At 34.0% G+C, this 46,319-nt stretch carries 31 protein-coding genes and 2 pseudogenes; 12 read left to right on the top strand and 21 right to left on the bottom strand.

Going from position 1 to position 46,319, the window contains the following annotated elements:
- Positions 1-673 precede the first annotated feature (673 nt).
- The 3 genes from BSU00_RS11205 to BSU00_RS11195 all read right to left on the bottom strand — a co-directional run bounded on the left by BSU00_RS11205 (position 674) and on the right by BSU00_RS11195 (position 3,360).
- The gene (locus tag BSU00_RS11205; RefSeq protein ID WP_105004459.1) at positions 674-1,561 is read right to left on the bottom strand and encodes an MBL fold metallo-hydrolase; all 888 of its coding nucleotides are present in this window, start codon (positions 1,559-1,561) and stop codon (positions 674-676) included.
- Positions 1,562-1,651: 90 nt separating this feature from the next.
- Positions 1,652-2,344, bottom strand: a complete 693-nt coding sequence (locus BSU00_RS11200) for a LytTR family DNA-binding domain-containing protein (protein WP_105004458.1) — start codon at positions 2,342-2,344, stop codon at positions 1,652-1,654.
- On the bottom strand, positions 2,341-3,360 hold the full coding sequence (locus BSU00_RS11195) for a sensor histidine kinase (protein WP_233188715.1): 1,020 nt from the start codon (positions 3,358-3,360) through the stop codon (positions 2,341-2,343). The genes BSU00_RS11200 and BSU00_RS11195 overlap by 4 nt, the downstream gene beginning before the upstream one ends.
- A 352-nt stretch (positions 3,361-3,712) precedes the next feature.
- On the opposite strand from BSU00_RS11195, the gene BSU00_RS11190 reads away from it, so the two are divergent.
- From BSU00_RS11190 to BSU00_RS13490, 3 genes are all read left to right on the top strand, one after another.
- Positions 3,713-4,585: an ABC transporter ATP-binding protein gene (locus BSU00_RS11190; protein ID WP_105004456.1), complete on the top strand. Its 873-nt coding sequence runs from the start codon at positions 3,713-3,715 to the stop codon at positions 4,583-4,585.
- A gap of 64 nt (positions 4,586-4,649) precedes the next feature.
- Entirely contained in the window at positions 4,650-6,191 is a 1,542-nt protein-coding gene (locus BSU00_RS13495) for a hypothetical protein (RefSeq protein ID WP_233188714.1), read from the top strand.
- Positions 6,192-6,199: 8 nt separating this feature from the next.
- Positions 6,200-8,230 carry a M1 family metallopeptidase gene (locus tag BSU00_RS13490; protein ID WP_233188713.1) on the top strand — a complete coding sequence of 677 codons (2,031 nt, stop codon included), beginning with the start codon at positions 6,200-6,202 and terminating at the stop codon, positions 8,228-8,230.
- A gap of 198 nt (positions 8,231-8,428) precedes the next feature.
- Here BSU00_RS13490 and BSU00_RS11180 read toward each other — a convergent pair whose 3' ends face one another.
- From BSU00_RS11180 to BSU00_RS11160, 5 genes are all read right to left on the bottom strand, one after another.
- Positions 8,429-9,199 (bottom strand): hypothetical protein, encoded by a 771-nt coding sequence (locus BSU00_RS11180; protein ID WP_146104849.1) that lies wholly within the window; start codon positions 9,197-9,199, stop codon positions 8,429-8,431.
- 240 nt (positions 9,200-9,439) lie between these two features.
- Entirely contained in the window at positions 9,440-10,468 is a 1,029-nt protein-coding gene (locus BSU00_RS11175; protein WP_105004454.1) for a UDP-glucose--hexose-1-phosphate uridylyltransferase, read from the bottom strand.
- A gap of 11 nt (positions 10,469-10,479) precedes the next feature.
- Positions 10,480-11,625, bottom strand: a complete 1,146-nt coding sequence (gene galK, locus BSU00_RS11170) for a galactokinase (protein WP_199176789.1) — start codon at positions 11,623-11,625, stop codon at positions 10,480-10,482.
- Between the two features lies 1 nt (position 11,626).
- Positions 11,627-13,273 (bottom strand): solute:sodium symporter family transporter, encoded by a 1,647-nt coding sequence (locus BSU00_RS11165; protein WP_105004452.1) that lies wholly within the window; start codon positions 13,271-13,273, stop codon positions 11,627-11,629.
- Between the two features lie 25 nt (positions 13,274-13,298).
- Positions 13,299-14,207, bottom strand: coding sequence for an aldose 1-epimerase (locus tag BSU00_RS11160; RefSeq protein ID WP_105004451.1), 909 nt, complete (start codon positions 14,205-14,207; stop codon positions 13,299-13,301).
- A 959-nt stretch (positions 14,208-15,166) separates the two neighbouring features.
- Between BSU00_RS11160 and BSU00_RS11155 the strand changes: the two genes are divergently transcribed.
- Both BSU00_RS11155 and BSU00_RS11150 read left to right on the top strand, forming a co-directional pair.
- Positions 15,167-18,139, top strand: a complete 2,973-nt coding sequence (locus tag BSU00_RS11155; RefSeq protein ID WP_105004450.1) for a two-component regulator propeller domain-containing protein — start codon at positions 15,167-15,169, stop codon at positions 18,137-18,139.
- Positions 18,106-19,269, top strand: coding sequence for a response regulator (locus BSU00_RS11150; protein WP_369820325.1), 1,164 nt, complete (start codon positions 18,106-18,108; stop codon positions 19,267-19,269). Before BSU00_RS11155 ends, BSU00_RS11150 begins: the two co-directional genes overlap by 34 nt.
- Before the next feature lie 131 nt (positions 19,270-19,400).
- Here BSU00_RS11150 and BSU00_RS11145 read toward each other — a convergent pair whose 3' ends face one another.
- The 12 genes and pseudogenes from BSU00_RS11145 to BSU00_RS11090 all read right to left on the bottom strand — a co-directional run bounded on the left by BSU00_RS11145 (position 19,401) and on the right by BSU00_RS11090 (position 36,803).
- The gene (locus BSU00_RS11145; protein WP_105004448.1) at positions 19,401-20,948 is read right to left on the bottom strand and encodes a GDSL-type esterase/lipase family protein; all 1,548 of its coding nucleotides are present in this window, start codon (positions 20,946-20,948) and stop codon (positions 19,401-19,403) included.
- Positions 20,949-20,962: 14 nt separating this feature from the next.
- Entirely contained in the window at positions 20,963-21,856 is an 894-nt protein-coding gene (locus tag BSU00_RS11140) for a hypothetical protein (RefSeq protein ID WP_105004447.1), read from the bottom strand.
- Positions 21,857-21,862: 6 nt separating this feature from the next.
- Complete coding sequence (locus BSU00_RS11135) at positions 21,863-23,320, bottom strand: SusD/RagB family nutrient-binding outer membrane lipoprotein (RefSeq protein ID WP_105004446.1); 1,458 nt, start codon at positions 23,318-23,320, stop codon at positions 21,863-21,865.
- A gap of 5 nt (positions 23,321-23,325) precedes the next feature.
- The gene (locus tag BSU00_RS11130) at positions 23,326-24,951 is read right to left on the bottom strand and encodes a TonB-dependent receptor domain-containing protein (RefSeq protein WP_233188717.1); all 1,626 of its coding nucleotides are present in this window, start codon (positions 24,949-24,951) and stop codon (positions 23,326-23,328) included.
- A gap of 854 nt (positions 24,952-25,805) precedes the next feature.
- Positions 25,806-26,429: pseudogene (locus BSU00_RS13485) on the bottom strand (carboxypeptidase-like regulatory domain-containing protein); the annotation flags it as partial.
- A 541-nt stretch (positions 26,430-26,970) separates the two neighbouring features.
- Positions 26,971-28,257: a serine hydrolase gene (locus tag BSU00_RS11120; protein ID WP_158254430.1), complete on the bottom strand. Its 1,287-nt coding sequence runs from the start codon at positions 28,255-28,257 to the stop codon at positions 26,971-26,973.
- A 67-nt stretch (positions 28,258-28,324) separates the two neighbouring features.
- On the bottom strand, positions 28,325-29,308 hold the full coding sequence (locus BSU00_RS11115; protein WP_105004442.1) for an NADPH:quinone reductase: 984 nt from the start codon (positions 29,306-29,308) through the stop codon (positions 28,325-28,327).
- Positions 29,309-29,330: 22 nt separating this feature from the next.
- Entirely contained in the window at positions 29,331-30,116 is a 786-nt protein-coding gene (locus BSU00_RS11110) for an SDR family oxidoreductase (RefSeq protein WP_105004441.1), read from the bottom strand.
- Positions 30,113-31,636 carry a BCCT family transporter gene (locus BSU00_RS11105; RefSeq protein ID WP_105004440.1) on the bottom strand — a complete coding sequence of 508 codons (1,524 nt, stop codon included), beginning with the start codon at positions 31,634-31,636 and terminating at the stop codon, positions 30,113-30,115. Before BSU00_RS11105 ends, BSU00_RS11110 begins: the two co-directional genes overlap by 4 nt.
- 104 nt (positions 31,637-31,740) lie before the next feature.
- Positions 31,741-32,703 carry a PHB depolymerase family esterase gene (locus BSU00_RS11100; protein WP_105004439.1) on the bottom strand — a complete coding sequence of 321 codons (963 nt, stop codon included), beginning with the start codon at positions 32,701-32,703 and terminating at the stop codon, positions 31,741-31,743.
- A gap of 22 nt (positions 32,704-32,725) precedes the next feature.
- Positions 32,726-33,616 carry an alpha/beta hydrolase gene (locus tag BSU00_RS11095; RefSeq protein ID WP_105004438.1) on the bottom strand — a complete coding sequence of 297 codons (891 nt, stop codon included), beginning with the start codon at positions 33,614-33,616 and terminating at the stop codon, positions 32,726-32,728.
- Complete coding sequence (locus BSU00_RS11090; RefSeq protein WP_105004437.1) at positions 33,606-36,803, bottom strand: glycoside hydrolase family 2 TIM barrel-domain containing protein; 3,198 nt, start codon at positions 36,801-36,803, stop codon at positions 33,606-33,608. Before BSU00_RS11090 ends, BSU00_RS11095 begins: the two co-directional genes overlap by 11 nt.
- Positions 36,804-37,580: 777 nt before the next feature.
- Between BSU00_RS11090 and BSU00_RS11085 the strand changes: the two genes are divergently transcribed.
- The 5 genes from BSU00_RS11085 to BSU00_RS11070 all read left to right on the top strand — a co-directional run bounded on the left by BSU00_RS11085 (position 37,581) and on the right by BSU00_RS11070 (position 42,705).
- Complete coding sequence (locus tag BSU00_RS11085; RefSeq protein WP_146104848.1) at positions 37,581-37,898, top strand: hypothetical protein; 318 nt, start codon at positions 37,581-37,583, stop codon at positions 37,896-37,898.
- An 80-nt stretch (positions 37,899-37,978) separates the two neighbouring features.
- Complete coding sequence (locus BSU00_RS13480; RefSeq protein ID WP_233188712.1) at positions 37,979-38,911, top strand: TonB-dependent receptor plug domain-containing protein; 933 nt, start codon at positions 37,979-37,981, stop codon at positions 38,909-38,911.
- Complete coding sequence (locus BSU00_RS13475; RefSeq protein WP_233188711.1) at positions 38,829-40,337, top strand: TonB-dependent receptor; 1,509 nt, start codon at positions 38,829-38,831, stop codon at positions 40,335-40,337. Before BSU00_RS13480 ends, BSU00_RS13475 begins: the two co-directional genes overlap by 83 nt.
- Before the next feature lie 54 nt (positions 40,338-40,391).
- Positions 40,392-41,627 carry a PepSY domain-containing protein gene (locus tag BSU00_RS11075; RefSeq protein WP_105004467.1) on the top strand — a complete coding sequence of 412 codons (1,236 nt, stop codon included), beginning with the start codon at positions 40,392-40,394 and terminating at the stop codon, positions 41,625-41,627.
- Between the two features lie 184 nt (positions 41,628-41,811).
- Complete coding sequence (locus tag BSU00_RS11070) at positions 41,812-42,705, top strand: hypothetical protein (RefSeq protein ID WP_105004435.1); 894 nt, start codon at positions 41,812-41,814, stop codon at positions 42,703-42,705.
- A gap of 204 nt (positions 42,706-42,909) precedes the next feature.
- Here BSU00_RS11070 and BSU00_RS11065 read toward each other — a convergent pair.
- Positions 42,910-43,786 (bottom strand): annotated as a pseudogene (locus tag BSU00_RS11065) (cation diffusion facilitator family transporter).
- A gap of 397 nt (positions 43,787-44,183) precedes the next feature.
- Between BSU00_RS11065 and BSU00_RS11060 the strand changes: the two are divergent.
- Positions 44,184-44,735, top strand: a complete 552-nt coding sequence (locus BSU00_RS11060) for a hypothetical protein (RefSeq protein ID WP_105004434.1) — start codon at positions 44,184-44,186, stop codon at positions 44,733-44,735.
- Between the two features lie 14 nt (positions 44,736-44,749).
- Entirely contained in the window at positions 44,750-45,376 is a 627-nt protein-coding gene (locus BSU00_RS11055) for a hypothetical protein (protein WP_105004433.1), read from the top strand.
- Positions 45,377-46,319: the final 943 nt, after the last annotated feature.

Genomic DNA, 46,319 nt, shown 5'->3' with positions numbered 1-46,319 from the left:
TAGTTACCCTCTACTAAAACTATAAACCACCTCACCACATCTGTAAAACTACTTTCCATTCTTCTGCTTACGACGCTTTTTTCGAGCCTATTTCTTCCGCTGTTTGGCAAACATCGATTTGTACTCCTCTACGTTAATTTATGTTCCACAAACTAATTTTACCGAATTTATCGCTACGAATTTATAGTTTAAAAGAAAATCTGCAATCAAATAATACATTAAAACACTGTGTTTTATCGATAGTTTTTCACCTAACTTTAACTTGCTTAGGATTAAGCCTAGGTCTTTCTTTTTCATAAAATGACTCGGATACCATTATACGAGTTTTTTATGCTCCATTATTTATTGTAGCATAGATTTTAAAAAAATCATTAACGGTTTCATTTATGCATTTCATCATAAAAAACAAACCATTTGTCTAAGATCCAAATTATTAAATGAATAAATAGCGTAAATTTAAGTAACAATTATATATTGTTATTCATTTTTTTAGAAGTTTGGTTAGTTTTTTGAAAGGCACTATTTCGCTCGGAATGGTGCCTTTCTTTACTTGTAAAAATATGAATTATAGTTTTTCTAATCCATTGTAGAATACTCCAAACAAGTTGAATATTAAAGTCTAGAATTTACAATAGAATTTCTATTGGATAAATACTATGTAATTCTTTGGCCATTATTGGTTAGTTAAACTTTTATAAACAGATCTTCTAAAAAACTCTGGTTTAATAAAACGATCTCCCATCGTTGCATCGAACTCCTCTGACAAACTTTCATCGTCAATTACTTCCGCTTCGGTCTTGCCTTCATTTATGGCATTTTTTACTCTTTCTACAATGGTTGTAATTTTTTGAATATAAGCAAGAAGTTCTTTTTTAGAGGATACCTCATTATGTCCTGGAATAATTTTAGTTGTGTCATTTGCTATTGCAGCACCAGCTTTTAAAGCGTTAAGATATCCCTCTACAGAGCCTCCAGAATTTACATCTATGTATGGATATTTCCCTCTGAAATACGTATCGCCCATATGAAGTACATTACTAGTTTTGAAGAACACAAGCGCATCGCCATCAGTGTGTGCATTATTCACGTGAAAAATATGGATATCTTCATTGTTAAAATAAAAATTAATATTTTCTGAAAAAGTAACAACAGGAAGTGCTTTTGATGGAAAAAGGTCTTTTTTGTTTCCTTTTACAGATTGCAGTAATAGCATTCTTTTTCGTACATTATCATGTGCAACTACAACCACCTCATCATTTGCAAAATTCTCATTTCCCCCGGTATGATCTCCATGTAAATGTGTATTAATTAAAAACTTTACGGGTTTATCGGTTATGGAACGGATCGCTTTTTTAATTGCAGGACTTAAGTCTTTAAACTTACTATCAATCATAAAAACACCATCCTCCCCGACGCACAGTCCAATGTTTCCACCTCTACCCTCTAGCATATAAATCTTTTCGGTTACTTGATGGGTGGTTATGTCTTTTTTTGCTTGTGCTAAGGCTAAAAACGGAATAAGAAATAATAATAAAAATTTTGCGACAATAGAAAATTTCATAAATAAAAGATTTGGTTTTTTTTAAAGTCACAAAATCAGTTTAAAAATTACAAATTATTGAAGTTTTTTTAGTAAAAAGACTAGATGTTTTTATTCTATAATTCTGGTAATATTACTTTTGTACAATTTCCCAATAGGAATTGTATAGTCGAGTACATGTATTCTATTCCCTTCAATAGAATGAATATGAGCGGTAGCTACTACAAAAGATTTGTGTACTTGTAAGAAATCTTCTTTTGGCAACTCCTCTAACACAGTAGATAATTTCTCTCGTAGTGTTATAGTTGTATCTGCTGCAATCAACTTTATATAATTACCTGCTGCTTCAATAAAAAGAATCTTACTTAATTCTATTTGCACGTACTTTTTGTTACTTTTAAAAAAAACACGTTTAGACACATTCGATGTTTTGTAAGAAGGTGATTGTTCATTATGTGTACTAAAAGTTTTATTTATAGCCTTTAAAAAACGTTCAAAAGAAAATGGCTTTAATAAATAATCGGATATATTTAATTCATACCCTTCTAACGCATGTTCCTTATATGCTGTCGTAACGATTACTTTTGGAGGAATAGGTAGTGTTCTTAAAAAATCAAACCCTTTCAATTTTGGCATATTTAAATCTAAAAATAGCAAATCAACCCTATTATTCTGCAAATACTCCATTGCTTCAAACGCATCATAGCAGTTTTTCATGAGTTTTAAATTTGGCAATAAATTACAATACCCCTGTATTATATCATGAGCTATATATTCGTCATCAATTATTAAATAGGTAATCATAATGTGGTAATGGTTAATTCAACTTTATATTTATTATTTTCTTTTGTGAAAATCAATGAATGTTTATCAGGATACCCCAAAGCAAGTCTTCGTTTTAAGTTATCTAAACCTATGCCTTTCGATGTTGATAATGCAGTAGCATCATAATTATTTACTATCGAGAAATAAACTGTGTTTTCTGCAGCATGTAATTGTAAATGTACAAAAGCATTTTTTCTTAAATTTTCAACGCCATGCTTGAACGCATTTTCTAAGAGAATTATATATAACAACGGCATTACATTGTAATTCTGTTGAATAGTAGTTGTGAATTTTACATCGATTTGTTTGCGGTACCGCATTTGGTGTAATTCTATAAAATTTTTAAGAAAATCTACCTCTTCCTCTATAGGAACCAACTCTCTTCCCCCCTCATAAATACTATATCGCATCATATCCGATAATCGTAAAATTAGTTGCTTTGCTAAAGCGGGGTCTGCACTAACAAGACCGTACAGATTGTTTAACATATTAAAGAAAAAATGCGGATTCACCTGACTTTTAAGTAATAATAATTCTGTCTTTGTCTTTTCTTTCTTTAATGTTAAAACAGACTTAATTTGTTGAAATGACCACCGAATAATTAAGAATATAACAATCGGAAAGTAAAAGAGAGTAACAAGAAGTAGGGCATCGGTATCTCCATATTCCTCTATGATGATGATGATCCGTCCAACACCAAATACAAAAAGAAAAAATACTAATCTTTGTAGAAATATCTTTGACAACAAGGAAACTCCTTTTCTTCCTCTGTATACATTTATCACTTTTATAAGTACAAATACTACTGTGTAAAACAGTAACAAGGAAAAAACTGCTGCAAAATCTGGTTTGGTAGGATTTGCCTCTAATATTCCAACAACACAAACCAAAGCAAAAAGCAAGGACGCAATATAAAACTCATAGGATGAATAAGGAATTCTGTATTTCTCTCCTATACGCCATTTTTTGATGGTAAAAAAAGTAATATACGCCAAAAAAAGGAATGAAAAAGCAAGAAACAGAATACTTGTATAACGTAAATTATAGACAGTGCAAACTCGCGATAAAAATAAAAATAATACAATTGCGACGAGTACAAATAATAGTCTGTGATACTTTCTTAACACTAAATTCATACTCAAAACTAAGAGATTTTTTACAACCTAACAAAGAAATGGATATACGCATATATTTTGATGGTGAACGATATTTTTTAAGGGATAAAATTACACAATACCTCTTTACGAAACTTACACCCCGTTTTCTGGCACACTCATCCCTACTATTTTTTCCTTTACTTTTTCGCAAATAGTTTTGTTTAAAAATTAAAAGCAAAACAGAAATTACATGGAACTTCGAATACAAAATTTATCAAAAACATATGCTAATGGTACGGTGGCACTTCAGAATGTATCACTGCATATATCAAAAGGTATTTTTGGACTTCTCGGGCCAAATGGTGCGGGAAAATCAACATTGATGAGAACAATTGCAACTTTACAAGAACCAGACACCGGAAATATATTTTTTGATGGAGAAAACACACTTGAAAACAAGCAAAATTTAAGAAAAAGCCTTGGATACCTCCCGCAACAATTTGGGGTCTACCCAAGAATTTCTGCTGAAACTCTATTGTTACATTTAGCTACTTTAAAAGGTATAACCAATAAAAAAGAACGCAAAAACGTCGTTGATTACCTTTTACACCGAACCAATCTGTACGCTAAGAGAAAGCAAAATTTAGGAGGGTTTTCTGGAGGAATGAAGCAGCGATTTGGAATTGCACAAGCATTACTTACCAACCCTAAATTACTTATTGTAGACGAACCAACAGCGGGATTAGATCCATCAGAGCGAAATCGATTCTATAACTTTTTAAGTGAAATTGGTCAGGACACTGTAGTAATTTTATCGACGCATATTGTAGAGGATGTGAAAGAACTATGTACCAATATGGCAATTATTAATCAGGGAAAGGTACTACTCCAAGATACTCCCAAAAATGCTATTGCAAATATTCATGGTACTATTTTTCAAAAATCGATTGCTAAAGAAGACATATCCGAATATCAAAAAAAATACACGGTAATTGCCAACAAACTATTCTTGGGGAAACCTGTAATCACCATCTACAGTTCATCGGAACCAGGTAATGGTTTTCATCCAAAAACTGCAGGACTTGAGGATGTATATTTCTACTCTATAGCAGCACACCAATAAATAAACAAGTAGTCATATCAGAACCATTATGGCAACATATAATTCATTTTAACAATACACTATCATGTGGTATCCTATATTAAAATTTGAAATACAATACCGAATCAAACGTTTAGATACGTACCTCTTCTTCCTATTCCTTTTGTTGTTCTCAGTGGTAGCGGTAGACTTTATTTACCAAGGAACAGATTTAGGCGAAGTAAAGAAAAACGCTCCTTTAATTATTGCTAAAACAATGGGCGTAATTACCGGAGTTTCTATGTTTATTACCTCCTTTATAATGGGCGTTCCTGTCTTAAGAGATTTTCAATACAATATGGAAGCGCTGATGTTTATCAATCCCATTAAAAAACAAGACTATTTGTTGGGTAGATTTTTAGGATCATTTTTGGTATTACTAATGATTTTTTCTTCGCTTATTTTGGGAACCATTATTGGAGACTATATGCCTTGGAGAGACGCCGAAAAGCAACTGCCTTTTACCATATATTCTTATGTGAAACCATTTTTTACTATTGTAGTTCCTATTTTATTTTTTGGTGCATCCCTTTTTTTTGTTAGCGGAACTTTGTATAGAAAATTAATTATTGTCTACACTCAAGGACTAATCATATTTATTTTGTTTATGGCAACACGAGGTATCGATAACGAATTTCTCGGTGCTATTTTAGATCCTTTTGCTCTAAATACTTTAACATCAGTTACCAAATCGTGGAGTATAGAGGATATAAATCAACTCTCCATTCCTAATCAGGGCGTATTATTTTGGAAGAATTTATTGTATTCGGTCATCGCATTTTTAGTTTTAATGTTAGGGTTTCGTAAATTCAATTATAATGTTGTACCACCAAATAATCGAAAAAAGAAAGAGGTTCAAGAAACCTCATATGCATTAGAGACCGATACTACACCGAAATTTCAGTTAAATTATAGTCTAAAAGGAAAATTTATACAATTTTTTAAAAGTACTTTATTTTATTTCAATACCATTATTAGAGAGATATCGTTTTGGGCGATTGTGTTGAGTTCTGCTGTAATTCTTATAATGAATTCGATTAGCTTGGGAACAACTTTTGGTGTAGATAGTTATCCTGCAACACAATTTATTGTGGAGGAACTATTAGAAATGTCTAGTTACTTTTTTATTATTCTGTTCATCTTCTATTCTGGAGAACTCATATGGAAGGAAAGAGATGTAAAATTTGACATCATTTACAATACGTTACCTAATTCTAGTTTTATTAGTATGGCTGCAAAATATTGCAGTTTACTTCTAGTATATGGGGTACTAATGCTCACATTAATCCTATCCGGAATAGTTTTTCAAATATATAAAGGGTATTATAATTTTCAAATAGAGGTATATCTGATGAACTTCTTCGGGCACTTTTTAACATTTTTAGCACTCTACACTGTTATGTCCTTTTTCATACATAAACTTCTGCAAAAAAAATATATTAGCTATTTAGTTGTCATTTTATTTTTAATCGTTTCCAACGCCCTACCAATCCTTGGCTACCAACATAGTTTACTTAATTTTGGTGGTACTGATTTAGGCGTCTACTCACAGATGAATGGCTTTGGCCTTATCTATGGCCTTTTATAGTGCTTAAAATGTACTGGATCGTTTTTTGTTGTATTATTTTTATTCTTACAAGTAAATTAAATAGTAGCGGTTCAGAAAGAAAGTTGGTTCGTTGGAAACTCAATAAAAACCCATTGTCTCGCAATTTAAAATTTAGTCTCTTCGTTGCATTCATTTTATGGGTCTTATTAGGAGGCTATATTTACTATCAAACTAATATCGTAAATTCTTATTGGTCTAAAACCAAACAGCAAAACTTTAGAGTAGCCTATGAAAAAAGGCTAAAAAAGTTTGAATACCATAACCAACCTGAAATATCGGATGTTAATTTACAGGTAGAACTATATCCACAGAAAAATAGCTACACAATTAATGGAACCTACCTTTTAACTAATAATTCCGACACAAACATTTCGGATATTCACATTCAAAAACTACTTAAGGAACAAGTTAAGATTTCAAATATTACATTTGATATTGCTACCAAACCAGATAGCACTTATTTAGATTTCGGCTATTTAATTTACAGTCTTGAAAAGCCTCTAAAACCGAAAGAATCAATTGCTATGGAATTTACCCAAAAGTACAGTGTTTCTGGTTTGAACATTTCTGATGTGGAAACAAAAATTATTAAAAATGGAACCTTTTTCAATAACAAGGATTTACCAACACTCGGCTACAATAGAAAATATGAAATTTCTAACGCAAAGGAGCGACAGCAACTGGCTTTGGCTCCAAGAAAAATAATAGCAAAAAAATCAAACCAAAACGAATTACAAAATGCTGTCAACGGTGATGATGGTTATAAAATAAACTTTGAAATAGTTATTGGAACCGATAAAAATCAAACTGCCATTGCACCAGGAACACTTGTTAAAAAATGGGAAAAAGATAATCGTAGCTATTTTCATTATAAAATGGAAGAACCAATGGTAAACTTTTATTCCATTGTTTCAGCCACTTATGAGGTGTCGAAATCAATTTGGAAAAATAAAAATCAAGAAAATACTGCTCTTGAAATATACTATCAAAAAGGACATGAATACAATATAAATCGCATGATGGAATCTATGCAAATGTCACTTGACTATTACACTACAAATTTTAGTCCGTACCCTTACCAGCAAATACGGATCATGGAAATACCACGTTACACACAATTCGCACAATCTTTACCGACTTCGATTCCTTTCTCTGAAGATTTAGGATTTATGCTAGACATAGACGACACAAAAGATGTAGATATGGCATTTTACATAACTGCCCACGAATTAGCACATCAATGGTGGGGATTACAAGTTGCAGCTGCAAATGTGCAAGGAAGACATATGATTTTGGAAACTCTTGCGCAATATTCTGCAATCATGGTACTAAAACAAAAGTATTCAAAAGAAAAAATACAACAATTTTTAAAGAAAGAATTAGAAATATATTGGGAAGACAAAGGAAACTATGAAAGTAAAGAAAAACCTCTAATTGAGGTGGAGAATGAAGACCACATTTATTATAGAAAAGGAGTTCTGGTTATGCATGCTTTACAAGCATACATAGGAGAGGACAAGGTAAATCTTGCCTTGCGGAATTTTATTAAAGACTGGAATCTTATTAGCCCATCTTTTTTTCAAGAAAAATATCCAACAACCGAAGATCTTATGCAATATTTAAAAGAGGTAACTCCCGACATGTATCAAAATACACTCACCGATTTACTTGAAAAAGTAACCATTTATGACTGTAAAATTTTGGATGTAATTTGTAGAGAAAGAAACGATAAAAATTATGAATTGCGAATTACTGTAGGGGCAAAAAAATATCATATTTTAGAAAATGGCACAAAGCAGGTAGCGCCACTAAAGGATTGGATAGATATCGAAATTTATGGAGAAAACGCAGACGGAAGTTCTAAAATTATTGCTTTAAAAGAATACAAACTTGATAAAAACAAATCTAGCTTTACAATACTTCTTTCGGAAAAACCATCAAAAGTTAGTATTGACCCTTACTATAAATTGATTGAAAAAAATACAACAGACAATCAAAAACAAATTTGGTTTCCGTGATTGCTTATCTAAAAATATGGAAGAAAATAAAGCAAACAACAATACCATTAGTTAAAGTGATACTTTAACATACTTTTTAGTTCGTGATTTTTACTGAGAAACGTAACCTGATGAAACGAATTTACCGAAGAAAATAAGAGGGAGAAAATGAATAGATTTTTATTCATTTTCTCCTTTATTGTATTCGGTTGTATTGGTTTATTTGGCTTTTTTCATGGAACCTTTATTATAGCCATTACCTCCATCATGAAACCCTGAGCCTCCCGAACCTGAATTCCAGTGTGCAGTATGCCAAGAGCCATTGTGAAAATATCTTCCATTAAAATTACTAGGAAGCCTGCTATGCCAACCGCTATTGTAGTAATATTTGCCCTGATTAGACTGCCATCCTGGAGGATATCGGTCTCCATTATTGGAATCACCATGTGCGGTATGCCACGATCCATTATGAAAATAAGAACCATTGAAATTACTTGGGAGTCTGCTATGCCAACCTCCTTGATAGTAATATTTCCCTTGATTCCACTCCCAACCAGAGGGATAGGAACCGTGATTTCCATTGTTAGAATTCCCGTGGGCGGTATGCCACGATCCGTTGTAAAAATAAGACCCTCTATAATCGTATGGCAATCTGCTATGCCATCCTCTGTAATAATAGTATTTCCCTCTATTGTATTGCCAATTCGGTGGATAATACCCTTGGTCACCGTTATTTGAGTTTCCATGCGCAGTTCTCCAGGTACCGTTATGGAAATAAGAACCATAATAATTATAGGGTAATCTGCTATGCCATGCACCTTGGTAATAATACTTCCCTTCATTCCATTGCCACCCGTCTGGATAGGAGCTTGTTCCGTCATGAAAACCTTGTCCATTCCCTGAGGAATCTGTATAAATAGAACAAGACGAAACTGTAAAAGCAACAATAAAAACAAATAAAACGCTATATGCTAACTGTTTAATACTCATAGTTTATTTAGATTTTTGCCCCAAAGTAAGATAATATTTCGACATCAACAATAATCTATTTGCGAAAGAAGAGATAAATTACCATACAATAGCATTTCAAAGTGCTAGAATTAGTGCATTCTTTTATTTAAAATAAACGTGTGTTTCTATTTTTTCTGTGCCAAACTTACGGATGAATAAGTTGAAAACAAAACGGTTATTAACCGATATGGTTAGGTTTTCCAAGAAAGAATGAAGGTATTATAAAATTACTTGTTCTCGCAACAAAGCCGCGGCTTTTTCAGCAGTAATATCTCTTTGTGGTGAACCAAACATCTCATATCCCACCATAAACTTTTTAACGGTAGCACTTCTCAACAAAGGTGGGTAAAAACTCATATGCCAATGCCAATATTTGTTTTCGTTTCCATTTGTTGGAGCCTGATGGATGCCACTTGAATAGGGAAACGAACATTGAAACAAGCGATCATATGCTTTGGTTAGAACAGCAATCGCATCAGCAAATGCAAAACTTTCTTCCTCTGAAATTTCACAGATATTTTTAGACATTTTTTTGGGTATAATCATGGTTTCAAAAGGCCATATAGCCCAGAAAGGAATTAATACCACAAAAGCATCATTTTGATATAGGATTCGTTCTTTTACTTGTAACTCTTGCTGCAAATAATCTCCCAAAAGACTTGTTTTGTGTTCTAGGTAATATTTATTCTGCTGAAAATCTTTCTTTTGCACCTCATTTGGCAGAGAGGACTGACTCCATATTTGACCATGCGGATGCGGATTACTGCACCCCATAACAGCACCTTTGTTTTCAAAAATCTGTACGTAATTTACAATACTCTCTTTCCCCAGTATTCTGTATTCTTGCTGCCAAACTTCAACTACTTTTTGAATTGCCGCAACCTCCATATCAGCAAGACTTTTTGAGTGGTCTGGACTAAAACAAATGACTTTACATATTCCTTTTTCACTTTCTGCTCTAATCAATCCTTCTTCATAGGAAAATTTTGGGGATGAAGCTTGTAAAGCCGCAAAATCATTTGAAAAAACATAAACATCCTTATAATCAGGATTTATCTCTCCATTGACCCTTGTATTCCCAGGACACAAATAACAATCCTTATCATAACTAGCTCTTTTTTCCATAACAACTTCTTCTTGTTGCCCTTGCCATGGACGCTTAGCCCTGTGGGGAGAAACCAAAACCCATTCTCCCGTTAGTATATTAAATCGCTTGTGTGAGTAATCTTGCAAATTTGTATGCTTCATTTGTATAAGTATTAGATACGATGGGTTCCTTTGGCAAGAGATACCTGGTAAAAGGAACACTCTTTTTGAAATGTATTTTTATAGTGTGTTGCAATCTCTTTTTTGAAATTATCAATTTCACATTTCGCTACTAAATTTATAGTACAACCACCAAAACCACCGCCCATCATTCTCGCACCAATTACATATTCATTCTTTTTTGCTTTATCTACCAAAAAATCTAGCTCCGAACAACTTACATTGTACTGATTACGAAGACCATTATGTGACTGAAATAATAAAGCCCCCATTGTATGAATGTCCTTCCTTTTAATAGCCTCCGCAAAGTGATACACTCGACGATTTTCCTCCAAAACATATAATACTTTTTGATAATCTTCGGTACTAATTGTATTGCGAGATAAGTAAAGTTTCTCAAGGCTAAGGCCTCTTAAGGAAGAAACTCCTGTTTGTTTGGCTACTTTTTCACAGACCTTCCTGCGTTCGTTATAAGCGCTTTCAGATAGATTATGTTTTACGTTGGTGTTTATGAGCAATATTTCATATGGATTAAAATCAATTTTAAACGGTGTTGCCTCCATCGTTTTACAATCTAAAAGTAAGGCGTGATTTTCCTTACCATACATACTTGCATATTGATCCATAATACCGCATTTTACCCCTACGTAATTATGCTCTGCACGCTGTGATATTAAAATCATCTCTGCTCTGGAAAGCTGAAGGTCAAATAAAGAATTTAATCCAAAAACAAGAGCATTTTCCAAGGCTGCAGAGGAAGACATCCCAGATCCGCTAGGAATATCTCCTGCAAATACAGCATTAAAATCACCAACTTGCTTTCCTAGTTTTTGGATTTCAGAAACAACACCATAAACATAATCTTTCCAACTCCCTGTTTCCTTCGGCTGCTTGTTGTCTTGGGAAAAAATTAAAACTTCACTTTTATCTAAGGCCCAAACGGTACTTGTAGTTGCAGTACTTTTTTGTAATGCTATAACAATTCCTTTATTAGTAGCTGCTGGAAATACAAATCCATCGTTATAATCTGTATGTTCTCCTATAAGATTAATTCGTCCTGGAGAAAAAATTTCGATTGGAGTTGCTGTAAATTCTCTTTGGTAAAATTCACGTACTTTTTTAACAAGATTCTTATTCATCTTAAGCAAAATAAACATAAATAGCAATCACAATACAACAGATAGAAGCTCCAGCAATACGAATGTACTTCCAAGGGGTTGTGTCTACCTGTTTAGTGTGCACTTGAACATAATCCGTGTTTCTTGGCTTTATCTTACCAATTACCAACATTATTACAATATTTAACACAAATAAAATAGCCATAATATCCAAAAAGTGAGGATAGGCATTCACTTTTACTAACTCTAAAGCAGAAGAATCAGTTATTCCAGATTGCTTTGCGTTGTTTATGGCCTTAGTAACAAAATAAGGTTGCATAAAAAATTGACTTATGATATACAAGACACAACCAGATAACAATCCTACTTTAGCGCCTAGGGCAGGTACTCTTTTGGTAGTATATCCGATAACAATAATGGTTAAAATAGGGATACTATAGATACCGTTTACCTCCTGTAAATAGGCAAAAAGGCTTCCAGCATTCGCAATAAGAGGCGCAATACACATAGCGGCAATTGCTAAAATAACTCCAAATGCTTTTCCGTATTTTACAACCGTCTTTTCATCGGCATTCTTATTTATGTGTTGTTTATAAATATCTAAACCGAAAAGGGTTACAGAACTGTTAAGAACACTGTTGAACGAACTTAGAATCGCGCCAAATAAAACGGCTGCAAAAAAGCCAACCCATGCTTTTGGCAATACTTTTTTAACAAGCATTGGATAGGCATCATCAGCATTCTCGAGGTTTCCATCAAATAAATGAAAAGCTATTAAACCTGGGAGAACTACTATAATTGGTCCTAATATTTTTATAAAGGAAGCTAACAATAGTCCTTTTTGTCCCTCCTCTAAATTTTTAGCTCCAAGTGCTCTTTGAATGATTTGTTGGTTGGTACCCCAGTAAAATAGTTGCACCAACATCATTCCTGTAAAAATTGTATAGAATGGAACAGGGTCGGTTGGCCCTCCCAAAGATTTAAATTTTTCAGGATGCTCTGAAGTCAATGTAGAAAGCCCATCTAGTATATTTCCTTCTCCAATCAGTAACAAACCAAAAATCGGAATGAGAATTCCTCCAATTAGCAGGCCTAGAGCATTAATAGTATCGGAAACAGCAACAGCTTTTAATCCACCAAAAACAGCATAGATTGCTCCTACGATTCCTATAAACCAAACGCATATCCAAATCGACTGTGTATGCGTGACTCCAAGAAGAGAAGGAATAGAAAACATTCCGCTAATTGCTAAAGAACCCGAATACAAAATAACAGGTAATAAGACTACAACATATCCAGATAGAAATAAAACAGATGTTAATGTTTTCGTGGTAACATCAAATCTTTTAGCTAGAAAACCTGGAACTGTTGTGAGCCCACCTTTCAGATATCTTGGTAGTAAAAACATAGCAGTTACTACCATGGCTATTGCAGCTAAAGTTTCCCAAACCATAACAGACAAACCACTTTGATAGGCCGACCCGTTTAAACCAACAATTTGCTCGGTAGATAAATTAGTCAGCAATAAAGATCCAGCAATATATCCAGCTGTTAAACTTCTACCTCCCAGAAAATATCCATCAGCGGAAACTTCCTTAACTTCTTTGGTTTTATAATAAGACAGTATGGCTACAAGAGCTGTAAAACCGATAAAGGTTATAAATTGCATATTATTTTTGTTTAAATATTTCTAGTTAATTGTTCTTGGTTTCTATTGCTATTTCCCAACTTTCAACATAACTCTTGCCTGCATTCAAAGTTTGCAAGCCAATCGTATTGTTAAAGGAATTTACTGCTCCCGTCATGGGTTCAATAGCAATGCATTGTCTCTTGTTTGGAATGTATAACTGCACGAAGGACTTCCTTGCTGAGCCAGAAAGGTTTAAACGATAGTTCGGTGCTTGAAAATTTAGTCCTTTATTACGCAATAAATAACAATCGTCTAAACTAAGATTTTTTATTAAAAATGAATTGTTGGACCCTGGTTTTTTGACCATAGCTTCGACATTTTTATTATTATTCTTGAAACTGTAATTTTCATTAGCTGAAAAACACAACATACTATTATACAAGTCTTTACTATGAAAATAGGGATGCCAACCAATGGTAAAAGGAAAGGTGACCGTATCTTCATTGGTAACTTTTACAGATATATTTATTCCTTTGGAATGGAGTTCGTAAACTACAGCTAAACAATACCTAAAAGGGAAGCCTTTACTATTCCCATCGCTTCGGTATTGTATTTCTATTTTACCCGATTGCCGGGAACTACATACAGAAACCAATTGAAACTTTTTATCATAAACCAAACCATGAATAGCGTTATTTGCTCCGACCTCATTGCAATCTAATTGGTACTTTTTACCATTAAACATATATACACCATTTTTAATCCTATTGGCAAAGGGAAACAAGATAGAGGAAGCATAGTATATTGGATACTCTTTGGAAGCGTAACCAGAAAGAATTTGAGTATCCTTGAATACCAATGTTTCTAACCTACCTCCTTCCTGTAAAAAAATACGAGCATAGCTAGATGTCGCAACATCTTTTATTGTAATGTAGTCTACATTATTTCCTTTAGTTTTGGTAATATTAAACATTTTTAATGCAACTAGATTAAAGAGAATTCTTCCTAATCATCTGTTTTTAAAAAGAATTTCTACACTCGATTTTTACTGTAATTTATTTTTTGTCTTTAGCTTTTGTATATGTAACAATTGTGCTGTATAAAGTTAGCTATTTTGTATTGCGGGTAAAAATACCATTTCATGCTAACTAAGTTAATGTCAATAAAAGAAATGGACAATTTCCCCCTTTTCTTTGGACAATGACTGAAGCAACAGGATGCCAAAATTTTAAAAAGCAAAAATTATTACAAACTTTAACGTAAAATTATCGGTTAAATGTTTGTTGGGTGTATAAGTCTATAAAGTAAATTAGGTCTATTATTCACCATAAATTCGATACCTAACATAACTTTATTTATTGATACTGTCTATGAAGTAAAATAACACCAAAAATATTGCGACGTATATTTTATTTAGTTCCAAAGGATAAAATTTGAATTTTGTGAATTCAAAACAAAATCGTACTATTGTGGTGGTAACGATAACTGTTATGTTATTGTTATGTAGTTTTCAAGTAAACGCTATTAAGCAGCGTTCTTCTATACTACGCATACTACTGAAAAGAAAAAAGATAATAACACAGAACGTATTTCTAACTAGGAAAATCTTGAAATATTAGTATTGGTTTTTTGACTAAAATCTTTTGCATACTACTATCCCTTCTACCCGATTATTTTTAGTGATTAAATACTTTGATAAAACAGATTAGCCTAACTGTTTATGGGTATTATGAGCGTTTTGAATTTTAAGTTTTACGAAAAGTATTTCTTTTGATGAAATCTTTTGTTAAAATAAGAGTTCGAATGATTAGCGACACATTCCTTTCAAAACTCATAACAAATTTAAAAATGAAAATGACATTAACAACTTACTAAAAATAAATAAAGTTTTTATAATCCGTAATCTCCATCCAAATTCCCTATTAAAATAATATGCATACCCGAAAATTAAACTATTTATCTGTCGCTATACTTTATTACTTCCTCTCGTTTACCACTTTAATTTTTAGTCAAAAAAGTGTAACATTTTTTGAATTAAATGAAAAACAAGGACTTTCGAACGCAATTGTTAATAGCATTGTTCAAGACTCTTTAGGCTATGTTTGGGCAGGCACCGAGGATGGCTTATTCCGTTTTAACGGAAATAAGTTTACCGCATTTGATGAACAACGATCCTATATACTTATCCCAAACAATACCATCAATGCATTAAAAGTAGATCGAAAAAATCGAATCTGGATTTTAACAAATAATGGTATTGGTATATACGATTACACAACCGACACGATCACGTATTTGTTGAAAGACGAATCGGGTTTGTTTCCCGAAGAAAAAATCTTCACTGCCATCGCAGAAGCAAATGATGGGACAATTTTTCTGGGTAATTCTGCTGGTGGAATTTACAGGTATACAAACAACGAACTTACCGCAGTAAACATAGTGAATTCTATTGATGGAATAGATTTTAACAACCTTAACATTTCCGATTTTGAAATAAAAGGAAACACTTTATGGCTTGCTACTTGGTATCACGGTATTTTTCAGTTAGACATTGAAACCTATCACATCAAACAATCGGATAGCCATGCAAAAGAAATTTCGTACAATATGCACGATGTATACTTTCACAAAGACAGACTTTGGGTTGGTACTAATAATGGATTAAAATATTTTGAAACCAATGCGTTGCATGACTTTGTTATGCAAGACTTTAATTTTTCATTTGAGGATGAAATTTTAAGCGTCTTTCAAGATGCAAAAGAGGCCCTTTGGGTTGGCACACGGAACAAAGGATTATATAAATTTATTCCGAATGGTAAAAATGATTTTTACTTGGAGAAACAATACGATGCTGGTATGGGACAAAACACAATTTCTCATAGAACCATCAGTACTATATTTGAAGATAGAATTGGCAGAATTTGGTTAGGAACACACAGTAAAGGAATTAATGTTTTCGATCCGTTAGGCGAAACAATAACCCAAATTACCCCACCTGTAAAAGAATTACTCTTAGGAAACTACATTACAAGTATAAGAGGACTTGCAGAGAGTCGAAACAAAGGAATATGGTTTGCTACTGACGGTGCTGGACTCTACCATTACAATAGTAATTTAAAAGAACCTACTAAAATAGCTAGTACCAATGGGCCTTTGGTACTTAATGACGATGCAATACTTACGATAAAAGAGACCAAAGACAAAAAACTATGGTTGGGAACGTACTCTGGAGGAATCAATATTATTGACCTAGAAACAAAGAAAACAAAACGATTTACGAAGCAAGAAAATTCTTTAGGACTGCAGTCTAATGATATACGAACAATTCATGAGGACAAAGATGCTGTTATATGGATTGGAACAAATAGAGGCGGTTTACACTTTTATGACAGTACAAAAGCGACTATAAAATTCATCCCTGAATCTGTATCTCTTGATATAAGAGCCATACTCGATGATGAGGATAACCCTAACATTCTCTGGCTTGCTACCTATGGCGATGGATTAATAAAATTTGACAAAACTACGCGAGATTTATCAAAATATAATTGGAGCTCGGAAAACAAGAAAGAGCTTCCCATTGCATTGTCTATGGTGCACTTTAAAGAACGCATTTGGATAGGTACTAAAAATAGAGGTTTTATTTGTTTCAATCGAAATACGGAAACCTTTGAAACACCAAAGTTTCAAGGAAAATTAGAAAGTAATACTATCCGGGGCATGGTTGCTGAAAAGGAACATTTATGGTGTAGCACCAATAGAGGTCTATCTTTACTAGATTTTGAAACAAAGAAAATAACAAACTACAATGCCATAGATGGTGTGAATTTCAGTCAATTTAATGATGGCTCTGCACTTTTTACAAGTTCGGGTAATCTGGCCTTCGGAAGTATTAATGGACTAACAATTTTTGACCCAAAAGAAATATTAGAGCCCAGATTACTTCCTAAAATCACCTTTACTGATTTAATATATAATAACGAGCCCCTTACAAGTGCTCAAAAAAAAGAAATCATGGCTAGCAGTCTTCCTATTGAGGAAGACCTTCACTTTAAATCAGATTTGGATATATTTTCTATAGAACTTAGTGTATTAGATTTTGACCCTTTTCACACCCGAAACTATTCTTACCAACTAACAGGTTATGATAAAAATTGGAGTTATACTACCGACACAGACATCGTTACCTATAGAAATGTACCTCCTGGCTCGTATGAATTTCAAGCAAGATTTCGCGATGAAGCTTCTGGTGCCTTAGGACCTATCAAAAAAATTCGTATTCATATCGCACCGCCATTCTGGCGAACGCATTGGGCTTACTTATTTTATTTAGTATCCGGAATTTTACTACTCCTTTGGGGATATCGCTACAATAATGAAAAGGTTGCTATCAAACAAAAGCTTTATTACGAGCAAATGATGCGACAACAAGAACAAAATTCTATGGAGGAGAAAATTAGATTTTACACCAATTTTTCACATGAATTAAGAACACCAATAACACTTATTTTGGGGCCTGTGAATGACCTACTAAATAGTGGGTCCTTAAATCAAAGGCAACAGCAATCATTAAATTTTGTAAAACGAAACGCAAATACACTTTTAAGGTTGATTAACAGGCTTTTAGACTTTAGAAAAATTGAAACAGAAAATATTCATTTATACGTAGGAGAATACGATTTGTCTGCCTTAGGAAATGAGGAATTTGCAAGTTTTGAATATTTAGCCAAAGAGAGAAACATCCATTTTAAGTATACCTGTTCCGAAGAGGTTAAAGCATGGGTAGATATTGAAAAAATCCAGATTGTTCTTAATAATTTATTGTCTAACGCTATTAAGTTACCGATTCGGGAAAAACTGTATCTGTTACTATCTTCAAAGAAGGGAATACTGCATGTATCGTAGTTACAGACGAAGGAAGAGGTATTTCAGCAGAGGAAATTGAACTAGTCTTTCAACCATTTTATCAGGCAAAAAACTCCACTGGTACTGGAGGTTCAGGACTTGGTTTATCATTAACTAAAAGTTTAATAGAACTACACGGGGGAATGCTTGAAGTTGAAAGTGTACTTGATGAAGGTTCTAGATTTGTCGTGAAACTCCCTGAAGAGAAAGCCTATTTTGAAAATAAATCAACTGTTAGTTTCGTTTCCATTCAAAAGGGAGAAATTAATGAGGATGTAAAAGAGATGGATGATTCTGAAGAAAGTACGATCGTTCAGAATAGTTCCAATCAGGTCATTCTAATAGTTGACGATAACAAAGACATAAGAAGTTACATAAGTTCTCTTCTTCAAGAAACATTTACCATATTGGAGGCAGAAAATGGTAAAAAAGCATTAGAAATTGCCAGAGAAGTTGGACCTGATATTATTATTTCTGATATCATGATGCCAGAAATGGATGGACACGAGTTATGTCATGCATTAAAAAATGACATCACAACAAGTCATATCCCTATATTATTACTAACAGCCAAAGGAGATAAAAAAGTAAAAATTACAAGTTTTAACAAAGGTGCCGATGATTATATAACCAAACCTTTCGACTCTGGCGTTTTAATTTCAAGGGTTCAAAATATACTAAAATCGAGAGCAGATTTAAAAAGGACTTTTGAAAATAAAAAATGGGAGGCTATGCAAGAGGAAACATCTAACTCTGTGGAGTTAGAGTTCCTCAATAAAGTGGAAGCTACCGTACTAGAAATCATCCCTAAAGGAAATTTAAATGTAATAGATTTATGTAGGGAATTAGGATTTAGTAGAACTTCATTATATCGAAAAGTAAAGAGTTTAACAGGCCTTTCTATCAATCAATTAATACGGTCTATAAAAATGAAAAGAGCTGCTGAAATGCTCTTAAACGAGAACATGAATATTTCTGAAGTTGCTTTCTCCCTAGACTTTAAAGATTTAAAGTATTTTCGAACAGCTTTTAAAAAGCAATACGGCATGGTACCATCGAAATATATTAAAATGAATAAAACAGAAAATACCATAGACCCAGAGAGGATAAAAAAAGAAATGAATTTTTAAAAAAATCCCATGAAAGTAAAAAAGTAAGTAATACAGAAATTAATTTTGTATTACTTACTAAAAATCAAAAATAAATAAACTAAAACGTTTAATCACAAAAACTACCCCAATACCTTCTTCGTTGCACTAGTTTAGTTTTCTTCCAAAACTTGTTGTATACGTATGGCATCAAAATCTACAACCGTATCCTTTCCAGACTCTAAAACTATCCAAGCACTCCAAGCCCCCTCTGGCACCATGGCTTTAATACTAAATGGAGTCCATGAAGTATGTACATTCGAGAGCCCTTTAGTTGTCGCTATAGTTGTTTGGCCTTGATCTTTAAAAACTATCTTAAAAATAGCATTTTCTTTAGGTAAAGACGTTTGCGAACTTTTTAAAAAACCATTTACTTGTAAAACCTTGCCTTCCTCGACTTGCACCGGTGCATGAGCCCAGCCTCCATTTTTAACTTGAAGAAAACTAGTCCCAGAGTAAGCTGAACTGGTATTTTTAACTAAGGTCACCTCTTTATGTGGTCGCCAACCATCAGGTATATTGGGTAGAATATTTTTTTCAAAATCACCGTTATATAATGTTTCTTTCTCTGCAATTGAAGACAAGGCTGAGGGAATTGGTTTTGGTAGTCCTAATACTGTAGCCAAATGTGGCGCTAAAATATTTGCAAAACCAGCATGTTCACTGATTACAGCGTGTTCTTGCCCCCAAAGCCATGGAAATTTAACAAAAGAAACGTTGGTGTCTCCACTAGCTTTTAATTCTGCAATAACCTCGTGTATATAATCTGTTGGTTCATCAAAAGACCAACCGTATGAATTTGCCAAAACAATATGTGATTTAGGATAATGCTTTCGAAGTTTAGCAGTTATAAAACGTTTCCAGTTTGATTTTATAGAATCTTTAGGTGCTTTTGGATAATGATCATTCGCGCCTAAATTAATTATCACAGCATCGGGTATAAAGTTCCAATAATTAGAGGTAAAATCCCAGGTATTTTTTGCGGAAATGGAATCTTTCAAATGTATCTGATCGTAATTCTTAGTCAAATTCCAAGAAGAATAGTTTGTAATTCCCGAACCACTTGCCCCAATAAGACTATATTCAGCATTTAGCGCTCGTGCGGTTATACCAGGAAAGGTAAAATAAGACTCACTTGCTGCATTTTTACCCTTGTCATAGGCATTCCACGCAGACCATCCGGCAGTATTAGAATCCCCTATAAATTCAAGTTTTACTGGTGCTCTTTTTGGTTTCTTTCCAATTCCTTTCCCTTTTATCTCTATACCATAAAAGTAAACTTTTGTGTCGGACTCATTTAATTTTACTATTTCTAAAGTATGTTCTCCGTATGGTAATTTGTCTGCCAACAAAAACGGCTTTTTTGATGTGGTAGAAACCTTAATAACTTTTCGATTATACGGATTCGCCTTACCATCAATTATAACATACAAATAAGAGCTTCCTTCTGAAGAAAAAAATCCGTTAACCTCAGTACCACTAAAATTAAATTTAATCGAAGTAGCACTCATACTAAAACTTGGTGTTAACGGATTTTCAAATGAAAATCTACCGGAGTAGAGAATAGCATCATTATCAGGGAAAATACTAATGCTATTCTGAGAAAAAGTAAATTGAACTATAAAAAATAATAATACGGCTACTAGTCGTTTCTTATTCATATTTCGTAATTCTACTATAAAGAAAAAGTACCTTGCAACCTGTAATAAAAATACCAGTCGCCAGAATCCTCGTATTCCAAATCGTAATAAATGGTCATGGTTCCCATACAGGCATCAAAGGTTCCTTCTTGTACTTGCACTAATCGGTATTGATATCCGTCGGAATGAACTCCTAAATCTTGTTCAGTAAACGAAACTGTACCAACCGTTACGTCATTTGTATCTGGAATCATTTGTACAGTAAGATCAGCCTCAAAAAAATCAATTATATCTCCTGTTAAAGTTAACTTGTCTCCATTCAAAGAGGTCGTTACGGAATACGAAAAGTCATAAGGATCAAAACTTCCGTCGGTCTCTGTGATGGAAATCGTGGATGTTAAATTCTCTCCACCGAAAACATCGTACTCATCCGAGCAAGCCTCATCATCGTCTTTAACTTCAATGGTAACTTTTGCTTTTTCTGGATCGGTAGGTCTCTCTCCGATATTAAGTTGTGCGTCAGAAACAGATACAATCGAAACTATAATACTACGCGCGTTAGTATTTACGATATCATTGTTTATTGTACGCAGAATGAAACCTTCTGATGAATTTGCTTCTCCTGCGGGAATCGTAATGGTTCTATTCGGAGATAAAATTTCAAAATCAACACCCTCTTCAACATTTTCACCGGTCACATTTAAGGTAACTACCACATCCTCATTTCTAGGGTAGGATAACATTTGCGCTTGCAGAATAATTTCATTTCCTGCTGTGCTATTTATCATCTCGTTCGCAGTGAAGGAAGAACGTTCAAAAAAAACAAATTCCAATACGGTATCCTCAACGGTAATTTCTTCGTCATTATTACTACAAGTAACAAATATTGTACTAATTAAAAGTACTAGTAAATAATTTAAAAATCTCATAATTTTTTATTTTAAAAGCCACATAAGACCATTGATATTATCGTTCCCATTGTACTGACGATCTAAAGCATTCTCAAGATTTGCTTGATTGGTGTTCGATTCTGATTCTGGGTACATCCATCGTTTAGGTACCGAATCTCCATTAAGAGTTCCCTCTCCTACGGAAAAAACAGGAACACCCGTTCTTCTTTGGTTGTAATAAGATTCCCAGCCCCCCGTAAAAAAGTATGTCAAATACTTTTGCGTATTAATTTTTTCTTTTGCTTTAGAGGGATTATACAATGCGAAAGCACTGGCTAAATAGGTATCTATTTGTTCTTGAGGTATATTGTAAAATTCCATATTTGCCTGGATTCCACTAGTATAAAAATCACTTGGATTACCAGAAATCCATCCCAAAGAGGCAGCTTCTGCCAAAATAAATTGCAATTCTGCATAACTCATGATAACACCAGGTTCAACCGTTGGATCTGTGTAATAACGTTCGTTTACTAAAGAACCAATACCTGCTGCTCGTTGTAGATTTAATTCGTCAAAGGTGACACTACCGTCTAAACCTCCGTAAGCGGCAAAATCATCTGGTTGTAATCCATTAGACTGGGCTTCTTCCGTTATGGAACCTATAGCAAATAATCTTGGATCAGCGTTATCTTTCATAAGATTCACAAAAGTTTGCTCCATCAGGTAAGCAGCCGTTAAATTTTGATTTTCAAAATAAGGGTATCGATTTCCGGCTACGTCATAATATGGCAGCGCTAAATCATCCTCATTAGACTCCATTAATGGGTATATAGATGGATTTGCTACAATTCTTTCAAACTGTTCTTTAATGTCTATGTTACTTGCTCCTTCTTTTTCCGATAACGCCATTAAAATTCGTAAACGAAAACTATTAATTGCTTTACGCCACTTGATAACATCACCACCAAATAATACATCTCCTGATATTTCGGCGTCAGCGGCAGCTAAACCATTATTTGCTTCTTCTAATTCTTGCAATATTCCTGTAAAAATAGCTTCTTGACCATCGTAAACTGGTGTATAATTAGATTCAAACCCTTGCAGGGCTTCCGAATATGGAATATCACCAAAAGTCATGGTTAAATTATAAAAATGATATGCACTAAAGAAATTTCCTAAAGCTATATAATGCGGTTGCTCAAGCCTTTCGGCTTCTTCTTTTAACTTGTACACTTGTCTTAAATTATTGTATGCTGTAAAATCAGAACGCGTCCATCCGTAGTATTGGTTTAGATCTAAACCATCAGTATATACAAGCATTCTACTGGTTAACATTGGTGTAACATCTACAATATTAAAGGAGTTTACAATTAGGTTTGTCAGAATCAATTCTGGGGTTGCCTCTGTTATTCGATTTGGATCGTCTTGATATTCTTCAAAATCACACGCTGAAAAAAGAAAAAGAGCGCATAAAGTAAAGATTGTATATTGTAACTTTTTCATTTGGATTAGAATTTTAAATTAATGTTGAAACCATAACTCCTTGCGGAAGGACTTTGAAATTGATCATCAAAACCTTGGTCAGGATCAATCTGTGGCACGTTAGAAAATAGGAATAAATTTCTTCCTACTAGGGATAAAGAAACATCGTCTAGAAATGTTTTCTCTAAATTTTTCTTTGGGAAATTATAGGTAAAAACAATCTCTCTGATTTTTAAAAATGTTTCGTCGTAATAGAAATCTTCAAAAGCCTCTTCTTTTTGATAAATATCTTTTGCCCAAGATATATAATTTACAGCAGTATTGTTTGGTGCATAAACTCTAGTATCATTTACAATATTTCCATTAGTATCGTAGGTTACGGCTCCTTGCACTACGACAACTCCTGGGTCAATATATGAGGAAATACCATTCACAGCATCTTCTCGTTCAGGAATTACGGTATTTGGATGTGTTCCAGCCCAATGCATTTCCAAATTGGTTATCGATGATATTAAACCACCAATGCGTCCATCTGCAGAAATACTCAAGGAGAAATCTTTATATCTAAAGGTATTTTGTAAACCAAAAGACCAATCTGCCGCATCATATCCGATTTTTCGCACAAAAGGATCGGAAACTCTTGTACCATTTTGAATGATGTTTTGTCCTCCGGGAGTTTTTTCAAAAACATTAATCCAAATTTCATCCATTCGACTTCCTTCTTTGATGTTATTAAACTCTCCTGAACCATCAGGAGATTCCTCGAGATATCTTCGGTATTGTGTCCAGTTGGTTGCGACATTCCACTCAAAATTTTCAGTTTTTATAGGCTTCCCCGATAGTAAAATTTCATAGCCTCTTCTACGAAACTTCCCCCCGTTTTCCAATCGTGATGAAAAACCTGAAGATTCGGAAACAGGAACCAAAATTAAATTGTTTTTATCTAAGATATTGTAATAGGCAAAATCTACATTTAATCTACCTCTAAAAAATCTAGCATCCAAACCAAACTCCCAAGTATCTGAAATTGCGGGATTTAAATCAGGGTTTATTTGAACCCCTGAAAAATCAACAGAATTTACATTATTCCAGCTAGCCCCCTGATTATAAGCTTCAATATGATTGTAAGGTTGGTTACTCAACTCTCCCGAATCTGTATTTGGAATAAAGCCATCACTAACTCGAGACCAAGACCCTCGTAATTTCAACAATGAAAATGCGGTTGGTAAGTCAAATAAGTCAGATAAAACTGCACTGGTACTAACAGAGGGGTAAAAAAAGGAATTGTTTTTTGTTGGTAAAGTAGAAACCCAATCATTTCTTCCCGTAACTCCTAAATACAACCAATTATACAATTCAAGATCTACGGTAAAATAGGCCGAACCTACCTGTTCTTCAGACTCTCTATTATCTCCTGAAACAGGATTTAATGAATTTGCAATATTGTAATAATTAGGTACAATTAAACCATCGGTGTTGATACTAGATTGCAAGTATTTTGCATAACGAACTCCAGTACCAAGATTAGAAGTGAGCGAAAAATTCTCACTGAATTCTTTGGAATAAGACAGCACTGCATCTGTATTGAAGTTGAAATTAGATTCGTTGTTAACAAAATAGTTTCCATCGGAATAATCGTTAAAACCTCTGATGTAACTTTTAGGTTCCTTTTGTGTTGTTCTAAGACTATAGGACTAAAACCCGATTTTACGTTAAACCCCAAATCATCTGAAATTTGATAATTTAAATTCACCTGACCAAGTGTCGTATTTCTAAACCATCCTTGGTTGTATTCGTATGCCATAAACCATGGGTTATTAAACCATTGCTTATTGTATTGAAGTTGTTGAAATCCTTCCTGCCCTTCTTCCCAATAATTTCGCATTTCTCGTAGGTCAATATTTGCTCCCATCCACATAATACTATACAGATAACTTTGTGAACCATATCCTAAATTTGGATAATTTTCAGACTCTTGTCGCCCGTAATTAAGACTGGCATCTACGGTAAATTTATCAGATAATTTATACCCTCCTGCAACACTAAAACCATATACATCTAAATCCATGTTAGGTACCATTGCTTCTTGATAAGACTTAGAAGCAGAAACTCTAAAATTTCCTTTTTCATTTCCACCAGTTACACTTAGATTATGAGTTTGTAAAAGACCTGTTCTAAAAAAATTATCAATATTATTTTTACCTTTTGACACAAAAGGAGTAGCAATTCTTTGTCCTGTAATAGGATCAATTGGACTATTATATTGTGGGGTTTCAAAATATCCACTCTCGGTATTTGCGGGTTGATCTAATTTAGGTCCCCAAACGTATCCACTGTATTCAAAACCATCTACATACACATATTCTCCTGCATCACCAGTACCATAAACGGTTTGAATTTCTGGAGACCTCAAGAACCCACTCTGAAACTGCGTGGATGAATTATACTCTACGGTTACTTTATTTCCTCCTCTTTTCGTGGTTATAAGTAATGCTCCGCTTCTTCCTAACGAGCCATATAATGCAGATGCAGTTGCTCCTTTTAGAACACTAATATTCTCAATATCATCTGCGCTAATCTCATAAAAATCCGCATTGGGATTCGGTACACCATCAATTACTATTAATGGAGTTCCTCCTCGCATGGATATTTGAGGGTCTTGAAAAAAATCAGTAGAGGTTCTAATGTCTAAACCTGCCACTTTACCGGTAAGTGTAGTTGCTGGATTTGTCTCTCTAGCTTTAACCATGTTGTCCCCGTCAAATTCCGTTACAGAATACCCTAAAGACTTTACTTCTTTTTTAATCCCTAAGGCAGTTACAACGATTTCGTCAAGTTGTTCCTCACTTGGAATCATCGTAACATTTAAAGTTGTTGTCGTACTTACAATTCTTTTTTCTAATTTAAATCCTAAGAAAGAAAAGTTTAAAACATCTCCTTTAGCTACCTTAATAGCATACTTACCATCAAAATCAGTGACAACTCCCTTTTGTGTTCCCTCTACAAGAACACTTACTCCCATGAGTAATTCACCCTCTTCAGATGTGACGACACCCGAAAGATTTATGTTGCTTTGTGCGTAGCTTTCAGCAACAAAACATAAAATTATCAAAACATTAAATAATTTCATAAAAGTTTTTATTTTTCTTGAAATGTGCATAGTTTGAATATTAATTCTGTAAAAATAGAATGATACATTGCTTTCAAATGTAGAATAAAATTCCATCTAGAACAGAAGCAGAGCATAAATTGGACAAAATACCCTTCCTATTTGAACAATATGACTAAAATAACACCCTCTTTTATTTCAAAAAACCCCTCTAGGATATAAAATAAGTTACCTAGGTATGGAATATTTAATTTCTACTTTAAATAATATAAGTCACATAGTAGTAAAATTAACTGCAATTTAAGTCTGGTTTAATTTGAAATATCATATTAATCCTAGGAGTTTATTAAATACTTTACAATTAAAGAATATGGGAAACTCTGTAAAATAAGTATTGAGATTGGTCATTCATTCACTGTTTTACTTTCACAGCCACACTTTTACAAATAGCACAGCGACAACTACTGCTTTAAACTGGGATTTAAACTACAAAAAATCTATTTCATAGTACGATAAACTGCACTATGAAATAGATGTATATGGCTTACAAGTATATGTAAATTTACTGTTCTATATCCGGGTAAACTTCTTTTAAAACTCTTCGTAATACGGGCAATAATTCAACCTCACTTGCTTCTTTATCTTTATAATACCCGGTATATGCTACCACCAAATTCTTTTTCGGGTTTACGAGAAGTCCTTGACCTCCCCAGCCACCCTTGTAAAAATCATCATTTTTATATACCTGATCCCATTGGTAAATAGAATGCGAAAAATCATCTTTTATCGCATTATTAGCGAAAGCGTTTTCCCATAATTTTGGGTTTCCGTCATCTAAAATTCGGGTAACAATTTTATCTGAAATAATTTTTTCTTTGGCAATTGCAGAATAGCTGGGTGTATATAACATTCCAAATCGTGCAACATCTCTAAGTCTTGCTAATAACCCCCCATGCGTTATCGGAACACCATATCTTGGTGCCAAAATAGATGCATCTGCTTCCGCCCCAATTTTACTCCAAATTTCTTTAGTAAGTGCATCCTGAAAAGGCATCTTCATTATTTTCTCCACCAGCCATCCAAGTAGAAAAGTATTTGCTCCGGAATAATTGTATTCCGTTCCTTGTGGAGCGGTAAATCCGGGCCTTATCTTGGCGAGCATTTCGTATGGATTTTTTGGAGAATCATCGGTAAAAAAACCATCTCCTAATGTAATAGAATATTTATAATAACAAGATTCCCAATCTTCATACTCCTCATGGCAATTTACACCAGTAGCCATGTCTAAAACATTTCGTACCGTTATATCCTTATAATCGGAATCTTCTAATTCAGGAATATAAAAGCTTATGGCTTTATTCACATCTATTTTCCCCCTATCTTCCAAAATAGCGACTAGAGTAGAGACAACCACTTTAGTAACCGACCAATAAATAGGTTTTTCATATGGTTCTTGCCTAGGATATTGTTCGTAAACTACAGCACCATCCTTAACAATTACAATTCCCATTACTGTGGACTGATCAGAAGTTATAAAATCTTGGAAAGACATTTCCCCTTCAGGGGTTGTCACCAAACAATTGGGAATAGAAGCATCTTGTTTGTTTTCCAATACTGAAACTTGCCCTTCGCGATAGACGTTTACCGTAGGCATAAAACGATGAAGATTCTTATTGTTCCAAGATTGGTCTGTTCCATAAACAGTCCACCAGATATTATCTTTTGGTAGTTTTTCGATTTGACTCCGAACTTGAGACACCGATGAAGCACTTTTAAATGAAACTGCTAAAGATTCTGAGGAACCTTTAGCAGAATCGTGCACTACTTTAGACTTTGTGCAGCTATTCATAGTACATACTATGAAGAACAATAAAGTCTTTAAAAATTGTGGATACACTCTAATCATATAAACTTAATTATGGTGTTACTAAAACGGTTCCATAAATGTTACCTGCCTCAATAGTCTCGTGAGCTTTCGCTATTTCGTCTAACGTATACGTTGCTGCAATTCTATTATCTAAGGCGCCTTTAGTTAAAAAAGTAGTAATATCGCTTATTGCTGCTTGCTTTGCTGACTCTGGCATAGCGTATACCAAAACTAAACGTATGGTAATATCCATAAACATCATTCGTACAAATGGAATTTTTGGATTCATATCGGTCATGGAAGAGTAACTCGCAATAATTCCACTTGTTTTCAAAATATCTAAAACTGGTAATAAATTTGCTCCGAAATCACCTTCTACAACTCGATCAATTTTTCTACCTTTTGTAAAATCTAAAATGATAGTATTTACGGCTTCGCTTGGGTGCCCAACAACCAAATCTGCTCCTGCCCTTTCACATTCGGCAATACTAGCATTACTTGATGCAGTAGCAATAACTGTTGCTCCTGATGCTTTTGCCCATTGAATGGCGTAATATCCTACTCGCCCTGCTCCACCAGTAACTAAGATAATCTGGTCTTTAACAGCACCATCGGCAAAAACTGCGCGATGCGCTGTCATTGCAGGAATGGCCATCATTGCCCCTGCTTCAAAAGATGCATTATCCGGCAATACGACAGCTTGTTCAGCAGGAAGACAAACAAATTCCGCTGCGGTCCCTTCGTTTCTTCCATATTGCGCATTATACGTCCAAACGCGCTCCCCTATTCTAGCCTCTGATACACCTATTCCAACAGCCTCAATAACTCCAGAACCATCACTATGTGGAATTACCGAACCATTGTCTAATAATGCTGGATTAGCTCCTGCTCTTTTTTTAGTATCCGATGGATTTACACCAGATGCTTTAATTCTAATTTTAACTTCTCCTGCTTTTGGCTCCGGAGTAGTATATTCTCCAACCAATAGCACTTCTTCTGCGGTTCCAAACTTTTCAAACCATGCTGCTTTCATATTTGTAATATTTTAAATTTAATTATAATTCTGCGGATAATCCTTCTGTGTGCCCATCCAAGCCAATAGCTTGGCCTGAAATATACCTCCCTAAAGGCGAGGCCAAAAACAATGTTAAATTTGCAACATCTTCAGGCTCCACAAAAGTTTTTAAAGATACTTGCTTCACATACAGAGATTTTATTTCTTCAATTGTTTTTCCTTGCTCTTTGGCATCTGCTTCTATTACGCGATCGATACGTTCTCCAGATACGCTTCCTGGGCAAATAGCATTTACTCTAATATTGTATTTCCCTAATTCCATGGCAAGAGTTTTTGTCATTCCAATAGTTCCCCATTTGGCTGTTGTATATGGTGAACGCAATGGAAATCCATAAAAGGAGGCAGAGGATGCCAAATTAACTATGGAGGGGTTGCTCGATTTTTTTAGCATCGGTATACCCTCTTTTATACAATGGAACATCCCGTTGACATTAATATTCATAGTGGTTGCCCATTCTGATGGATCAACATCTTCTAAAGCAGCTGTAGGACCTGCAATTCCGGCACTGTTTACCAACACATCGATATGCGTAACTTGTTCCTTAATATGGGTATAAAAAGTTTTAACCTCTTCATAACTCGCTACATCTGCTCGGTAAATAAAAATATCGGGAAACTCTTTTTTAAAAGCTTTAATATGTGACTCCGAAATATCACATACAAAAACATTACAGCCTTGTTCTGCAAAAGCGGAAACTATTTTACGTCCAATACCGGAGGCACCAGCAATAACAACAACATTTAATTTGTTTTCTAAGGTTATCATATTTTATGTTCTTTTAGATTTTTGTAGGAGGATAGTATAAGGATGATGTAAACAAAGATTAATGGAAAAGCAGATATTAATACTGCTATTTTTAAAGACTCTAGACTTCCAATATACATTAATGCTATCGGTAATATAATCAATGTAAATGCCCAAAATAGGCGTTGCCAGGTACTTGGATCTTTCTCTGCAGGAAGTCTTTTTGTTGCGCACGATGCCAAGGTATATGAGGTAGAATCAAAACTTGTAGCCATGAACACAACACTCATCAAACAAAACAAAATCAGTACTGTATTATTTCCAGGAACTATCGAGGAAATAACAGCTACTATGGCCTCAGCAGGATTTCCATTGTTAACCATTTCAGAAATGGAAAGCTGTCCACTCAATTCTAAATGTAAAGCAAAATTACCTAAGATTCCATAAAAAAGCATACAGCCTAAACTTCCAAATACAATCGTACCAATAACAATTTGTTTAATAGAGCGACCTCCTGATATTTTTGCGATAAAAATCCCCATAAATGGTCCAACAGCAACCCACCAGGCCCAATAAAAAATTGTCCAATCCTCTACAAAACGGGAATTTGATAAAGGGTCTGTCCAGGTAAGCATCCTTACAAAATCTTGTACCATTAACCCAAGACTATTGATATTCATTTTCAAAATAAATGCCGAAGGGCCAACGACAAAAACCAATGCAAGAAAAATGAATGCCGATATCGTATTAAACTTACTTAATCGTTTAATGCCTTTTCCTAAACCCAAATACACAGAAATGGAAAAAATAATAGCGCAAAAGAAAATAACTATCAATTTTAAACCAAGCGAATCTTCTATCGAAAATATTTTTGCAACTCCTGCAGAAATCATAGGAGTTCCAAGCCCCATCGAGGTTCCTGTAGATCCCAGTAAGCCAATCATGAACAGCACATCAATAGCTTTACCTATAAAACCATCCGTATATTTTCCTAAAACTCGAGAACACGCCTTACTTATCCGAAGAACAGGTACTTTTTTAACATAATACACATAACCTAGGGCAACAGCAGGAACACTATAATATGCCCAACCAATGACCCCCCAATGAAACATTCCATAAGTAGCAGCCAATTCGATAGCATTTTTACTACCAACCTCAGCTCCGAGCGGAGGTGTATTTAAATAATATGCCCATTCAATTGTCCCCCAATACAGAATTCCAGTCGCCACTCCTGCACAAAACAACATAGAGGCCCAACTGAAGGTACTAAAATTATAGTTATTGGTTCCCAATACTATAGTTCCATACCTACTAAAAGCCATCCAAAGTGCAAATAATAAAACTGCGATAGATAGTACTTGATACACACTTCCAATATTATCCTCTAGGATTATTTTTAGATCATTGAGATAACGTTCACTTTGTTCCGGCCAAAACAATAAGGGTATTGTAAAAACCATTAAAAATAGTAAAGAAGAAATAAAAATTGTTTTATCGGTCTTAAGTTTAAAATCAGTAGAATTTCGTTGTTTAATCATGTGTCAAAACTATATTTCGAAACACCAAACATCTCATTAAATCGTCCAAAAAAGAGTGTTTTTTTGACCAAAATCTTAAAGATATTGTTAAAATTTTAAGGATTTTATTTAGAGTCGACGATATCTTGAAAAAAGCGCCAAATTTCAGAAGAGGAATTAATATCCATATTTCCTGTACTTCCAGGCCAATCATGTCCTCCGTTGTTTACCCGATAAAGTATAACTTTATTGGAAGAAGTATTTCTTGAGAAGATATATTTCGTTATGGAACTACCATCTGTTACATTATCATTTGGCAATTCTTCTGAAACTAATTGTGTACAATCGTTTTGTGTTGCCCAAAAATTAAAAGTATCCATTGTTGGTAGATATGCTCCATATCCATCTCTATTTTCCAAATCACCCTCCCACAGTGTAGTAGTATCGTTATCGCCATTAATTTTTAAAACAGGAATAGCATTTTTAGGACAATCATCATATATCCATTGCATCATACAACCTGTAACTGGTGCAATTGCTTTAAAAGTTTCGGGATGTTCACAAGCTAACCTGTAACACATATCACCACCATTTGACATTCCGGTTACAAAGGTATGCTCAGGATTTAGAGCATAGGCTTTTTGTAAGTAAATAGCCAAGGAGTTTAAAAAATCAGAATCGTTTACTGTTTGATTTTGATGAAAATCATACCCTACATTCCAGAAGGTATACCCGTTATCATCTTTAATACCTTGCGGATAACAAACAGCAAAACCATTTTTTTTTGCTACCGCATTCATCGCTGAGTAATTTCGTATGAGATTGGCAGACCCCGAATATCCGTGAAGAACAAAAACTAAAGGAGCATTTTCTTCAATTCCAGCAGGAATATATAAAATATAGTCTCTATTTAAATTCTCATGGTTAAAATTATTATACGAAAGCACCTCCTCAGATTCTGTCTCTTCTTGCGCTAAAGCAGAGGAGCACGCTACCAGAAATAATGTAAAAGAAAAAGAAAACAACAAAAGCGTAAGCTTGGTTTTAATCGTAAACGTTAGAGTTTGTGCATTTTTTGAATATACCATTTATTTTAATTTAAGCGTGTTCTTATAAATTATTTACTTGCAACCAATTAACAAAGAGAGGAAGCCATTGCTCTGTTCCATCCTTCTTTCTACCGATGCCAAAGCCATGACCTCCTTTTGGGAACAGATGTGTCTCCACTAATACGCCGTGTGCTGCTAATTTTTTAGCATATTCTGTGGTTTCTTCCACAGAACAGACCTTGTCGTCATAAGCATGTACCAAAAAAGATGGAGGTGTATCTTTAGACACCATATCGAGTAGTGTATTTTCCTTTATTTCACTATTGGTTAATTTCCTGAAGTACAAACTTTCCTCTAGCCATTGCATATTTTCTTGAGACAGGTTTGTAACTCCATAAATTTGGGCGGTATAATTTGGCACCTCTTCTTTAGTTTCTGTTCTCCAAAGTGCAGCAACTGTAGCCAAGTGACTTCCTGCTGAAAATCCCATGAGACCAAGTTTGTCTATTGCAAATCCATAGTCGTTGGCCATACTGCGAAACATCCGAATAGCCTTTCTAAGATCCGATAAAGGCACCTTATTTGGTATGGTTGCAGAAATTGGATTTGGCAACCTGTATTTCAACACCGCTGCTGTTATTCCATTGGCTGCTAATTGTTTTGCTACTGCATAGCCTTCGTGATGAATAGCCACTAAACCATAACCACCACCGGGAATAATAATAACCGCTTTACCGAGATTTACACCCTTTGCTTTAAATACGGTTAAAGTTGGTTTAGTAACATCAAATAAACACCTAGTTCCCCATACTTCTTTTTCATACTCCTTTAAAGTATTCTTTTTATAATACGGTGTATTTATCTCTGTACTCCAGAGGTCATATATCTGCTGAGCACATAAACAATTAGCACCATTGAACAGGAATATAAAAATGATAATTCTAAAAAGCATTGTTCTTGTTTTGAATAGGAGTGATTATAAAACTGTATTGGTATTTCGAATTTAAAAGCTTGTATGCATCGTGTGTATGTGCACCCCAGCTTGTATCTCCACCTACACCCATTTGCTTATAATCAATATTTAAAGACACTAAATTTCTGGATTTTACATCTGTAGTATGACGATTTTTAACTACATCCCCATCTCGATGTCTACCATCTGTTCTTTCCAAAGATTCAAAATCCTCTAAAAGGTTATGATGCACACTAAAATCAATGGTGGGTACTCCTTCTACTCTAATTCCATTCCCGTCTTTATTTACCAAACTAAACCATCTCACATCCGATTTATTCCCATTTTCTTGAGGTCTAATATATGGCCAGTATTGCTCAGCTACAGTTCCGGAGTACGTCCCTATTTTTGCACCTGTTTTTCTATCCCAATAACTTTCGTGTGGCCCTCGTCCATACCAAGTTACTTTATCATAAGTGGGATTTAGGAGAACCTGCAGTCCTACTCTTGGAATTTCTGGCATATCCGAACTGTTTATTTTTATGGCATTTTCAACTAAAATTTCTCCATTCGCAAACATTGTGTAAGTAGTGTCAAAACTTCCTATTTCGTTACCTGCCTCCGTGAATAAATTATAAGTAACGTCTACACTTACGACATCTGCACTTTTTGATGCTACGATGTTGTTTAGTTTTCTGTTTTTACTGGCAAACCTCCAATCTTTGCAACGTTTATGAAAATCATTTCCAAAATCGTTATCGGTAGGTGCTCTCCAAAAGTTTGGTGTAAAACCTGTATTGTTGTAGAGAATATTAGCATTATTATGGAAGGAGAGAGAAGTTATAGCACCGGTAGTTCTATCAAAAACTACTTTACTTACTTTTCCAGATATCTCGATAGAAGAATCTTTATCCACTAAGGTGATGGAATCTGTGGGTAGGCTGCTTGATTTTTGGTTTTTCTTCCCAAATAAAAATTGCTCCCAAGCAACCTCATGGTTTTTAGGAAGTAAATTTTTGGCAGATTTCGTAAAAGCTGCAATAGTGAGAACGTATTCCGCATTTTCTGATTTATTGATATCTGGAAGTGCAATAGATATAGTTTCTCCTGGCTTTCCTTGGATATTTTCAAGTATTCCTTCTGCTACTTTTGTACCGTCTTTTTGCAGATTCCAAAGAAAATCAAACTCGTTTAGATCAATAAAAGCATAGCCGTTGGTAATAGATAGCATCCCTTTTTGCTTATTGTTAAGGGTAAAGTCTATATATTGATATACTTTTTTTACTTCTTGCAGTGCCGGTTTTGGTGTTCGATCAGGATCTACAAGACCATTGAGACAAAAGTTCCCATCCGAGGGAACATCTTTTGGCCCAAAATCTCCACCATATGCCCAATATTCTTGTCCAGTTTCATCTTTTGTCAATATTCCTTGATCTACCCAATCCCAAATAAACCCTCCTTGTAGTATTGGATACTTTTTGATTATGTCCCAATAGTCTTTTAAATTTCCAACACTATTTCCCATGGCATGCGCATATTCACAAAGAATGTAAGGTCTATCCGCATACTTTTTAGCATAAGCTTCCATGTCTTCAATACCAGCATACATCGGAGCTACAATATCGGTATTAGACTCCAAACCTGCTTGTTCAAAAACAATTGGGCGAGATTGATCTTTACTTTTTAACCATTCGTATCCTTTAAAAAATACAGGTCCGTTTCCACATTCATTTCCTAATGACCACATAATGATAGAAGGATGGTTCTTATCTCGTTCAAACATACTCTTAAACCTATCCATGTGTGCAGCTTCCCATTCTTTTCGATATCCAGGATGCTTAATGGTATCAAAACTACCTTGATGTGAGGCGCCCATTCCATGTGTTTCAACATTCGCCTCATCTACTACATACATTCCATATTGATTGCACAATTTATAGAATAGTTCTGGCTGTGGGTAGTGAGAAGTTCGAATAGCATTTATATTAAACTTTTTCATAGTTTGCAGGTCTTTAACCATTGTAGCTTTATCCACATAATGCCCTGTGACATCATGATGCTCGTGTAAGTTAACCCCCTTAACATATATCGCATTTCCATTTACGAGTAATTGTCCGTTTTTTATAGTAATTGTTCGAAATCCAACTGCAGTACCTACTGTTTCAAGAAGCGTTCCTTTTTCATCTTTCAACCGGAGTATCAAATAATACAAATAAGGAGTCTCTGCTGTCCATTTACTTGGACTTTGTATTTTCCCGTTGAATTCTAACTTATTTTGGGCAGACTTTATGTTTTTAAAAACAGACTCCATCTTTGCGTTTACTAACTCAGCTTCTACACTGTACAGACCTGGAATGGAATCTGTTAGTGAAACAGAAATAGAAAGAATTCCATTTTCAAAATCATTTTCTAAAGCGGCATCAACTTGAAAATCCTTGACGTGATTTTTATTGCGTTTCAAAAGGTATACATCTCTTGTTATACCACTTAATCGCCAAAAATCTTGATCTTCAATATAACTAGCATCAGACCATCTGTAAACCTCTACCGCAAGTTGATTTGTTCCATGTTGCAAGTATTTTGTAATATTAAACTCCGCAGGGGTTTTACTACCTTCACTATACCCAACTCGTTTTCCATTGACCCAAATATGCATTGCAGAACTAACTGCACCAAAATGCAGATACACCTCTTCATCTTTAGATAGATTGGAGCAAGAGAAAGTAGTTCTATACGAACCTACAGGGTTATATTCTTTTTGTATTTTAGGTGGTGTTTTAGCATGGGGGTATTTAACATTCGTGTAAATGGGAATATCGTAACCTTGTAATTCCCAATTACCAGGAACATCAATATCTGCCCAATCGGAATCATCATAATCTGTTTTAAAAAAATAGTAAGGGCGATCCGCAGGTTTTTGGACAATATTGAATTTCCATTTTCCGTTTAAAGATGTATAAAACGGAGAAACAGAAGCCTCATCTTTGATTACATCCACGTCTTTTTTGTAGGGAATAAAATAAGACCTTGCAGGCTCTTTGTTTTCGGAAAAAATCAAAGGATTTTCCCAATTTTCAACAAGAGGCGTATCAAAAGGAACATTCTCATACTTGTGTTTAGTACACGAAAAAAAGAATACGGTACATACTATGAAAAAAAAATATGGGTAATATTTAAATTTTATCATTACTGGAAAATTAAAGGGTTGTTATAAAACCTTCACAGAACCAGAGAAAAATTCTAAATTATTTTTGTAATATTTCGTAAAATTCAGATTAAATACCGTTAGAGGACAAAAATAAAATGCACATAAAATACTAACTATCTGGAACTGTATTTTTTTTTGTAAAGTAAAAATAGTGCTTCAATAGCACAAAAACTGAGGATAAAAACACTTTGGACAATTTAACCCATCTTTTTGGACAATGAACAAAATCACCTCTGTAGAACTACTTATATTCAAGACCACATTCGTTCACTAATGACAAATACTATTATGAGATATGGCTTTATAAAAAAAATTATGTGTCATTTTTTTTTTAATAAAAAATGACACATAACACAAACAATATAAAAAACTAGTTTTTAAAAATAAAAACTACACTAACAAGATTATTTCTGCTTTAACACAGAAATCAAAAATGTATATTTTTTAACAAATAAAAGATGTCAAAAAATAAACATACTTTTCTCAAATCTAATAACAAATTATATAAAAAAACACTTAAATATACGTAAAAAACATCAGTTGAAAAAAGGTGTTTTTCCTGTTAAATAAATACATAGAATGACAAATTAGTACCGCAAAAAAACACCAATCATTAGGCATTTAAAAAACAAGTAATCTTTTCTGTAAAATGAACCTGTATTAAACAAGGAAGTTTATCTTTGCGGCCAAAATTAAAGTACCTCATTGAGAGTTGGATTTTTAACATACTTATTTGTTTCGCTATACTTAATTGCAATGTTGCGTCCTATAGCACCGCTTGTGGAGTATGCCATAAATTATGACTACATCGCGAAAATTCTATGCATCAATAAAGAAAACCTTTCCTTAAACTGTAACGGAAAATGTTATGTAATGAAAAAGTTACAGCAACAACAGGAGGAAGATTTTAACTCCATACAGATTGTAATAAAAGACTACCCTATTGGCTTTGTTGAATTAATTGGCGTAGCCAATATAGAAGATACCATTTTGTTGCAAAATAAACAGGCATTTTACAAACGAATATATACATACTTGGCTAGTTTCTCTATTTTTCATCCACCTCAATTTTAAGTTTACATACTACATTTTAACACATTACGTACTCCACGTAATTTTTTTCCATTACAGTATTTAAACATTCATAAATCCAAATGAAAACATATACAATTGTAGTGGCAATGGTTTTATTATTGCTACCATTGCACCACTACGCGCAAAAAAAATATCAAGGTAAGGTAATTAATGCCTACAATGAACCTATACCGGATGTCACAATTATCGGTTCCAAAAACAGTAAAACAGGAACTTTCACAGACCAAAATGGTAACTTTAGTATTCTACTAAACAATCCGGAAATAAAAGTTATTAAACTTGGCTATATACCCAAAACAGTAGCGCTACATACAGCATCTACTACTGTAATTTTAGAGGAATCCCGCGAAAATTTAGAAGTGGTAGTTGTTACTGCAAGCAGAGAGGAACAAAAACGATCTGAGATTCCTGCTGCGGTTGGGTTAATAAGTCCCAAAAAACTTCAAGAAACTAAGGCAATTGGAATTGAGCAACTTATAAATCAAATTCCCGGGACATATATGGCTACTTCGAAAGCATCTGGTAACGAACAACATTTTATGGCTACTCGTTCCCCAATAACCACCAAATCGTTATTCTTATATCTAGAAGACGGTATCCCTATTCGTCCTGTGGCAGTGTTTAACCACAATGCTTTACTAGAAATGAACGCGACTACTTTCGACCGAATAGAAGTTATAAAAGGACCTGCTTCGAGCATTTATGGCAGTGAGGCAATTGGTGGTAGTTTTAACTTTATCACTAAAAATCCCAAAAAAGAATTTGGCGGTTCCATTGGATTTCAAATAAATAATTTAGGCCTTAGAAGATACGAGGTAGAAACCTCAACAACCGTTGCTGAAAAGTACGGTTTTTACATTGGTGGTCATTACACACAAAGAAAAAATGGTCCTGTGGAACATTCCGATTATGAAAAAACGGCCATTTCATTTAAAAACACGAATGAATTTTCCAAAAATTTACAATGGGAAAAACGCAGTCGCTATAATTGACTATCGTTCGGATATGACAGGAGCGGTTTCAGAAAAAAATTACCAAAGCGGAAACTACGAAAGTAACCAAACCTTCACAGAGCGAGAAGCACTAGCATTACGATTTCGTTCTACGTTAATTAAACGATGGGACAATTCGGACAAAACATCCTTTCATTTTGTCTATCGCAATAATAAAATGGACCAGATTCCCTCCTATCGCATTCGACAAAATCGAAACCAAGGACAATTAACAGGTACCGGAAGCGGGGAAATTAACTCCAATGCATTCCGCAGTTATATGGGAATGATACAACATAAAATTGATTTTAATTTTTCTAAATCATCCTTAATTTTTGGAACCACTGTTGATTTTTCACCTCAAGATTACATGGCTGAAAAATTGGATGTAATTGTGGATACTAATACCGGAAAAAACCTAGACTACGCAATACGAAATGGTGATTATTTATTGTATTATCAGACCGATATTCTCAACTATGCCGGTTTTGCACAATATGAAATCTCCCCTATTCACAGTTTTAAGATAACAGGTGCTATTCGATACGATGGTTTTCAGTATAACTATGATAACCTAATTGAAGCTACTGCAGGAGTATCGGATACACAAGTATCGTATAAAAATTGGTCTCCGAAAATAGGATTTAACTATAGTTTTACAAATTACTTAGGGATATATGGAAGCTATGCAAACGGGTTTACACCACCGCAGGTTTCTAGTTTGTTTAGAAATAGTAACAACAACAATGTCGGTGATGTTATTTTTGATCTAAAGCCAGCAAAATTCAATAATTTCGAAATTGGAGGCTATTATAGCATTCCTACTAAATTGCATGTAGATCTTGCATTATACCAATTAGATGGAAGAAATCGTCTTGTTTCGATGCGTGATGATGCGGGTAATTTTGTTCAAAAAAATGCAGGAAAAACTAGATCTCTTGGTATTGAACTCGGCACTACATATAATCTTACAAAGAATCTATCCATAGCTTACAATGGAAGTTTTGCCTCTCATAAATACATATCTTTCTATGACAACAATATAGATTATTCGGATACTCGAATGGAAATTGCCCCAAAATATTTAGCCAATATTACAATGCAATACAAACCACTTCAAAATTTATTTTTAGCCCTTGAACTGGAACAGGTTGGCGAGTACAATACCAGTTTTGAAGGACAGGCAATTGTTGGGCAAAACAGCAATGGTGAAGATACTTTTGGAACTGCAACTTACGGCGGTTATAACATCCTTAATTTTAGAGCAAATTATACCTTTAAAAGTATAGAGCTATGGATGCAAATGTTAAACATAAATAATACACTATATGCCGTTCGGGCTTCCTACAGCAAATGGAGTAAAGAAAACACCTACAGCATAGGTAATCCAAGAGCCTTTCACTTTGGAGTAAAGTACAATTTGTAAACCCAAATCAGGGAATCTTGAAGGTTCCCTGAACTTTCATAAACCATGATAAAAATGAAAAATAGAAAATTACACCAATGGGTTTGGAAATGGCATTTTATTGCTGGAATAATTTCCCTTCCATTTGTATTGATATTGTCGGTAACAGGAGCCATATATTTATTTCATTCGGACGTTCAAAATGAAGTTGTTGCAAAAATCCAAACGATTAAAGTCTCCGAAAAACCTCCAATATCCTACCAAAAACAATGGGAAATTGCGAAAAAACACATGAAACAGGAACCTGACGCTGTACTCCTGAACTCCAATGATGAAGATGCTACTCCTTTTACATCTGGTAGATTTAGTCATAAAAAGACCCTTTTTATAAATAAATATACTGGGGAAGTTACTGGTACATTTAGTCCCAAGGACACCTGGATGCACTCGATTCGAAAATTACATGGAGAACTATTGGGTGGAAGTATAGGAACCAAAATAGTGGAACTTATTGCGAGTTGGATGGTAGTTTTAATACTATCAGGACTATATATATGGAGTCCATTTAGCAAAGGAATTAAGGGAATCTTCACCATTCGTCTAAAAGAGGGAAAACGAGTTTTTTACAGAGATCTTCATGCTATTCTTGGTTTCTGGATGTCGATACTTTTATTATTAGTATTGGCAGGAGGGTTTCCATGGACAGATGTATTTGGCGCTAATTTTAAGACATTACAACAGCTAACAAATACTGGATACCCTAAAACTTGGAATGGTAAAGGCCTATTTTCGAAACAAAATGGAGAAGCATTAGTTTTAGAGGAAATGGTCTGGATTGCCAAAAATCAAAAACTTAAAGGGGAAGTAACCATAGGATTGCCCAAAAACTCAAAAAGTACTTTTTCTGTATCCAATAAAACATTTCCTTTAACGGAACAAAAAATGCTGCATTTTGATCAATATTCAGGAGATTTAATAAAAGCGCATAACTGGAGTGATGTTGGTTTTTTAATGCAAGGACGCATGTGGTTAATGGCATTTCATCAAGGTGAATTCAATGGCTGGAATTGGTGGGTTATGTTCTTTACTGCAGTAGCCCTAACAGTAATGAGCTTGGCTGGATTACTCTCGTATTGGTATCGTAAACCTCAGAAAAAGTGGGGTATCCCAAAAGCACCAAAACATTTTTCTGTTGGTTACGGAATCGTTTTATTAATACTTATATTAGGTCTTATTTTTCCATTATTCGGAGCTAGTTTAGTAATAATCTCCATGTACTCCCTAAAAACCAAATTGACCTACAAAAAGTAGTAGATTAAAAAAAATATAACAAAAATGAAATAGTGTATATTGTAGTATTCGTAAAATAAAACGGTACCACAACACAAAAAGTACGATCCTATTATTTATAGATTATTAGTGGTCTTAGGTTGAATACCGTTTTTTATAAAACTTTTTGTAAGAACTTGGGTCTAATACACAAAACATTATTTTTATGCAAAAAACAGTTAGTGTCTTTTTAGTATTTCTTTGGTTACTGCAATCTTGTAGTACACCAGAAAATTTCCCAGAAAACGCTTCCGTATTACCAGAAACGGAAGGATACAAAATGCTTCTCATTGGGAATAGCTTTTTTAAACCGTATGCCGAAAAACTTGATATAATGGCAATTGAAGCTGGTTTTGAAAATCACAATAGTACTATAGTTTTTCGGGGAGGTGAAAACGGCAGACCAATCAATTTTTGGAAGGATACTAATAGTGACGAAAACAATTTAATTAAAGCAACTCTCGATCGAGGAGGTATCGATTTTTTTGGAATGACCATGGGGCATGAAACTGAGAATCCAATAGAAGGACATCGTGCATGGATAAACTATGCACTGCAAAACAATCCAAACATAACTATTTTCATCTCTTTATCCCCTTTTGACTTCCCAAATGGCGACCCAAATGGCACGAGACCAGATTGGAATACATTTGCAATCGATAATGGATTTAATTCCATACAAGAGTTCTACGATTATTATGTAAACGAAATCATACATAAAGAAATTGTAGACCAATTACGTATTGAATTTCCCGCTGTAAAAATATTTACTATTCCAACGGGCTGGGCTACTTTTGAACTAGCACAAATGAACATTGATGGCATATTGCCAGAGGACATCGCTATGTTTGGAGTAAAGGAAACTTCTATTTTCACAGATGCAAAAGGGCATCAGGGAGACATAGTTCGCAACACAGGTGGTCTTATATGGTTGCATAGTATCTATAACGTCGATCTAGATACCAATACTTATGAAACAGGATTCGAAACAAACTTACACCAAATTGCAAAACAAATAACAGATAAGCATGCAGTGAAGTATACATTAAAAACGAATTAAATTTGTGAAGAATCGCAAGTAATTTATACCAAAAAAAGAAATGTAATCTTAAACGACTCCTTTAATCCTAAAAAGATCATATCCTCCTAAATTTATTTTGAATTCAATGTTGTAAAAACAATATCCATCTAGTTTTGAAGGCTACTTGAGTTGAATATATTGATAACATTAGAAAGAGATGAAGCTTAAAAACTAATAGTTTCGTTAAAGTTCGCAGGTATTAGGCTCTACATGAATTAACACATAACTTAAATTAACCATTTCTTGCATTAAAAAGTCTTTTAACCTGTGTGCTATATCGTGCCCTTCTTTTACCGTAATACCAGAATCTACAACAATATGTAAATCAATTTGGTAATACATTCCTGCTTTTCGGATATAACATTTTTCAGTTCCTATGACGCCGACAACCTCTTCCGATTTGGTTCTAATTTCCATCAGTATATCCTCGTACAATTGTTCGTCCATGATTTCCCCTAAAGCAGGTCTTGCTATTTTATAACTATTGTATAGTATAATTATGGAAGCAAGTAAAGCGCACCAATCATCTGCTGCCTCAAAACCAGGCCCCAAAAAAATAGAAAAAAAGATACCAATGAATGCCATTACTGAGGTAATTGCATCTCCTATGATGCCATGCGTCTGCTTTGAGGGAAGAGCTATTGGTTTCTCTACTTTTTTTAATGATTATTCTATAAGAAATCTCCTTCCATAAAATAATTCCAGCTAAAACAATTAAAGTCCATGGTTTAGGAATTTCATGAGGGGTTTGAATATTACGAATACTTTCGTAAGCGATGACGGTTGCAGATACAACTAAAAAAACTACAATAACAAATGTTATTAATGGCTCAATTTTACCATGACCGTACGGATGATTTTTGTCTGCAGGTCGTTTTGCGTATTGCAAACCAAGTAAAACTAGTAAAGATGTAAAAATATCTGCAGTAGACTCTATAGCATCAGCAATTAAAGCATAGGAATTACCTAGGACCCCAGACACCCCTTTTATAACTGCTAAACAAGTGTTACCTAGTAAGCTGAAATATATGGTTTTTATGGCTTTTTGATCATTGTTCATATTTTACGTGTAGTACTAAGAAAAAATAAATTCATAGAATTTAAAGTTTAAAGCGTTACATAAAGATCATTGAATTAAAAGAAAAAATATTATTGTGTACTAAAACTACGAATATAATACGTAGTAAAAAAACCCAAGAGAAAACATCTTATCCAAAATATTTTGTATTGCAACTGTAGTATAGGGGCCTTTTAATACTATAAAACTACTACAACGTATTTTTCATCTTTTAAAATACTTTTCTTTGAACTAACAGCTGTAAAAAACAAATAGTCTTAAATATTGCTTTAGCTTTTTCATGATATTGAATATCAAATTTGCTAACTGCATATAAAGTTGAAATTCTAATCTGGAAAATCATAGAAAACAATGTGTTTTCCTGTAAAAACTAAAAATCATGAAAATAAAACAAAAAATTGTCCAACTGGCTTTGCAACTATGTTTACTTTGCATTCTTTTTTCTTGTGATGCCAATAATGATTTAAAAAACAAAACTACAATTCTTGAAGAAGACATTGCCTCCGAAGTTACTTTTAAGGAAATAGAAAAAAGTAAAGTAACCAATTCTAAATGGTGCGGACATATTGTTTCCTGGGATGAATGGGGTAGAAAAAGTAAAGATTGTCGTGGATGGGGTTTGTGTAATGCGTCTTGGTTTCAACCTTGTAAAGAGAAAAAAAACACTAGTGCTTCTGAAAGTAAAAAAATAAAAAGTTTTGCAACAGAGGTTTACAGGGAGAAAAATACTGAGGAATATTTCATTTTACTTGCGCTAAACAAACCAATTCCTAAAGGAATTAACTCCAATGATTTATTATTTAGAATAGACAAAGATATTATTTTAGAAACAGAGAAAAGCTTGGGTCATAAACTAACTTTCAAGACAGGCGTCTATAAATTCGACGAAACCATTGACGAATTTGGTGGGTATAAAATTTTCTTGTATTAAAATTTAACATAGTCATGACGAATAGAAACTATTTTATTGCGAAGAATAAAAAACGTATTCTGTATCTCATTTTAATAATTGGGCTTAAAAATACTTTCCCCCTATTTTCACAACAATGGAACTGTGATATGGACAAAAACGAGTCCTTAAATATTAGCATGGTAAATACTGATGATATTTATTGTATCGCAAAACAGAACCAAGTAAAAACGGTATTATACACTTTTGGTATTTGGTGTGAACCATGTATTCTTCACCTTGCTAATGCGCATCAAATTGCTATTACACATGAAGCTGAGTTATACATTTTAATGATCGATGAAGGGGATAGCCCGCATTTAATATGTGGTATTAATTTTTTAAGAGAGCGGTATCCAAATATAAAAATACTAGTGCTTAGCGATAGCGACTATCCGTATAGGAGAACAAGAAAATACAAGAAATTTTTAAAAGAAATAACTCCAAAAACATTTAGGAATAGTAATGGGATGTCTAAATATATCGTCTTAGATACTTCTGCAAACGTACTAATGGTTACCAACTGGAAAGACAATAAGGGTAACGATTGGAAAGATGACTCTAAAATGATTCAAAAAAAGGTTTTGCCATTACTTACAAGGAGAGAGCATAAATTAAAATAAAAGCTATAAAAAAGTACGGGTCTCTTGTCTAGGTTTACTAACAAATTCATTTCACGGTAGGATCCATAGAATACAACCAACAAACAATACGTCCCGACTAAAAAACAAAAAAGCCTTACTATTTCTAGTAAGGCTTTATGTGATCGCGACAGGATTCGAACCTGTGACCGTCTGCTTAGAAGTAAGATCCAAATACGGAATAAAGCATTGATTTTAAGAAAACTATAAAAAACTAAAGATAAAGACATAAAAAAGACATAAATATCTTAATGGCCTACCTTAATTTAAAAAACATTCATGTTTTATATTAATTGCATATAATACTCAATCAGTTCTTTATTAGCTTTAGTACTCGTTTTATTATTCGTTGAGTAATTTTTCAAATCTCCATTTCTCAACCTCTTTAATTCTTAGTATTCTTTCAACAATTTCAGAATCGTATCAACATCTTGATTTATTAAATCCAATCCAATTTGGAAAGAATTTTTCTGCCGTTTTAAAAATTGATTCATCAATTTTTTAGGACGCATAACTCAGTTATTATTATTATGTCCGACAATTAAATTCATTCTATGGTTAAGAACATAATTAAAAGCGTCTTATAAATAATGGTTCCGACAGTCACATAATCCTTCGTCTTCCCAAATAAACGCTCCTGACATTATTTCATATTCCATCTTTGGGTTGTCAATTCCAGATTCCTTTGGTAACGTTTCTTTATTCCTAATGAATGTTATCTAAATCCATATTTTTAAAATAAAATCCATTTTTAGTTTTGAGTGCGTATTAAAGTTAACGGTTTTGGCTATGGTTAGTAATGTTTAAAATTATGTAGCCTTTATTCAGGACGGGGCATAATTATTGCCAACGGAATTGTGTATGGTTAGTTGCGTAGTTAAGCAACTAAATTAGTAAACAAATACGAACCTGAGAAAATTCCTTC

Origin of the sequence: Tenacibaculum sp. SG-28 (assembly GCF_002954385.1) — a bacterium.
Lineage (GTDB): Bacteria > Bacteroidota > Bacteroidia > Flavobacteriales > Flavobacteriaceae > Polaribacter.
Note: the sequence above shows the minus strand (reverse complement) of the source record. Positions and strands in the feature narration are given on the sequence as shown.

What these genes read in the sequence shown, in the direction of transcription:
- BSU00_RS11205 (WP_105004459.1), bottom strand. Translation starts at nt 1,561, where the DNA reads ATGAAATTTTCTATTGTCGCAAAATTTTTATTATTATTTCTTATTCCG.
- BSU00_RS11200 (WP_105004458.1), bottom strand. Translation starts at nt 2,344, where the DNA reads ATGATTACCTATTTAATAATTGATGACGAATATATAGCTCATGATATA.
- BSU00_RS11190 (WP_105004456.1), top strand. Translation starts at nt 3,713, where the DNA reads ATGGAACTTCGAATACAAAATTTATCAAAAACATATGCTAATGGTACG.
- BSU00_RS13495 (WP_233188714.1), top strand. Translation starts at nt 4,650, where the DNA reads ATGTGGTATCCTATATTAAAATTTGAAATACAATACCGAATCAAACGT.
- BSU00_RS13490 (WP_233188713.1), top strand. Translation starts at nt 6,200, where the DNA reads ATGTACTGGATCGTTTTTTGTTGTATTATTTTTATTCTTACAAGTAAA.
- BSU00_RS11180 (WP_146104849.1), bottom strand. Translation starts at nt 9,199, where the DNA reads ATGAGTATTAAACAGTTAGCATATAGCGTTTTATTTGTTTTTATTGTT.
- BSU00_RS11175 (WP_105004454.1), bottom strand. Translation starts at nt 10,468, where the DNA reads ATGAAGCATACAAATTTGCAAGATTACTCACACAAGCGATTTAATATA.
- galK (WP_199176789.1), bottom strand. Translation starts at nt 11,625, where the DNA reads ATGAATAAGAATCTTGTTAAAAAAGTACGTGAATTTTACCAAAGAGAA.
- BSU00_RS11165 (WP_105004452.1), bottom strand. Translation starts at nt 13,273, where the DNA reads ATGCAATTTATAACCTTTATCGGTTTTACAGCTCTTGTAGCCATACTG.
- BSU00_RS11160 (WP_105004451.1), bottom strand. Translation starts at nt 14,207, where the DNA reads ATGTTTAATATTACCAAAACTAAAGGAAATAATGTAGACTACATTACA.
- BSU00_RS11155 (WP_105004450.1), top strand. Translation starts at nt 15,167, where the DNA reads ATGCATACCCGAAAATTAAACTATTTATCTGTCGCTATACTTTATTAC.
- BSU00_RS11145 (WP_105004448.1), bottom strand. Translation starts at nt 20,948, where the DNA reads ATGAATAAGAAACGACTAGTAGCCGTATTATTATTTTTTATAGTTCAA.
- BSU00_RS11140 (WP_105004447.1), bottom strand. Translation starts at nt 21,856, where the DNA reads ATGAGATTTTTAAATTATTTACTAGTACTTTTAATTAGTACAATATTT.
- BSU00_RS11135 (WP_105004446.1), bottom strand. Translation starts at nt 23,320, where the DNA reads ATGAAAAAGTTACAATATACAATCTTTACTTTATGCGCTCTTTTTCTT.
- BSU00_RS11120 (WP_158254430.1), bottom strand. Translation starts at nt 28,257, where the DNA reads ATGAATAGCTGCACAAAGTCTAAAGTAGTGCACGATTCTGCTAAAGGT.
- BSU00_RS11115 (WP_105004442.1), bottom strand. Translation starts at nt 29,308, where the DNA reads ATGAAAGCAGCATGGTTTGAAAAGTTTGGAACCGCAGAAGAAGTGCTA.
- BSU00_RS11110 (WP_105004441.1), bottom strand. Translation starts at nt 30,116, where the DNA reads ATGATAACCTTAGAAAACAAATTAAATGTTGTTGTTATTGCTGGTGCC.
- BSU00_RS11105 (WP_105004440.1), bottom strand. Translation starts at nt 31,636, where the DNA reads ATGATTAAACAACGAAATTCTACTGATTTTAAACTTAAGACCGATAAA.
- BSU00_RS11100 (WP_105004439.1), bottom strand. Translation starts at nt 32,703, where the DNA reads ATGGTATATTCAAAAAATGCACAAACTCTAACGTTTACGATTAAAACC.
- BSU00_RS11095 (WP_105004438.1), bottom strand. Translation starts at nt 33,616, where the DNA reads ATGCTTTTTAGAATTATCATTTTTATATTCCTGTTCAATGGTGCTAAT.
- BSU00_RS11090 (WP_105004437.1), bottom strand. Translation starts at nt 36,803, where the DNA reads ATGATAAAATTTAAATATTACCCATATTTTTTTTTCATAGTATGTACC.
- BSU00_RS11085 (WP_146104848.1), top strand. Translation starts at nt 37,581, where the DNA reads ATGTTGCGTCCTATAGCACCGCTTGTGGAGTATGCCATAAATTATGAC.
- BSU00_RS13480 (WP_233188712.1), top strand. Translation starts at nt 37,979, where the DNA reads ATGAAAACATATACAATTGTAGTGGCAATGGTTTTATTATTGCTACCA.
- BSU00_RS13475 (WP_233188711.1), top strand. Translation starts at nt 38,829, where the DNA reads ATGAAAAAACGGCCATTTCATTTAAAAACACGAATGAATTTTCCAAAA.
- BSU00_RS11075 (WP_105004467.1), top strand. Translation starts at nt 40,392, where the DNA reads ATGAAAAATAGAAAATTACACCAATGGGTTTGGAAATGGCATTTTATT.
- BSU00_RS11070 (WP_105004435.1), top strand. Translation starts at nt 41,812, where the DNA reads ATGCAAAAAACAGTTAGTGTCTTTTTAGTATTTCTTTGGTTACTGCAA.
- BSU00_RS11060 (WP_105004434.1), top strand. Translation starts at nt 44,184, where the DNA reads ATGAAAATAAAACAAAAAATTGTCCAACTGGCTTTGCAACTATGTTTA.
- BSU00_RS11055 (WP_105004433.1), top strand. Translation starts at nt 44,750, where the DNA reads ATGACGAATAGAAACTATTTTATTGCGAAGAATAAAAAACGTATTCTG.